This window comes from Azonexus sp., from assembly GCF_047638095.1.
GTDB lineage: Bacteria > Pseudomonadota > Gammaproteobacteria > Burkholderiales > Rhodocyclaceae > Azonexus.
Genome location: NZ_JBLJBW010000008.1, coordinates 1 through 55,386 on the forward strand (window position 1 = coordinate 1; position 55,386 = coordinate 55,386).

Sequence of the window (55,386 nt, forward strand, 5' to 3'; positions counted from 1 at the left end):
AGACTTGCCGGCAATCGCTTGCGGCGTCAGCTTGGCGTTATTGTCGCGTTTCGGGAATTCCTGGTGCGAATCAAATGTGAGTGCCAGAAATAATAGGAAAAAGAACACCGTTCCCCCGTAGAAGATGTTCCGTGCCATCGATTTAGTAAAAATACCGCTCATGGTGCCCTCCTTTGTGACGGTGCCAGAATTCTCGGATTCGCTAGGCCGCGAATCCATGATGCGGATCAAGGATGCACGTTTACCGCAACAAGGGTTTGGGGCCGAATGGGGCAACCCCGAACAAGTTTGATGTTTGTCAAAATTTCCCAGAAACCCCTCGGAGAATTCCGAAAAAGCCCTAGTTCGGGTGGTGTGATTTAGGAATCATCAAAGACAGGCTGCGCGCCTCCCGGGAAACTTGCTCTCATTGCTCCGGGGGTTCGGTCGCAATAATTTTCCATCAATAGGAGAGTAGACATGAAGATGAAGTCGTTAGGGGTACTCGCACTGACCGTCATGGCAGGTGCCATGAGCTCGGCTTTTGCTCAATCCGCAGCACCGGCCATGACCGATGCTGAAAAAGAGCAGGCCAAAAAGATTTACTTTGAACGTTGCGCCGGCTGCCACGGCGTGCTGCGTAAAGGTGCCACGGGTAAGAACCTGGAACCGCACTGGACGAAGAAAGACAAGGACGGCAAGGTGACCGAGGGCGGTACGCTGAAGCTGGGCCAGAATCGTCTGGAAAAAATCATCGCCTTCGGTACCGATGGCGGCATGGTGAACTTCGACGACATCATGACCAAGCAGGAAATCAACCTGATGTCGCGTTACATCCAGAACGTGCCGGACGTTCCGCCGGAATACAGCCTCAAGGAAACGATGGATTCCTGGAAGGTGATCGTGCCGGTCGACAAGCGTCCGACCAAGCAGATGAACAAGATCAACCTCGAGAACGTCTTCTCCGTCACCCTGCGTGACACCGGCGAAGTGGCCTTGATCGACGGCGACACCAAGGAAATCCGCTCCATCGTCAAAACCGGCTACGCCGTGCATATCTCGCGCCTGTCGGCCTCCGGCCGCTATGTGTACGTGATCGGCCGTGACGGTCGCCTGAGCCTGATCGACCTGTGGATGGAAAAACCGGCTGTCGTCGCGGAAGTGAAGATCGGTTTTGATGCCCGCTCGGTGGATACCTCCAAGTTCAAGGGCTTTGAAGACAAATACGCCATTGCCGGTTCCTACTGGCCGCCCCAGTACGTCATCATGGATGGCGATACGCTCAAGCCGCGCAAGGTCGTGTCGACCCGTGGCATGACGGTGGATGGTGAGTACCATCCGGAGCCGCGCGTGGCGTCCATCGTTGCTTCCTTCATCAAGCCGGAATGGGTGGTGAACATCAAGGAAACCGGTCAGATCCTGCTGGTCGATTACTCCGACATCGAAAACCTGAAGACCACCACCATCGCTTCCGCCAAGTTCCTGCATGACGGCGGCTGGGATGCTTCCAAGCGCTACTTCCTGGTGGCCGCTAACGCCTCCAACAAGATCGCTGCGGTCGACACCAAGGAAGGCAAGCTCGCTGCCCTGGTTGATGTCGCCAAGATTCCGCACCCGGGTCGCGGTGCCAACTTCGTGCATCCGAAGTTTGGTCCGGTCTGGGCCACCGGCCACTTGGGCGCTGACGTCGTGACCTTGATCTCGACGCCGTCTGATGATCCGAAGTTCGCCCAGTACAAGGAGCATAACTGGAAGGTCGTGCAGGAAATCAAGCACGTGCCGGGCAACCTGTTCGTCAAGACGCACCCGGTTTCCAAGCACTTCTGGGCTGATGCACCGCAGAACCCGGACAAGGATCTGGCGGAATCGGTTGCGGTGTGGGATATGGCCGATCTGTCCAAGCCGAAGGCCATTCTGAACGTGGCGAAAGACTCCGGTCTGCCCCCGACCAAGGCCGTCAAGCGCGCTGTGCATCCGGAATACTCGAAGGATGGCAAGGAAGTGTGGATCTCGCTGTGGGGCGGCAAAACCGACCGTTCCGCTGTCGTGGTGTATGACGATGCTACGCTGAAGGTCAAGAAAGTGATCACCGATCCGAAGATGATCACCCCGACCGGCAAGTTCAACGTCTACAACACCCAGCACGACATCTACTAAGCCTATTTCGTGCCTTTGATGTGACGCAAGGATACGGGGGCGCAAGCCCCCGTAATCTCTTGTGCGTGGGGTTTATTCTGTGAGAGGTGAAGAATGAAATATGCAGTGCATGGTGCCGCCCTCCTGATGGGTGGCTTGGCCCTGTCTCCGCTGGCGCTGGCTGCGCCGGACTGGGCTTCGGTGCAGGCGACGACGGTGCATGTTTTCCATCCCGGCGCAACGCCCTGGGAGTGGATCGAGAGCAAGGGCAAGCACGGCGGCAGCCGGGGCCTGAGCCGAGGCGAGAGCTGCGCCGGTTGCCACGTCGAGAATGGTGAGATCAACGTCGATCTCGAGCGCATCGCCAGCGAGCTCGATCCCAAGGGCGCTCCCAAGGTGAAGAGCTTCCCGGTCAGCGTGCAGGCGGCCTACGATGCCGGCCAGCTCTATGTGCGGATGAGTTTCAAGGCACCAGAAGGCGGTGTCGACAAGTCGGACAAGGAAAATGCGGTGAAGGCCACCGTGCTCTTCCCCAGCGCCGAAGTGCCGATGGCTGAACAGGTCGGTTGCTGGGCGACCTGCCACCAGGACGCCAAAACCATGCCGGAAGGCAAGGATAAAACCAAGTACACCAGCGCCGGAGCCTATGAGCTGATGCAGTGGACGAGTTCCGGCAAGGTGGTCGACGGTAGTGTCACCGACCAGCGCCGCATGGACGGCGGCCAGGCCGGAGTGAAGGCGGAAGGCAAGAAGAACGGCGACACCTGGACGGTGACCTTCAGCCGCAAGCTGCCGGCCAGCCAGGCGGTGCACTTCGGTATCGCGGTCCATGCCGACCATGCCGGTGGTCGTTTCCACCATGTTTCCTTCGGTCATACGATCGGTTTGGGAGCCGAGGGCGATGTCAAGGCCAAGAAGTTCTAAGGCGGCATTGCGCCGCAAAGCACTCTGGCGCTGGCGGGTGCAATCCGCGCTGGCGCTGGCCGGTGCCTTGTTGATGCTGTTTCAGGCCACGGCGGAGGCAAGCGAAGCCGCCGCCGTGCCGAGCCTCGAACGGCAGAAGCAACTGGTGCACATGGTGCGCCAGGAGTGCGGTTCCTGTCATGGCATGAGTCTGCAAGGTGGCCTCGGCCCCGCGCTCTTGCCGGCAGATTTGCAAGACAAATCCAGCGAAGGGCTCGCGGCGACCGTGTACCACGGCCGCCCGGGGACGCCGATGCCGCCCTGGCAGAGGTTTTTGAACGAAAACGAAGCGGCCTGGATTATCGAGCGTTTGCTGGCGGGTTTTCCCGAGTAGACTGCGCCGGCGCGTAGTGCGCCCGGCGCTTGCCGGAGCTGCCTTCTTCGCAGAAAGAAGCAGATCAAATACACATTGGAAAGGCGTTTTGCCGCGCTTTTTTCCCCAGAGAGGTGTTTTCATGCGTAGCCTGTTTATTTTGTTCTTGGCGGCTTTTCTCGGCGCTTGCGCCCATACGCCGCCGCCGGGGGCGGCCAGTGCAAATTCTGGCGCACCGCGTGCCACCGGTGATCTGGCGCTGATCATCGAGCGCGCCAGCGGCCATGTGACCCTGGCCAACACCACGAACCGCCAGCCTTACGCCCGCATTGGCGGCCTGGGCGATTTGTCGCACGCTTCCGCCGTGTATTCGCGCGATGGCCGTTACGCCTATGTTTTTGGCCGGGACGGGGCGATGAGCAAAATCGATATGCTGGAAGCGCGCCTCGTCAAGCGCGTGGTGCAAAGCGGCAATGCCATTGGCGGTTCGATCTCGCAGGATGGACGTATCGTCGTCGCGCAAAACTACACGCCGGGCGGCATCAAGGCCTTCGATGCCGAAACCCTGGAGCTGCTTTCCGAAGTTCCGGCTGAATACGCTCCGGGCCAATTTTCCAAGGTGGTCGGCCTGGCCGATACCGCCGGCAACAAGTTTGCCTATGCCTTGTTCGAGGCCGGCGAAATCTGGGTGACCGATTTCAGTAATCCGCGGGCACCGACCACCCAGCGTTTTCCCGCCGGCAAGAACCCTTACGACGGTCTGGTGACGCCGGATGGGCGTTATTTCATGGCGGGCTTGTTCGGTGAAGATGGCATCGGCTTGCTCGATCTGTGGCAGACCGAGAAGGGCGCGCGGAAAATTTTGCAAAACTACGGGCGGGGCGAACAGCGCTTGCCGGTCTATAAAATGCCGCATTTGCGCGGCTGGACCATGGCGCAAGGCAAGGTTTACCTGCCGGCGGTCGGCCGTCATGAAGTGTTGGTGGTGGATGCCAGCACCTGGCAGGAAGTCGGGCGCATTCCGGTGCGCGGTCAGCCGGTGTTCGTCATGGCGCGTCCGGACGGGCGGCAGATCTGGGTGAATTTCTCTTTTCCGGATTACAGCAAGATCGACGTCATCGATACCCTGCAGGGCAAGGTGGTGAGCCAACTGGAGCCGGGCAAGGGCATCCTGCACATGGAATTTACGCCGCGCGGCGAGCACGTCTGGCTGTCGGCGCGCGATGATCACAAAATTTTGATTTACAGCACGGAAAACCTTACTCAGATCGGGGAAATTAAGGCCGATGCGCCCTCGGGGATTTTCTTCACGAGCCGCGCCCACCGTATCGGCTTCTAAATGACTCAGGATTTTACTTTTCGTCTGCTCAACGATTTCCAGCGCGACTTCCCGCTCTGCCCGAAACCCTACGCCGTTTTGGCGCAGCAGCTCGGGCAAAGCGAAGCGGCGGTGATCGAAACCTTGCAAAGCTTGCAAGACGACGGGCGTGTTTCGCGCATTGGTGCCGTGCTGCGCCCGGGGTGTTTCGGTGTCTCTACGCTGGTGGCCATGGCGGTGCCGGTAGAGCGTTTGCAGGAAGTGGCCCTTTTGGTGAACACCTTTCCCGGGGTCAATCACAATTACCAGCGCGAGCACGAATTCAATTTGTGGTTCGTGCTGACGGCCGGCGACGCCCCCGCTTTGGCGCGCAGTTTGCGCCAGATCGAGGCGCAAAGCGCTTTGCCGACCTTGTCGCTGCCCATGGAAAAGGCTTACCACATCGATCTGGGCTTTCCACTGCAAGGTGGGGCGGTGCGCCGCCATAACAATTTGCCGGCCGCGCCGCAGTCCTTGTCGAGCGAACAAAAAGCCATACTGGCGCGCGTGCAGGAAGGCATTCCGCTACTTTCTGAGCCCTATCGAAGCATGGCTGAGGATGTCGGCGTGACGCAAAGCGTCTTCGTGCAGCAGCTGGAAAACTGGCTGCAGGCCGGGGCGATCAGCCGCTGGGGCGTGGTGGTGCGCCACCGCGAGTTGGGTTTTGCCGCCAACGCCATGTTGGTGCATGACATTCCCGACCAGGCCGTCGATCGCATTGCTGCCGCCTTGGCCGAAGAAGATGCGGTCACCCTGTGCTACCGCCGCCCGCGCCATTTGCCCAATTGGCCGTACAACTTGTTTTGCATGATCCACGGGCAATGCCGCAGCAAGGTCGAAGCCACGATTGCGCATCTGCGCGAACGCCATGCCCTGGGGGATACGGCGCACGCCGTGCTCTTTTCGCAACGCTGTTTCAAACAGACTGGAGCGCGCTATGTCTGAACCGCAGGCGCTCGATCCGCTCGAACGGCGCATCATCGATCATCTGCAAGGCGGTTTTCCGCTCGTTTCGCGCCCCTATGCGGCGGCGGCGGCGCGTTTGGAGATGCCGGAAGCGGCGCTGATCGAGCGTATCAAAAGCTTGCTGCAACGCGGCGTGCTGACCCGTTTTGGGCCGATGTTTCAGGTCGAGCGCGCTGGCGGAGCCTTTGTGCTGGCGGCGCTGGAAGTGCCGGAAGCGGATTGGGAGCGCGTGCTCGCGGCAGTCAATGCCTTGCCACAGGTGGCGCACAACTATCGTCGTGAGCATCGCTTCAATATGTGGTTCGTGCTGGCGACGGAAACCCCCGCCGGTATCGCCGCCGCCATTGCCCGGATCGAGGCCGATACCGGCCTTAGCGTGCATGCCTTCCCGAAGGAAAAGGAGTATTTCGTGGAGATGAAACTGGCCAGCCGGGGAGGCAGCCATGGATGATTTTGCCCGCCGTTTGATTTTGGCCACGCAACAGGGTTTGCCGCTCGTGCCCGAACCTTATGCCGAGTTGGCGCGCAGCTTGGGTTGTGATGAAAAAGCGGTGCTGGCCGGGCTCGAAGATTTACTGGCGCGCGGTGTGATTCGCCGCATCGGCGTGGTGCCCAACCATTACGCCATTGGTTATACCGCCAACGGCATGAGCGTGTGGGATGTCGATGATGCCAAGGTCGACGCCCTGGGTGAGCAGATCGGCCAGATCCCCGGCGTCACCCACTGCTACCGCCGCCCGCGCCATCTGCCCGGCTGGCCGTATAACCTGTTTGCCATGGTGCACGGTGGCAGCCGTGAAGAAGTTCTAGCCCAGGTCGAGGTTTTACGCGCCGTACTCGGGGAGGCCTGTCGCGCCAGCGATATTTTGTTTTCCACCCGGATTCTGAAAAAAACCGGCTTGCGGCTCACCGCCTGAATGGAGTAGGCATGTTTCGTATCAGTCATTTCATTGCCGAACTGGATACCCCCACGCCGGTCGGCCCGCATCGTGCGCCGCCTGGGCCAGTGGTGATCTGGAACCTTTTGCGCCGCTGCAATCTGACCTGCCGCCATTGCTATTCGGTGTCCACCAACACGCATTTTCCGGGCGAACTGAGCACCGAGGAAATCTACCGCGTGCAAGACGATTTGAAAGCCGCCCGCGTGCCGGTGTTGATTTTGTCTGGCGGCGAGCCGCTCCTGCATCCGGATATCTACGCCATTGCTAAACGCGCCAAGGCCATGGGGTTTTATGTTGCGCTCTCCTCCAATGGTACCTTGATCGACGAACACAACATCGCCGACATTGCCGCCTGTGATTTTGATTATGTCGGTATTTCGCTCGATGGCCTGGGCGCGACGCACGACCGTTTCCGCCAGCAGCAGGGCGCGTTCGACGCTTCCCTGCACGCCATTCGCCTGTGCCGCGACCGCAATCTGAAAATCGGCGTGCGCTACACCATGACGCGCGATAACGCCGATGATCTGCCCGGTTTGCTGGCCTTGGTGGAAGAAGAAAAAATCGACCGTTTTTATTTTTCACACCTGAATTACGCCGGGCGTGGCAACAAAAACCGCGCCGAGGATGCGCAGTACAAACTGACGCGTCAGGCCATGGAACTGCTCTTCGATACCTGCCTCGATTATCGTCAGCGCGGCATACACAAGGAATTCACCACCGGCAACAACGACGCCGATGGGCCATTTTTTCTGCATTGGGTACGCCAACGGTTCCCGGAAAAAGCCGCGCACATCGCCGGGAAACTTGCCCAGTGGGGCGGCAATGCCTCCGGTCAGAATGTGGCCAATATCGATAATCTGGGCGTGGTGCATCCGGACACCATGTGGTGGCATTACCCGCTGGCCAATGTGCGCGAAAAAGCCTTTGGCGAGATTTGGGCGGATATTTCCGATCCGCTCATGGCTGGCCTCAAACAGCGTCCGCGCCCGGTCGAAGGACGCTGCAAAAGCTGCGCGCATCTTGCGATCTGCAACGGCAACACGCGCGTGCGCGCCCAACAACTCACCGGCAATCTGTGGGCGGAAGACCCCGGTTGCTATCTGACTGATGAAGAAATCGCGGCCTGACCATGCGTAAATCGACGACCACTTTCCTTGCCTTCTATGCCCTGCTTGCAGGCCCGGCCTTGGCCCAAGCCCCGGCCGTACCCAAGGCGGCGACCGAAGCGCTCTATCAGCAACACTGCGCCAGCTGTCACGGTGTCGAGCGTTTGGGCGGTATGGGGCCGGCCTTGTTGCCGGAAAATCTTGGGCGCTTGCGTAAGGGCGAGGCGAGCAAGGTTATCGCCGAAGGCCGCCCGGCAACGCAGATGGAAGCATTTGCCGGTAAGTTGAACGCGGCTGAAATCGATGCCTTGCAGGCCTATATCTACACCCCGCCGGCGGTCAGCCCGCGCTGGGACGCAGCGGATATTCTGGCCTCGCACATCGTGCACGCCGATGAGAAAAAATTACCGCATCGACCTTCTTTCAGCGCCGACCCGATGAATCTGTTCATCGTCGTGGAAAGTGGCGACCACCATGTCTCGGTGCTCGATGGCGACAAGCTCGAACCCATCCACCGCTTTCCGTCGCGTTTTGCCCTGCACGGCGGGCCGAAGTTTTCACCGGACGGGCGCTTTGTTTATTTCGCCTCGCGCGATGGTTGGGTGACCAAGTACGACATCTGGAATCTAACGCCGGTGGCCGAAGTGCGCGCCGGCATCAACACGCGCAATGCGGCGGTTTCTGCCGACGGCAAGTTTGTGGCGATTGCCAATTACCTGCCGCACAGCCTGGTCATTCTCGATAGCGATTTGAAACCCCTGCGCGTGCTGCCGGTGCAAGACAAGGACGGGAAAAAGAGCTCGCGGGTTTCGGCGGTTTATGATGCCGCCCCGCGCCAGAGCTTCGTGGCCGCTTTGAAAGACGTCAATGAAGTCTGGGAGATTTCCTACAACCCTAAACATCCGGACATCCCGGCCGGCTGGATTCATGATTTTCAGTACAAGGAAGGCGCTTTCATTGCCGGTTTTCTCAATCCGCAGCGCACCAAGACGGAAGATTATCTCGATGATTTCTTCTTCACCCAGGACTACAACGATTTGATGGGAGCCTCACGCGAAGGCGGGCGCGGGCAGGTCATCAATCTCGATGCGCGCAAAAAAGTGGCGGAATTGCAGCTGCCGGGCATGCCGCATCTGGGCTCGGGCATTACCTGGGCCTGGCAGGGTAAAACAGTGATGGCCACCCCCAATCTGAATGAGGGCTTGGTGAGCATCATCGATACCGACAACTGGCAGCTGGTGAAAAGCATCCCCACCCTGGGGCCGGGGTTTTTCATGCGCAGCCACGAAAAGAGCCGCTACGCCTGGACTGATTCGATGATGCACCGCGAGCACCGCGATACCTTGCAGGTCATCGACAAAGAGAAGCTGGAGATCGTCGCGCAACTGCGCCCGGTGCCAGGCAAAACCCTTGCTCACGTCGAATTCACCCGCGATGGCCGCTATGTCTTGGCCAGTTTGTGGGAGCGCAAGGCCGCCGGCGGTGCCTTGATTGTGTTCGACGCACAAAGCCTGAAGGAAGTGAAGCGCATCCCGATGGACAAGCCGGTCGGCAAGTACAATTTACACAACAAAATCACCCGCTCGGAAGGCACCAGCCACTGAACGCGGGCGGCACAGGCAGCAGATCAACGGAAAAAAGGGGAAACGTCATGTACGGTAAAGTCAGTCTGGTGGGCGCAGGCTCGGGGGATCCGGAGTTGCTCACATTGCGGGCCTACCGCTTGATCAAGGAAGCGCAAGCGGTGGTGTACGACAATCTGGTCGGGCATGAGGTGGTCGCCTTGATTTCGCCCTCGGCGCGCACGGTGTACGCGGGCAAGGAGGCTGGGCGGCACGCCTTGCCGCAGGAGCGGATCAATGAACTCTTGGTGGAGCTGGCGCGCCAAGGTTTGCATGTGGTGCGCCTGAAAGGCGGCGATCCCTTTATTTTTGGTCGGGGCGGTGAAGAAATGGCGGCGCTGGAAGCGGCGGGCATTCCTTTTGAAATCGTTCCCGGCGTGACGACCGCCTCGGCGGTCGGGGCTTATACCGGCGTGCCGATGACGCACCGCTCGTACGCGTGCAGCCTGGTGCTGACCACCGGGCATTTGAAAGACGGCTCGCTCGACCTGGATTGGGACGTGCTCGCCCGCGAACGGCAAACACTGGTGGTGTACATGGGTTTGGCGGCCTTGCCGAAAGTGTGCAGCCAGTTGATTGCGCACGGTCTGCCCGCCGATACGCCGGGTCTGGTCGTGCAATCGGCGACGACACGCGAGCAGCGCAGTGTCGCCGCACCGATTTCTTCCTTAGCCGAAAAAGTGGCCGCGGCAGGCTTGCAGTCACCGGCTTTGATCGTGATTGGGGCGGTAGCGGGTACTTACTGCGCACAGCGTGAGGCGGCACTGCTCGCCGCCCGCTATGGCGCGCTTCATGGCGAGGACATCGCTGAAATGGCGGCCGTCCTTGCGCCTCCCGCCCCGCGTTTTGACTGCGCGGCCAGCCCGGCCTGAAGTTTAGCCAGGCGCGCCAAGCACGCCCGCGCCGCAGCGCGGGAAGCCGCCTACCCGTAACTTGAATTTGCCGTCAGGCTTTGGAGCGTTGGGCCATTGTCAGGGCGGCAGCAATGTCGTCCACCAGTGCGTCGCACTCATCGCTGCGCAGAGGGGTGCTGCCGTGGTAGCCGTAAGGCACGCAATACACCGCGCAGCCGGCGTTACGTGCGGCGGCGATGTCGTGGCGCGAGTCGCCGATGTGCAGATTGCCGGAGAGCGGCTGCCCCATGGCGGCGCAGGCATGGATGAGCGGTGCGGGGTGGGGTTTGCGCTGCGCCGTCGTGTCGCCGCCCACCACGACCGGGAAAAATCGGGCTAGATCGAGTTTTTCCAGCAGTTGATGGGTGAACGCTTCGGGTTTGTTGGTGACGATGGCCAGCGGCGTACCCAGTGCACTCCAGGCGCGCAGCGCGGCGCTGACGCCGGGGTAGATGCGGCTATGCTGGCCGTTGGTGTGCGCGTAATGCCGGCGAAAAACCGTAATGGCGTGCGTCAGTTGCTCGGCAGCGGGTGGGGCAGAAAAAGTCAGGCAGCGCTCCACTAGCACGGCCATGCCTTGCCCGACAAACTGCGCAATTTCGACCGAGCTGCGCGTGGGCAGTGCCAGCTCGTGCAGCATCGCTTGGCACGCGCTGGTCAAGTCGGGCAGACTATCGACCAAGGTGCCATCGAGATCAAAGGTAACGGAAGTAAAAATTTTGTGCATCCTCGAAAAATCAGGGGGGCAGCTGCTTTGCTGTCTCTGGGCGGGCGGCGCTTTGTTACACTGTGGGCATTCTGGGTACAACGAGCGGGAGAGCCGATTATGCAGGAAAACATGAGCAAGGTCGGGCTCGACCTGGAGGCGTTACAGGAGTTTGCCGACGCCTTGTACGACCGCAGCCCGGCGATCGAGCGCGATGTGGCGCGCCTGCGCCAGGGCGGAGCGCAGCGGGAGCTGACGGCGGACCTGTTTCGCGCCATGCACAACATCAAGGGCGACGCTGCCCTGTGCAAATTCGAGCTGGGTGTGGCCATTGCGCACCCGGTCGAATCCTTGATGTCGCGTTTTCGCGACGGTGAAATTCCCTTTTCCGATCTGCTTGCAGAAACCATTTTGCTCGCGCTCGACCGTCTCGAATTGGCGACCGAAGCTATGCTGCACGGGCGCTCGACAAACAGCCTGCACCTGCCCACGCTGCTCGAGTATCTGGGCAATCTGGCCCAAGCGCCGGTCGATGCCATCGATGCGCGCTGTGCCGAACTGATTCAGGCGGTGACGGGTTTCAACCCCAGTGCCGGCGGTTTGACGGCAAGCAGCGCCGGGCGTTCGACGAGCGGGCATGTGCGACTCAACGAAGACCTCGCTTTTTTCCGTTCGCTGGCCTTGCAACTGGAAAACCGCTCGCCGCTGTTCAAGGGGCGCACCATGCGCATTTTGCGTCTGGCCCTGGAAACCAACAAGGCGGGCGGGGGCGTGGTGGATACCTTGCAGCTGGAGGCGGCCGTTTATCTGCACGATGTGGGCATGATGTTTTTGCCGGAGTCGGCCTGGCTCAAAGTGGGCCGCCTGACGGACGCCGACAAGGAACTGCTGGCAGCGCACCCGGGTTTGGGGGCAGGACTGTTGCAGCGGATGCCGGGCTGGCCGGGGGCCGCAGAAATTGTTTTGCAACACCACGAAATGCCCGATGGACGCGGCTACCCGCAGCAGTTATCCGGCGAAGCCATCTGCCCTGGAGCGAAAATCCTTGCCATTATCGATGCCTTTGAGGCCGTTATGCTCAAACATAGTGACCGGGGTAAAACCCGTTCCGTGCTGCGCGCCATTGCTGAAATCAATGCCTGCGATAAACAATTCGCGCCGGAATGGATTGCGCCATTCAATACGGTAATCCGTAAGACCATAGAAACCTGATGTCTGAAAATTTCGATTTTGCGCGCCGTTTTGGTGGTGTGGCGCGTTTATATGGCGCGCCGGGGCTGGCGCGTTTGCAGGCGGCGCATGTGGCGGTGATCGGCTTGGGCGGCGTCGGCTCCTGGGCGGCGGAAGCCTTGGCGCGCACGGCTGTTGGGCGGTTGAGCTTGATCGATCTCGACATGGTGGCGGAATCCAATACCAACCGACAGATTCACGCCCTGGGTGAGGTGTATGGGCAGGCGAAGGTCAGCGCCATGGCCGAGCGCATCGCGGCGATCAATCCGGCCTGTGCGGTGCAGTGCATCGAAGATTTTGTCACGCCGGAGAATCTTGCGCAGTTGCTGCACCCTGAGTTTGATGTGGTGATCGATGCGATCGATCAGGCACGGGTGAAGGTTGCCTTGATTGCGCATTGCCAGAAGGAAAAAATTCCCCTCGTCGTGGCGGGGGCGGCCGGCGGGCAGCTCGATCCGACGCAAATTACGCTGGCCGATTTGAGCCAGACCACGCAAGACCCGCTATTGGCCAAAGTGCGCGCCAGTTTGCGCCGCGCGCACGCTTTTCCCCGGCAGGGAAAATTTGGCGTGCCGGCGGTGTATTCGACCGAGCCGCTGCGTTACCCGCCACCCGCGCCGTCCTGCGCGTTGGATGCCGCGCCGCAAGGTTTGAGCTGTGCCGGTTTTGGTTCGGCAGCCTGCGTCACTTCCGTGTTTGGCATGTTCGCCGCCAGCTGGGCCATTCGGCGCATTGCCGGGGTGTAAGCCGGCGGCTTTGAAATCAATGGGCGGCAGGTCAATGAGCGGCAGCCTGCTGGTCCAGCCAGACGCCCAAACCTTGGGCATTTAATTCGAGGTCGGTGGCCCAGAGCTGAAGAATTTCTGCGTCAGGCAAGGTGCAGCCGTGGCGGCGCACTTCAGCCAACAGGTAGGCGCTCAGGTCAGCGTGGATGCGGCTGTGGCGGAGTTCGCCGGCGTCTTTGTGGCGCAGCGCCAGTTGTACTGAGAAATCGAGGTGGCGCAAGAGTTCTGCGGCCTGTTTTTCGACCTCTGGCACCTGGCTGTAGTGCGTCAGATACATGGCATCCGGTTTGAATTCGAGCAGGCGCTCGATGGAACGGCGCATTTCTTCCGGCTCGAACTGGCTGGGTGAGGTGGTCGGAAAGATGAATTGACGGCCCGCCACGTCGAGTTCGCGGTAAGACAGCCCGAACATGTCGCCGGTGAAAATCGCTTTGGCCTGCGCATCGACGATGCAAATGTGGTGGCGGGCGTGCCCCGGTGTGTCCAGGCAGAGGAGTTCGCGCTCGGCCAGCCGGATGCGCGTGCCTTCGCCGGCTTCGATGATGCGTTCGGCCGGAATCGGCAAAATTTCGCCATAGACGCGTGCGACATATTCTGCGCCATAGACTGCCGTGACGCCGGCCACCAGTTTCGCCGGCTCTGCCATGTGGCGCGCGCCGCGCGGGTGCACGACGAGACGCGCCTTGGGGAATTCGCGCATGAGGTGGCCGGCGCCGCCGGCATGGTCGAGGTGGATGTGGGTGAGGATGACGTAATCCACGGCATCTGCCGTCAGCCCGAGTTTTTCCAGGGCGGCACGGGCATGCGGTAAAGAATCCTTGCTGCCGGTGTCGATAAAGGCAACCCGGCCATGGTCGACGATGAGATGAATCGCCGCCAGAATTGGCCGCACATAGCCTGCGTCAAAGGCGTAAATGCCATTCCCGTAATCGCGCCAGTCGAACATGCCCGCTCCTTTTCGTGAAAAGGCCGATTATAGGGGAAGGGGGAGTCAGATCACTTGCAGCAGCTTGCCGCGCAAGGCTTCTGCTTCGCGCCGGCCTTCGCGGGAATTGACCAAGGTGTGAAACCACTCGTCGAACAGGGCGCGCAAATGTTCGTGTGTTTGTGCCTGGGTAATGCGCTGCAGCAGGGAACTTGCGCCCAGTGTGCCGATGAAGGCGTTCAAGGTGTTGGTCATGAAATTGCGCGCTTGCTGCAAAAGGACCGGGTCGACTTCGTTCGGTAGAGGGCGAAAGGCGGTGATCGAGGTGGGAGTCGGGTCGGGCGGGCGTTTGCCGTTACTCGATTGAATCAGCTCGATAAAACCGGCTTCTTCCAGGTGGCCGAGGGTGATTTGCAGGTCGTCGGCACTGACCAAGCCGCGTAAGTCATCGACGCTGCGTTTGCCGTCGATAAAAATCAGCACGCGGCGCACGCGCGGCGTCAAGCCTCCGGCTTTGCTGGTGATTTCAGCTTGGCCTTTGGCAGTTTTGGCGAAAATGGCAGCCATGTTGTCTCCATTAAATTAAATATTATTCAATGGATTTTACATAAAAATAATAGCCCGCCAAGGGGCGGGCCATGTTTTTGGCACTCAGGGTGCCAGTGATCCAGGAGGAATCAGGCGGCGGCTTGCACCGGGATTTTGTGGCCGCGGCGGGCAATGCGGTTTTGCGAGTCGACGTAGATCAGATCGGGTTCGTAACGCGCCAGTTCGACTTCGCTGTACGTCGCAAAGGTGGCGATGATCAGGATGTCGCCGGGGGCGGCGCGGCGCGCTGCCGAACCGTTGACCGAGATCACACCCGAACCGCGCTCGGCGCGAATGGCGTAGGTGGTGAAGCGCTCGCCGTTGTTGACGTTCCAGATGTCGATCTGCTCGTACTCTTTGATGTTGGCAGCGTCCAGCAGATCTTCGTCGATGGCGCAGGAGCCTTCGTAATGCAGATCGGCATGCGTGGTGGTCACGCGGTGCAGTTTGGACTTCAACATAGTTCTCTGCATGGTGTTAACTCATCCAGAAAGTTGGGGGAAGCGCATTGTAACGGCAATCGACGTGCTGTCAACCGCTCATTTCAAGCATGAAAAACAGCCTGCCAGGCCGCGTCAAATCTCAATGTTGTCGATCAGCCGAGTGTTGCCCAGACGGCTGGCGGCGAGCGCCACCCAGGGGCCGTTATCGACAGTGGCGGCGCTGAGATCGGCCTGGCTGCACAGCGCGATGTAATCGCTTTGCCAGCCGTGCGCGGCCAGTTCGGCCTGTGCGTTGTGCTCGAGTTGGGCGAAATCGGTGTTGCCTGCGTGCAAGGCGGTGCGCAGTGTGTTCAGGCAGCGATACAGACGCGGCGCTTCGGCGCGTTCGGCAGCGCTCAAATAGCCATTGCGCGAGGAAAGCGCGAGGCCGTCTGCAGCGCGCACGGTTTCACCGCCGATGATTTCGATGGGCAGCGCCAGTTGGCGCGTCATGTTGCGCAGCACCATCAACTGCTGGTAATCCTTTTTGCCAAAAAGCGCGACTTGCGGTTGCACGCAGTTGAACAGCTTGAGTACCACGGTGGCGACGCCGCGAAAATGCCCTGGGCGGAATTGGCCGTCGAGCAGGTTTTGAATGGCGGGCGGTTCGACGAAATACTCTTGCGGTTCGGGGTAAAGGTCGCGCTCGCTGGGGGCAAACAAAACATCGACGCCGGCGGCGCGTAATTGGTCGCAATCGTCCTGGAAGGTGCGCGGATACTGGTCGAAATCTTCGTTTGGGCCAAATTGCAGGCGATTCACGAAAATCGAGGCGATGACGGTGTCTCCGTGCGCCCGCGCCTGGCGCATCAGGCTGATGTGTCCGGCGTGCAAATTGCCCATGGTCGGCACGAACACCCGGCCGGTGCGGGCGGCAAGTTCAGCGCGCAGGGCGGCGATGTCGGAAAAAATTTTCATGGGAAAACTCCTGCAAATTTTTGTAATTGGTGGCGGGCAGTGCCGCAATCGTGCGCCAGATAGGGGGGCGTGCGTTCAGATTGCGGGCCAAATCGTCAGGCCAGGCCTCAAGCAGAATAGGTATGTTCCGGCCCGGGATACTCGCCGCTTTTGACTTCCGCGACGGCTTGGCAGGCGGCTGCGTGCAAGGAGCTTGCTCCGGCCATGAAATTCTTGACGAATTTTGCTTTCTTGCCGGGGGGGATATCGAAAGCATCGTGCATCACCATCACCTGGCCGGAGCAGTCCTTGCCTGCGCCGATGCCGATGGTGATGATTTTCAAGGCCGCCGTGACTTCTGCGGCCAGCACGGCAGGAATCGCTTCCAGCACCAGCATGGTCGCACCGGCCTCCTGCAAACGCAGCGCGTCGGCCATCAGCCGTTGCGCCGCGGCCTCGCCTTTGCCCTGCACCTTGTAGCCGCCCATGGCATGCACCGATTGCGGCGTCAGTCCGAGGTGGCCGCAGACCGGCACGCCGCGCTCGACCAAAAAACGCACCGTATCGGCCATCTCGCCGCCGCCTTCGAGCTTGACCATTTGCGCACCGGCCGCCAGCAAGGTGGCGGCATTGCGAAAGGCATGCTGGGGGGATTCCTGATAACTGCCAAAAGGCATGTCGGCGATGATGAAAGGTTGCTCGCAGCCGCGTTTGACGGCTGCCGTGTGATAAGCGATGTCGGCTAGGCTGACGGGCAAGGTGCTGTCATGGCCCTGGATGACGTTGCCTAGCGAATCGCCGATGAGCAGGCATTCGACACCGGCCCCGTCGAACAGGCGGGCAAAGCTTGCGTCATAACAGGTGAACATGACGATTTTTTCGCCGGCGGCGTAACGCTTGCCAAGATCGATCTGGGTCAGGCGGCGGGTAAGGGTTTGAGCGGACATTTATGACCTGAAGACGAAATAAACAGCGCCTAGGATACACAGAGCCGCCCACAGGTAGTCAAGCTTGAGCGGCTGCCCCATGTAGAAAATGACGAAAGGCACGAAAACAGAGAGGGTAATGACTTCCTGCAGGATTTTTAGCTGCGCCAGAGAAAGCGCCGTGTAGCCGATGCGGTTGGCCGGCACCTGCAACAGATATTCAAAAAGGGCAATGCCCCAGGAAACGAGTGCCGCCGCCCACCAGGGTTTGCTGTTCAGTTCTTTCAGGTGGGCGTACCAGGCAAAAGTCATGAAGACATTCGACAGGGCAAGCAAAATCGCCGTTTGCCAGAGTACGGGCAGGCCGCTCATTGCCGGGTGATGCCTTGTGTGGCGACGGCGGGCAGCCAGGCGGCGAGCCGGCCGCGTCCCGGCAAGGCGAGTTCGGGGGCGATTTCAAACAGCGGGTGCACCACGAAGGCGCGCAGATGCAGGCGCGGGTGCGGCAGGTGCAGGCGCGGCGTGGCAATCTGCAAATCGTCGTAGAGCAGTAAATCGAGATCAAGCGTGCGCGGGCCGTTATGCAGGGTGCGCTGGCGGCCAAAATCCTGTTCGATGTCGTGCAGCCGGTCGAGCAGGTTTTGCGCTGGCAAATCGGTCTTCAGGGCCGCCACGGCATTGATGAAATCGGGCTGCTTGGTGAAACCAATGGGGGCGGTGCGGTACAAGGCAGAGCGGCGCAACAGGTGGCTCTCGGGCAGCTTGCCGAGCGCGTCAAAAGCAGCATTTAGCGTTGCCGCCGGGTCGCCGAGATTGGCCCCCAGCGCAATATAGGCGAGGCTCATGCCGGGTTGGCAGGTTTGGGTTTTTTGCGCCGGCGGCGGCGCTTTTTGTCGTCGTCCGACACGGGCAGGAGCATTTGCGCGCGGGCTTCGCCGTCGGCGTCTTGAAAATGCGTCCACCAGGTGGCGAGCTCGGGTGCAATTTCGCCGGCCTGGGCGCGTAGCAGCAGAAAATCGTAGCCGGCACGAAAACGCGGGTTTTCGATCAGCGCATAGGGGCGTTTGCCGGTGCGCTGCTCGAAACGTGGCTGCAAGGACCAGATTTCCTTGATGTCGCCGGCAATGCGCCGGGTAATGGCGAGCTTCTCGCCCTGCACGTCGAGCACATGGTCCATGGCCTGAAAGAGCGCCGGAATTTTCGGTTCGCCAGAAGCCTCGATGCGCGCCCAGTGCACCAGCACTTCGTGCCAGAGCAGGGTGGCAAAGAGAAAGCTGGGCGAGACGCTTTTTCCCCGGCGCACGCGTTCATCGGTATTGGCGAGCGCCTGCAGAACGAATTTTTCGCCTAAAGGCTGCTCCAAAATGACATCGAGGAGTGGCAAAAGGCCGTGGTGCAAACCTTCGTCGCGCAGCTGTGTGAGGCATTTCACGGCGTGGCCGGAGGTCAATAGCTTGAGCATTTCATCGAACAGGCGCGCCGCCGGGACGTTTTCCAGCAAGCCGGCCATGTCGCGGATGGGGCGGCGCGCTTCTGGGTCGATCGACAAGCCCAACTTTGCCGCCAGTCGTACGGCGCGCAACATGCGCACAGGGTCTTCGCGGTAGCGGGCGCGCGGCTCGCCGATCATGCGCAGGGTTTTTGCTTTTAGGTCGCCGACGCCGTGGTGGTAGTCGATGACATTTTCGCTGGCTGGGTCGTAATACAGCGCGTTGGCGGTGAAATCGCGGCGCGCCGCATCTTCCGCCTGGCTGCCGAAAACGTTGTCGTGCAGTACGCGGCCATGTTCGTCTTTTTTGGTATTGGCATCGAGTTTGCCGCGAAAGGTGGTGACTTCGATCACTTCTTGCCCGAACAGGGCGTGCACGATTTGAAAACGGCGGCCGATGATGCGCGAGCGGCGGATGCAGCGGCGCACTTCTTCCGGGGTGGCATTGGTGGCGACGTCGAAATCCTTGGGCTGTGCGCCGAGCAATAAATCGCGCACGGCACCGCCGACGACATAGGCCTCAAAACCCGCGTGCTGTAGCGCTTCACAGGTCCGTCGGCTGGCGCTGGACAAGCGGTCGCGGGTGATGCCGTGGCTGGCCACAGGAATGACGGCAGCAGCGTGTGGGGCGGATTTTTTCTTTTTGCCGCGAAAAACGCGGGAGATGAGCTTGCGGATCACGAAATAAGGGGGGCGAGTGAACGCAGTGCGAAAAAAGTGAGCGATTTTACCGCAGGCTAATGATTTTCCAGCCCAATTTCTGTGCCTGTTGACGCAGGCTGTCGTCCGGGTCGACGGCCACCGGGTCGCTGACGCGCTGCAGGAGCGGCAAATCGTTGCGCGAATCGCTGTAAAAATAGGTTCGCGCAAAATCGTCCCACCACAGCGCCTGGCTTTCCAGCCAGTCTTCCAGGCGCGCAATTTTGCCGTCCTGAAAAGCCGGGGTGCCGGTGGGGCCGCCGGTCAAGCGTCCGGTGCTGCGATCAAGGGCAGGAATGGTGGCGATGAGGTGGGCAATGCCGAGTTCGCGAGCGATCGGCCCGGTCACGAAGCTATTGGTGGCGGTGATGATGACGCACAAATCACCGGCTTGGCGGTGTTGCGCCAGTAACGCGGGCGTGCCCGGGGCAATCATCGGGCGCACCTGTTCTTGCATGAATTCGGCGTGCCAGGCGGCGAGTTCTTTACGGTCGCGCCCGGCCAGCGGCGCCATTTGAAAATCGAGAAAGGCCTGGATGTCGAGCGTGCCAGCTTTGTAATCTTCGTAAAACTGCGCGTTCATGCGGGTTTGGCGCTGGGCATCGACGATGCCGCGCGAAATGAGAAATTGCCCCCATTGGTAATCGGAATCGCCAGCCAGCAGGGTGTTGTCGAGATCAAAAAGTGCCAGATTCATGCGCATTTCTCCTGCAACAATAGGTCGCGCAGCAGCGGCAAAGTGACGCTGCGTTGATGTTCGAGGGTGTAGCGGTCGAGTGCCACAATGAGCGAAGACAGGGCGCGCATGTCGCGCGGTGCGTGCTGCATGAGGTAAGTGAGCGCTTCCGTCGGCAGTTTCAGCGCGCGCGCTTCCGCCTGCGCGCTGAGGGCGGTCATTTTTTCGCTGTCGGAGAGGGGATGCAGGCGGTAGATCAAACCGGAGCCGAGACGCGTGCGCAAATCTTCGCGTAAATCGAGGGCGGCGGGCGGTTGCCGGGCCGCGGTGAGCAGCTTGCCGCCGCGCTGCTTGCAGAGATTGAAATAATTGAAGAGGGCAATCTGCCCGGCAAAGCTCAAGGCTTCGACGTGATCGATGGCGGCACACAGGGGTTGGGAAGCTGTGCCGAGCGCGCCGAGTGCCTGGAGGTCGCTGTCGGTGCGGGCGTCGTGATAAATCCAGCCGCTGGCGCGCAAGAGGTGGCTGCAACCGCTGCCTTCCATGCCGTAGAGATGAAAAGCGGTTTCTGCTGAAGCCTCCAGCCAGGCGCGAAAAGCCGCCAAGGTTTCGCCGTTGGCGTGACCGGCGACGAAATTACACAAGCTGGGTGGATTGTCGGGAAGCAGATCGAGCAGAAGCTGGCGCATGGCGTGGCAAAACAAAATCCCGGTCAAAACAAATGAAAACGGCCCGGATGCAGCAGGCTGCGGGCCGTTAACGATTGCGCGCGAGGGGCGTAAAAGCGACGCAAAATGGAGATTGGCCCGCCCGGCGCGATTCGAACGCACGACCCCTGCCTTCGGAGGGCAGTACTCTATCCAGCTGAGCTACGGGCGGAAAGGCGGGAATTGTACCTTGCGGGAGGGGCTGCGGTCTATTTTCCTGCGCGGTGAAATGTAGGCTTTTCTTAAAAAGAGTGAAGATGTGTAGCAGCGCGCGAGGCGTGGGCACAGGCTGCATAAAATGCCGGCTCTTATCAAAGGAGCAGCTGTTATGGACGCAACGACTTTGTCTCGTTATCAGGATTGGCTGATGGCCGCCGCCGCTGATGTGGGATTCAAGATATTGGCGGCGATTTTTTTCTGGGTGGTTGGGCGCTGGTTGATCGGCATTGCGGTGAATATGGTGCGCGGCGCGCTGGAGCGGCAAAAGGTCGATCCGACGGTGTTGCGCTATGTCGGTTCGATCATCAACATCACCTTGAATATCATCCTCGTGATTGGCATTCTCGGTTATTTCGGCGTGCAGACGACGACCTTTGCCGCCTTGATCGCCGGTGCGGGCATTGCTATTGGCGCGGCCTGGGCCGGGCTATTGGCGAATTTTGCGGCAGGCGCTTTTCTCATCGTCCTGCGCCCGTTCAAGGTGGGGGATTTTGTGACGGTGGCCGGGGTGACTGGTACGGTGACGGAAATCGGCCTGTTTGCCACCACCTTGAGCACCATGGATAACGTGGCAACGGTGGTCGGCAACAACAAGATTTTTGGCGACAACATCCAGAACTACACACACAACCCGTTTCGCCGGGTGGACCTGAAATGCCAGCTGGCGGGGGCGGCAGATCATCGGGCGGCGGCAGCACTGCTCAAGGAAAAAATTGCAGCGCTGCCCAATGTCTTGCAGGAACCGGCGGTGGATGTCGAAATTCTCGAATTCAATCTGGTCGGCCCGGTCCTGGCGGTGCGCCCGTATTGCCATAACGACCACTACTGGCAGGTCTATTTCGACACCAATCGCATCATCCGTGAGGCGCTGGCCGAAGCTGGTTTCCCCGCGCCCATGCCGGCACAAAATGTGCTGATCAGCCAGTCTTGAAATGGTTCGCGCTGCGGCCTTGCGCTGCGCGATGAACGCTTCGGGCTGGGCTTTGCAATGCTTGGCCCGAAGCCGGTTTCAAGTTTGCCGGATCAAGCCGTGGACTGGGTTAAGCCCAGGCGTTGACAGATCTCACGGGTCAGCACGGATTGATTCATGCTGTAGAAGTGCAGCCCCGGAGCGCCGCCCTTGAGCAGGCGGGCGCACAGTTCGCTGACGAGATCGAGGCCGAAGGCGCGGATCGAATCGCTGTCGTCGCCGTAGCTTTCGAATTTTTTGCGCATCCAGCGCGGCAGGTCGGCACCGCAGGCATCGGAAAAACGGGCGAGTTTGGTGAATCCGGCGATCGGCATGATGCCGGGCACGATGGGGATGTCGACTCCGAGCGCGCGGCTGGCGTCGACGAAGTGGAAATAGGCGTCAGCGTTGTAGAAATATTGGGTAATCGCCGAATTCGCTCCGGCCTTGACCTTGCGGGCGAAATTTTGCAAATCGTCTTGCGGCGTGCGCGCTTGCGGGTGCCATTCCGGGTAGGCGGCGACTTCCAGGCTGAAGTGCGTGCCGGTTTCTGCGCGGATGAATTCGACCAGCTCGTTGGCGTAACGGAATTCACCGGCTTCCGCCATGCCGGAAGGCAGGTCGCCGCGCAAGGCGACGATGCGCCGCACGCCGGCGGCTTTGAACTCGGCCAGGATTTCGCGGATATTTTCCCGGGTGGAGCCAATGCAGGAGAGGTGCGGCGCGGCATCGTGGCCTTCGGCGGCAATTTCCTTGATCACCGCAAACGTACGCTCGCGGGTCGAGCCGCCGGCACCGTAGGTGACCGAGAAAAACTCCGGCTTGAGTTGTGCCAGTTCAGCGCGCGTGTTGCGCAGTTTTTCCAGGCCTTCGGGCGTTTGCGGGGGGAAGAATTCGATGGAGATAGGGGTATTCATGGTTTGAGCCAGATGAAAAATTCGCGATTACCTTCGATATTGCCGACACCTGCGCCGGTAATTGGGCTCTCGAACCAGGCTTTGACGCTCAGATCGAGTTTTTGGGCCAGTTCCCGGAAGCGGGTTTCGAGGGCGCGATACAGTGTGGGATCGCGCACGACGCCGCCTTTGCCGATGTGCTGCGGACCGACTTCGAATTGCGGTTTGATGAGGAGAAGCAGGTCGCCGTTTTTGGCCAATAAAGCGGGCAGTTGCGGCAGGATGAGCGACATGGAAATGAAGGACAGGTCGCCCACGATTAGATTGAAACCGCCACCAGGCAGGGCAGTGCCAAGTTCAGAGGCGCTCAGGCTGCGGCAGTTGATGCCTTCCAGCGCGGTGACGCGAGGGTCGCTTTGCAAGCGTTCATGCAACTGGCCGTGTCCGACGTCGACGCCGACCACGCCAGCCGCCCCGGCGTGCAGCAGGCAATCGGTGAAGCCGCCGGTGGACTGGCCGACATCGAGACAGATTTTATCGGCAGCGCAAATACCCGTTTGGGCCAGCGCCCCGGCCAGTTTCAAGCCGCCGCGCGAAACGAAACGGTCGCTGTCATCGGCGCGGACACTTATGGCGGCGAGCACAGGGAGTTCCAGCGCGGCTTTGCTCACGGTTTTGCCCTCGGCGCAGACGCGGCCGGCTGCGATCAAACGCTGTGCCTGGGTGCGCGAGCTGGCCAGGCCGCGCTGCACGAGTAGCAGGTCGGCGCGCAGCATAGCGCGGCACTCCGGCAGTTCTTGCGCTGCCGGAGTGTGCGTTTTGCCCGGGACGGCTCTGCCCTGGCGGGCATGAAAAGAATCCATGGCGCGCGGCGGTGTCGAGGCTCAGTAACGGTAGTGATCGGTCTTGTAGGGACCGTTGACCGGGACGCCGATATAGCTTGCCTGCTCTGGCGAGAGCGTGGTCAGTTCTGCGCTCAGCGTTTTCAACTGCAAGCGGGCAACCTTTTCGTCCAGATGTTTGGGCAGCGTATAGACGCCCACCGGATAATCGGCAATTTTGGTGAATAGCTCGATTTGCGCAATGGTCTGATTGGCGAAGGAGGAGCTCATCACATAGGACGGGTGGCCGGTGGCGCAGCCCAGGTTCACCAGACGGCCCTTGGCGAGCAGAATGATGCGGTTGCCGGAGGGCAGCGTGATGTGATCGACCTGCGGTTTGATTTCTTCCCAAGGATAGCCCTCGATGGAAGCGACGTTGATTTCGGAATCGAAATGGCCGATGTTGCAGACGATGGCGTTGTGCTTCATCTTGACCAGGTGTTGATGGTCGATGACGTGGTAATTGCCGGTGGCAGTGACGAAAATATCGGCCTTGTCGGCGGCGTAGTCCATGGTGACCACGCGATAGCCTTCCATCGCCGCTTGCAGGGCGCAGATCGGGTCGATCTCGGTGATCCACACCTGCGCGGAAAGGGCGCGCAGGGCTTGCGCCGAACCTTTGCCGACGTCGCCATAGCCGCAGACGACGGCAATTTTGCCGGCGACCATGACGTCGGTGGCACGCTTGATGCCATCGACCAGCGACTCGCGGCAGCCGTAGAGGTTGTCGAATTTCGATTTGGTAACGGAATCATTGACGTTGATGGCCGGGAATTTCAATTCGCCGCGTTCGTGCATCTGGTAGAGGCGATGCACGCCGGTGGTGGTTTCTTCGGTCACCCCCTGGATTTTTTCCAGGCGGGTCGAATACCAGTTGGGGGCGGTTTGCAGCTTGGCGCGGATGCTGGCAAACAAAACGCTGGCTTCTTCGCTGTCGGGTTTGTCCAGCACCGATAAATCCTTTTCGGCGCGGGCGCCGAGGTGCAAAAGCAAAGTGGCATCGCCGCCGTCGTCGAGGATCATGTTGGAGAAACCGCCGTCGGCCCACTCGAAAATGCGATGGCTGTAATCCCAGTACTCTTCCAGCGATTCGCCTTTCACCGCAAACACCGGCACGCCGGTCGCGGCAATGGCGGCGGCGGCGTGGTCTTGCGTCGAGAAAATATTGCAGGAAGCCCAGCGCACCTCGGCACCGAGCGCCGTCAGCGTTTCGATTAGCACGGCCGTTTGAATGGTCATGTGCAGGCTGCCGGTGATGCGCGCGCCTTTGAGCGGCTGGGTTTTGGCGTATTCCTCGCGGATCGCCATCAAGCCAGGCATTTCGGTTTCGGCAATGGCAATTTCCTTGCGCCCCCAGGCGGCAAGGGAAAGATCGGCGATGACGTAATCGGGGGTTTGAGCCACGGTAACACTCCTGTATCAGTGGCCGGGCGCGGGCGCGCGTGTGGTGAATTCAGCAAGCTCACCGTGCGCCCCGCCGCCGGCAGGGTTGGACAGTGAGCGCCGTTATCCACCGAGCCTGAGGGATTTCCCCTTGCAGCGCCCCTCGGTAAGCGGCGGATTATAAACCGGCTTTACTGCGTTTCGGCCACCCAGAAGCGGTTGACGTCGGTAATCCCCCATTTTTCGGCATCTTCCCGGCCGGCGATTTTTTCGGCGCTTTTCGCCAGATCGACGAGCAGGGGCGGAATGTAATTGCGCGATTTGGTCGAGTAAAACACCTTGATGCGCGGTTTTAACAAGGATTGTTCGTTTTGTTCGATGACCACGCCGAGTTTGCCGGACTCCAGGCGAACCAGCGAGCCGATGGGGTAAATTCCCAGGCTTTTGACAAAGGCTTGGAACACGACGGGGTCGAAATGCCCTTTCCAGCTCGCCATGCGCTGCAGCGATTCGGCGGGGTCCCAGCCGGCTTTGTAGGGGCGGTTGGAGGTGATTGCGTCATACACGTCGCAGACCGCCCCCATTTTGGCGAAGAGGCTCATGGTGTCGCCGTTCAGGGCTTTGGGATAACCGCTGCCGTCGACCTTTTCGTGGTGATGCAGGCAAACGTCTTTCACCGTTGCGCTTGCCCCGCTGCCTTCTTCGAGCAGGCGATGGCCTTCTGCCGGGTGGCCCTTGATGATGTCGAATTCAGCGTCGGTCAGCCGCCCGGGCTTGTTGAGGATTTCCGGCGGAATCATGGCCTTGCCCATGTCGTGTAAAAGCCCGGCCATGCCGGCTTCGCGCACTTCAGCTTCAGTGAGCTTGAGTTGGCGGGCCAAAGCAATCATCAGCGCGCACACGGCCACCGAGTGCATGAAGGTGTAATCGTCTGCCGTTTTCAGGCGGGCGAGGCTGATCAAAGCGCCGGGATTACGCAATACGGAATTGGAAATTTCTTCGACCAGCGGTGCCGCGGCTTCGGCTTCGATGGCCTTGCCCATGCGCACTTCCTGAAACATCGAAATGACGGCTTCCTTGCCTTTGCCGACGATGCGTCCGGCGCGTTTGATTTCGTCGGCGTAGCTGGTTTTTTCTGGCGGCGGCGGGGGTGCTTCGAGAGGGACCTCGGCGACGACTTCATAGACGACCGCACCGGCATCCGCCGGGCGCTCGACGTCCAGCCCCAGTTGCAGGTTGATCCATACCTCGCGTACGGCGCTTTCGCGGATCAGGCCGAGGTCCTTGGTGTCTTTCAGGACAAAACGGTTGCGCCAGAAAGGATGGTCGATCCAGGCCCCGCAAAAACCGTGGATGTGCATGCCCAGGCGGACTTCGGTGACGGGGATTTTTTTCAGCATGGTCTGTAAAAACGCTTCGGGCGGCGATGACGGCCGCCCGAAGGGATAAATATAACGATGTCCTCATTTTGTCATAGGGCATCGTTATTTGTAAGCATTAATGCTGTTTTTTACAAACCCGCGTCATTTTTTAACAAGCTTGCACGATCGATATTTTCCCAGGTGAATTCCGGCTCGTCGCGGCCAAAATGGCCGTAGGCGGCGGTTTTCTGGTAGATCGGGCGCAACAGGTCGAGCATGTTGACGATGCCTTTCGGGCGCAGATCGAAGTGCTTGCGGATCAGCGCAGTCAAGGTTTCGTTGCTGACCTTGCCGGTGCCGTAGGTTTCAACCATGATCGAGGTCGGCTCGGCGACGCCGATGGCGTAGGATACCTGCACCTGGCAGCGCGAGGCCAAGCCGGCGGCGACGATGTTCTTGGCGACGTAGCGGGTGGCGTAGGCGGCGGAACGGTCGACCTTGGACGGATCCTTGCCGGAGAAGGCACCGCCGCCGTGCGGCGCGGAACCGCCGTAGGTGTCGACGATGATCTTGCGCCCGGTCAGGCCGCAATCGCCCTGCGGGCCGCCGATGACGAAGCGCCCGGTGGGGTTCACCAGATATTTGATGTCGCCCTTGATCAGTTCCTTGGGCAGGACCGGTTTGATGATTTCCTCGATCGTTTGCTCGCGCAGCGCATCCAGACTGATGTCCGGCGCATGCTGGGTGGACAGCACCACGGTATCGATGGCGAACGGCTTGCCGTCGACGTAGCGGATGGTGACCTGCGATTTGGCGTCCGGGCGCGCCCAGGGAAGCCGCCCGTCCTTGCGCAGCATGGCCTGACGCTCGACCAGGCGGTGCGAGAGGTAAATCGGCAGCGGCATCAGCGAGGGCGTTTCGTCGCAGGCATAACCGAACATCAAGCCCTGGTCGCCCGCGCCCTGGCCGAGATTGTCGTCGTAGGCGGCGTTCACCCCTTGGGCGATGTCCGGGCTTTGCTTGTCGTAGGCGACCAGCACGGCGCAGCCCTTGTAGTCGATGCCGTAATCGGTGTTGTCGTAGCCGATTTGCTTGATGGTGTCGCGCGCCACCTGAATGTAATCGACGTTGGCATTGGTGGTGATTTCACCGGCGAGCACGACCAGGCCGGTATTGCACAGGGTTTCGGCAGCGACGCGCGAATGCTTGTCTTGCGCCAGGATGGCATCGAGAATGGCGTCAGAAATTTGGTCGGCGACCTTGTCCGGGTGGCCTTCCGAAACCGATTCCGAGGTGAAGAGATAATCGCTCATGGGTTTGCTCCAGTGGTCCTTGAATCCGGCGTAACCGGCTCCGGACCACGAGCGGGAGACGCTTTAGCGGTATTTGTATGCTTCGGCATTTGCCTCGGCTTTCGCCCCGCAAGTTGTCTGATTAACTCGGCGATTCGGTAATAATAGGCATTTTTTTGCTGGACGCAACCCCGCTCACGCCATGGTTTTTATTTTTCGCCTGCTTTCTTTTTTGCCCTTGCGCTTCGTGCATGGTCTGGGATCCGTGCTGGGGCGGCTGATTTACGCGCTCTCGCCGACTTACCGTCGGCATTTGCAGGACAACATGGCGCAGGCGGGGATCGATCCGGCGCTACGCACGATCGCAGCGGCAGAGGCGGGCAAGCAGATGCTGGAACTTTCACGCATCTGGCTGCGCACGCTGGAAGAAGCCAATGCGCAGGTGGTGGAAGTGGTCGGGCAGGAGTATCTCGATGCGGCGCGCGCTGAAGGGCAGGGAGTTTTGTTTTTGACGCCGCACCTGGGTTGCTTTGAAATCACCGCGCAGTATCTGTCGGCCTTGGGGGATATCACCGTGCTGTATCGCCCACCCAAGTCGGCTGGCGCGCAAGCCTTGATTTTGACCGGGCGCAAACGCGCGCAACTGCATCTGGCTCCGGCGGATTTGTCTGGCGTGCGCGCTTTGATCAAGGCGCTGAAAAAAGGCCAGATGGTCGGCATGTTGCCCGATCAAGCGCCAAAAACTGGCGAAGGCATATGGCGCGATTTCTTTGGCCGCCCGGCCTACACCATGACCCTGGCCGCGCGTCTGACGCAGACGGAGGCGGTCTCCTTGCTCACCTGGGGCGAGCGTTTGCCGCAGGGGCGCGGTTATCGCATCCATTTTCAGCCGCCGCGCCAGCCTTTTGCCGGCGACACTGCGGCGCGCGCGCAGCAGATCAACCACGAAGTCGAAGCCTTGATTCGCCAGTGTCCAGCGCAATACCTGTGGGGCTATAACCGCTACAAACGTCCCCGTGGGGCCGAGCCTGCGCCGGAGGGGGTAAAATTTCAAGAAAACACTTTAGAAAATTGAGATAAATCCCTGTCTCTGCTATTCTTTTTTCGTTGAATTGTGGCGTTTCTACGCCGTTTCCAGAGAGGAAGAAGCGCATGTTTCCCGACGATATTGCCGATTATCTAAAAAATAACCCCAGTTTTTTCGAGCAGTACGCCGATTTGATGGCGCAAATTTTTTTGCCCCACCCGCACGGCGGGCGCACGGTTTCTTTGGTTGAGCGGCAAATGCTCACCCTGCGCGAGAAAAACCGCGCCAGCGAAAGTAAGCTCGCCGAGCTGATCGCTTTCGGCGAAGAAAACGACCAGATTTCCGAAAAAGTGCATCGCCTGGCGGTCGGTTTGATCGCCGCCGAAACCTTCCAGGCGGTGATCCACCTGCTCAATTTTCATCTGCGCGATGATTTTTCCGTGCCGCACCTGGCCTTACGCCTGTGGCACAAGCCGGACGAGGTTTCCGATTTGCCGGAATTCGCTGCCGTCAGCGAAGAACTGCAGGTGTTTGCCGAAACCTTGTCGCGCCCTTACTGCGGCTCCACCGCAGGCTTTGGCACGGCATCCTGGTTTGGCGAGGCGGCACCGCACATTCGTTCGCAAGCCTTGATCGCGCTACGTAACGGCGGCGGCACCATCGGCATGGTGGCCCTGGGCAGTGAAGAAGCGCAGCGTTTTTACGCCGATATGGGCACCCTGTATCTGGAGCGCATCGGAGAAATGGTCTCGGCGGCCCTGGCGCGGGTGACGAAGAGTGCGCTGTGAGTGAGGTTGGGCGCGAGGTTGGGCGCGTATTCGAGGCAAAAAACCGGGAAGAAGATACGGCACCCGTGGAGGCCTATCTCGATTTTCTCGCTGGACAGCGCCGGGTGGCCGCGCACACCTTGAATAATTACCGGCGCGATCTGGCGCGCCTGCAATCCTGTTTGCCGCCGGCGGTTACAGACTGGTCGCGGGTGCAGGGGCAGGACATTCGTCGCTGCGTCGCCAAACTACATGGTGAAGGGTTGTCCGGGCGTTCGCTGGCGCGTTTGCTGTCGGCTTGGCGTGGTTTTTTTGCCTGGCTGGGAGAAGCGGGGCGGGTCAATAGCAACCCCTGCCTTGGCGTGCGCGCGCCAAAATCGCCACGTCGTTTACCCAAGGCGCTGTCCGTCGATGAAAGTGCTGTGCTGTTAAAACCAGGCGAAGCCGAAGCGGATATTTTGCAGGTGCGCGACACGGCGATGTTCGAGCTTTTTTATTCCTCCGGGCTGCGCCTGTCCGAACTGGCTGCTCTGGATCTGGCAGCTGCGCAAGATATTCTCGGCGAGGGTGAGGTCCGGGTTTGCGGTAAGCGCAACAAAGAGCGCCTGGTACCGGTGGGCGGCCCGGCGCGCGCGGCGCTGGCGCAGTGGGTGCACTCTCGGGGGAGGCTTGCAGCGAGCGCAGAAAACGCGCTGTTTACCAGCCAGCGCGGTACCCGACTTGGCGTGCGCGCCATTCAGCAGCGATTGGCCGCATGTGCGCGCCAGAAAGGCTTGGCGCAGCATGTTCATCCGCACATGCTGCGTCATTCATTCGCCTCGCACCTTTTGCAATCTTCTGGTGATTTACGCGCCGTGCAAGAAATGCTTGGCCACGCCAGCATTGCCTCGACCCAGATTTACACCCACCTCGATTTTCAGCATCTGGCGAGCGTGTACGACCGCGCGCACCCACGGGCAAAACGTTGAAATAACGGAGAAAACGGTGGCAAAAATGGCGGCAAACCGTTGACCGTGGCAGGGGTAGCCCGCATAATCCGCGTTTTGCTTTTTTCGCATACCGGAGTTTTTCATGGCTATCAACCGCACCCGCCGTAACATCCTGGAACGCCGCTGCGTTTCGAAAACCGTCAAGCGCCTCTTCAAGGGTGATGGCAAGACCAGTTTCAAGACACTGTACGCGGTTGAGTGCCACCAGCGTAATCGCAAGACCTTGGGCAACTAAGCGCGGGCAACTCGGTCGCCTCGCCGCTGCGTCGGCCAGAAAAATCCTCGCGCTTTGGGCTGCGGGGATTTTTTTTGCCCAAATTTTGCCCCTTGGGTTTGGCAGTGGCCGCGCGTCCAGTCTTTGTATCAGCGGCGCTGCGCTGGGTCCGGCAAGATGGCTTAAATCTCGGGCAAGTCGTTGCGGTAACTGGCGAGGCATGCTAAAAACTGCCTTCCCCACGCGGAGTCGTCATGGTTTTCTCTTTCTTCAAAAAAGCGCCTCAGAAAATGCCCGAGCCGACGGCGGCGCGTCCGCGCATGCCGCTGCCGGAAATGAAGCTCAAACAGGAAGAAGCACAAACCCCGGCTGCTCTGAGTGATCCTTTGCCGGATCTGGATTTCGTTACCGACAAGGCAAAGGTTCCGCCCGCTGCCAAAGCGCCGCTGGCCTTGAGTGCGATTGACGAATTCGAGGCGGAATTCACCGAGTCGAGCGTCATGGCGATCGACGTTGAGCAGGATGTCCCGCCGTTACAGGCTGATGTCGAACAGGTCGTGGTGTTGTTTGCCAATGACCAGGATGCTGCGGCGCGCAGTGTGCTGGAAAGTCTTTTGCCGGCCTATTCGGGCAGCGACGGTATTCGTTTGTGGCGCTTGCTGTTTGATTTGCTGCAAGTGCAGGGCGAGCAGGCGGCGTTTGAAAAGCGCAGTGTGGAATTTGCCCAGAATTTTGAAATATCCCCGCCGGCTTGGCGCAGTTACGATGCGCCGGCAAAAACTGCTGTTGCCAGCGGTGCACAGGTTTTTGCCTTGCACGGCGTGTTGACCGAAGAGCATCGCAGCGTCTTGCTCGAGCTCGGCCCGCTGCTGGGCAAGGGGGGCGCGCTGCATATCGATTGCAGCAAGCTGGCCGGTTGTGACGATCATATTGCCGGCATGCTGGCCGATATGCTGATTGCTGCGCGCCGCCTGGGTAAGCAATGTCAGTTGTTGGCCGCAGAAGGTTTCATCAAACGTCTGGACGAACGTTTGCAGGCCGGGCAGCCGGAGCGGGAGGCGGCTTGGCGGCTTTTGCTCGAGCTCTTGCAATGGCAAGGGACGCAGGCGCATTTTGAAGAGCGCGCGATTGATTACGCCGTGACCTTCGAGCGCTCGCCGCCGTCTTGGGAAAATCAGCCGCCGCGCCGGGTGGCGGCAAGCGAGCCCGCGCCGGAGACTCCGGCCGATGCGGCGATTTATCTGGTCGGGGCTTTGCGTAATCAGCGCTTTGCCGAGTTGCAGGACATCATCGACACGGAAGCGCAGCCGGTCATCGATTTTTCCGGCGTTTCGCGTCTGGATTTTTATTCGGCCGGTCAGCTGGTCAATCGCCTGAGTCCGTTCAAAGCGGCCGGTAAGGAAGTCGTCATTCGCAGCCCCAATCATCTGGTGGCGGAATTGATGGCCGTGGTCGGCCTGAACAAACAGGCCCGCATCATCGTTCCCAAGTCCTGAACGCCTTGCGGTATTGGCGCTGACAGGCGCATACCCGGCGTTTCATTTTTCCAATTTCTTTGGCACGCGAAAATCATGGAGCAATATCACGGTACGACCATTCTCTCAGTGCGGCGCGGCCGCACCGTGGCGATGGGCGGCGACGGGCAGGTGACCTTGGGCAACATCGTCATCAAAGGCACGGCAAAAAAAGTGCGCCGCCTGTATCAAGGCCGCATTCTGGCGGGCTTTGCCGGCGGCACGGCAGATGCCTTCACCCTGTTCGAGCGTTTTGAAGCCAAGCTGGAAAAACATCAGGGCAATCTGGTGCGCTCGGCGGTCGAACTGGCCAAGGATTGGCGTACCGACCGCGCGCTGCGCCGGCTGGAAGCCATGCTGTCGGTGGCAGATAACGAGTCTTCCCTGGTCATTACCGGCAATGGCGATGTGCTGGAGCCGGAGTATGGCATCGTCGCCATTGGCTCTGGCGGCGCGTATGCGCAGAGCGCGGCGCGCGCCTTGCTGGAAAATACCGCACTCAGCCCCTTGGAGATCGTCACCAAGTCGCTGGAAATCGCCGGCGACCTGTGCATCTACACCAACCGCAATTTCACCCTGGAGACGCTGGAATGAGTGGCGCGCTGATGACACCCAAAGAGATCGTGTCGGAACTCGACAAACACATCGTCGGCCAGGACAAAGCGAAAAAAGCGGTCGCCATTGCCCTGCGTAACCGCTGGCGGCGCAGCCAGGTGGCCGAGCCTTTGCGCCAGGAAATCACGCCGAAAAATATCCTGATGATCGGCCCGACCGGCGTCGGCAAGACGGAAATCGCCCGCCGTCTGGCGCGGCTGGCCAATGCGCCTTTCATCAAGGTGGAGGCAACCAAGTTCACCGAGGTCGGCTACGTTGGCCGCGACGTTGAAACCATCATCCGCGACCTGATCGAAATGGCGGTGAAAAACCAGCGCGAAAAGGCCATGCAGGCCAACCGTCACCGCGCCGAGGACGCTGCCGAGGAGCGCGTGCTGGATGCCCTGCTGCCGCCGGCGCGCAGTCCCGGGTTTTACGCCGATGACAGCGCCGCCAATGCCGACAATGCGACCCGCCAGAAATTTCGCAAAAAATTACGCGAAGGCGAGCTGGACGACAAGGAAATCGACATCGAAGTCGCCGCTCCCGGCATGCAGGCCGAGATTTTCGCGCCGCCGGGCATGGAAGAGCTGACGCAGCAGATTCAAGGCATGTTTCAGAATCTGGGCGGCGGCAAAAAGAAAACGCGCAAGCTGAAAATCAAAGAGGCTTTCAAGCTGCTGGTGGACGAAGAGGCAGCCCGCCTGGTCAATGAAGAAGAACTCAAACTCGCGGCGGTGCAGGCCGTCGAGCAGAACGGCATCGTCTTTCTCGATGAAATCGACAAGGTGGCGAGTCGCTCCGACGTACAGGGGACCGACGTGTCGCGCCAGGGCGTGCAACGCGATCTGCTGCCGCTGGTCGAAGGCACCACGGTGTCCACCAAGTACGGCATGATCAAGACCGATCACATCCTGTTCATCGCCTCCGGCGCGTTTCATCTGGCCAAGCCGTCCGACCTGATTCCCGAATTGCAGGGCCGTTTTCCCATTCGCGTCGAACTGGAATCCTTGTCGGTGGCGGATTTCGAGTCCATCCTGACCCAGACCGATGCCTGTCTGACCAAGCAATACCAGGCGCTGCTGGCGACCGAGGGCGTGCGCGTCGATTTTACCGATGAGGGCATCCGCCGGCTGGCCGAGATCGCCTTCCAGGTGAACGAAAAAACCGAAAACATCGGCGCGCGCCGCCTGCACACGGTGCTGGAAAGGCTGCTGGAAGAAGTGTCCTTCACGGCAGGCTGCGGCGGGGTGGCGGAATTGCAGGTCAGCGCCGCCTACGTGAACGAGAAACTCGGCGACGTCGCTGCCGATGAAGATTTGTCGCGCTACGTGCTGTGATTTACAGACGGCTTCCGGGTGGGCGCTCAGGGTAATTCGATGAATGCGGCCCCCTTCTCCGGCATGGGGAAACCCGTGCTTGGGCAGTTGATGATGGAAGGCTGCGGCTTTCGACGCCTCCGCCATGCCTGACGACAGCCTGAGCTTTCGCCTGCTAGCGGTGCTGTTCCCGATTTTCGGCATCGTCGCCGCCGGCTATTTTTATGGCCGCAAGCACAGGCCGGAAATGGCGGTGGCCAACCGCCTGAACATGGACGTCTTCGTGCCGGCCCTGGTGTTCGCGGCAATGGCCGGCAAATCCTTCGATCTCACCGCTTACGGGCCGCTCGCCCTGGGCGCTTTTCTGCTGCTGACGACCTGCGGTCTGCTCGCCTGGCCGGTGGCGAGGTTGTGCGGCGTCCAGCCGAAAACCCTGGTGCCGCCGATGCTCTTCAACAACTCCGGCAACATCGGCCTACCCTTGGTTCTGCTCGCCTGGGGCGAAGCGGCGATGCCGGCGGCGGTGATTTTGTTCATGGTGGAAAATACCTTGCACTTCACCTTCGGTGCGCGCTGGCTCGACCCGCAGGCCCGCCTGTTATCCCTGTGGCGCATTCCGGTCGTTTTCGCCGCCATAGTCGGTATCTTGGTGGCGTCTTTGAAAATCAGCTTGTGGGCACCGCTCGTTACTGGCATCAAGATGCTGGGCGATATTTCTGTGCCGCTCATGCTTTTTTCTTTGGGTGTGCGCATGACGGGCTTCACCCTGAACGACTGGCAACTCGCCGTCGGCAGCGCCGTATTGCGCCCGCTGGCCGGTATGCTGATCGCCTGGGGCATCATCCACCTGCTCGGCCTGGAAGGGCGCGATGCCGCCATGCTGCTCGTTTTCGGCGCGCTGCCGCCCGCCGTGCTCAACTTTCTCTTTGCCGAACGCTACCAGCAGGAACCGCAGCGGGTGGCTTCCATCGTGCTGATCGGAAATCTGGCGGCGCTGATCTTTCTGCCGCTGGCGCTCGCGCTGGTGTTGTGATTCATGTCAGAACCTTCAGGCCGTGCTTTTCGACGATGGAGAGCAGTTTGAGGGCCATGCCGCTCGGACTTTTGGCACCGCTTTCCCACTTCTGGACGGTCGATTCGCTGGTGTTGAGGTAACGCGCAAAAACGGGCTGGCTGACATGCTTGTGTTCGCGGATCGCCTTGATCTTCTCCGGCTCGATCCGCTCCGGCATGGCAAGGCAGGATCGATCGAAGTATCAGTGGCTGAAGCGCGCCATCTGCCGCCGATCTCGCTTGCTTGGCCTGCCATGAATCTCGGCGGCGGGTTCCTGGGTGAATCTGCGGCGCATTTGCTCGGCTTCGCGGGCGGCGATGCTGTCGGGGCTTTCTTCGTAGAGCAGGCGCGCTGAACTGGCCGGGCCGCGTTTGTCGGAGAGGCCGAGAATCGTGATTTCCCAGCGGGTGTCGCCGTTGAAGATGGCCAGCCGGTCGCCGATTTTCACTTCACGCGCCGGCTTGCTGGCGCTGCCGTTGAGTTTGACCTTGCCGCCGCTGAGCGCATCGGTGGCGAGGCTACGCGTTTTGAAGAAGCGCGCCGCCCATAGCCACTTGTCGATGCGGATGCCTGTCACTCGGGGAGCAGGGATTCGCCGGCGTAGAGCTGTTCGACGGTTTCGCGCTGGCGGATGAGATGCACTTGGGCGCCATCCACCATCACTTCCACCGCGCGCGGGCGAGCGTTGTAGTTGGAGGCCATGGCCATGCCGTAGGCACCGGCCGACATGACGGCCAGCAGGTCGCCCGGCTGCACGTTGAGCGGGCGGGCCTGGCCGAGAAAGTCGCCGGTTTCGCAGACCGGGCCGACCACGTCGTAGTCCTGCGTTGCGCCCTTGCGCGGGGTGACCGGTTCGATGTCGTGCCAGGCTTCGTAAAGGGCCGGGCGCATCAGGTCGTTCATGGCGGCATCGATGATGGCGAAATTTTTTTCCTCGCCGGCTTTCAGGTATTCGATGCGAGTGAGCAGCAGACCGGCATTGCCGACCAGTCGGCGGCCCGGCTCCAGAACCACCTTGAGGCCGCGCCCCTTGAGTTTGTCGAGCAGCGGGTTGAGGTAGGCGGCCACCGTCGGCTGCACCTGGTCGGCGCGATATTTGATGCCCAGACCGCCGCCCAGGTCGACGTGGTGGATGCGGATGCCTTCTGTCGCCAGCTGGTCGATGAGCAGCAGAATGCGCTCGAGCGCTTCGGTGAAGGGCGAGGGATCGAGCAGCTGCGAGCCGATGTGGCAGTCGATGCCGGTGATTTCGATGTGCGGCAGCGCGGCGGCGCGGCGGTAGAGCGCCAGCGCATCGTCGTAGGCGACGCCGAACTTGGCGGCTTTCAGGCCGGTGGAGATGTAGGGGTGGGTTTTTGGATCGACGTTGGGGTTCACCCGCAGGCTGATTGGCGCTTTTTTGCCGAGTTCGCCGGCAACTTCGTTGAGGCGGTCCAGCTCGGGGATGGATTCGATGTTGAAGCAGAAAATGCCGGCTTCGAGCGCCTGCCGCATTTCTGCCGCAGTTTTACCGACGCCGGAAAAGACGACCTTTTTTGGGTCGGCGCCGGCGGCCAGGACACGTTGCAGCTCGCCGCCGGAAACGATGTCGAAACCTGCGCCCAGGCGGGCGAACAGGTTGAGGATGGCAAGATTGGAATTAGCCTTGACGGCAAAGCAGACGAGCGCATCCTGCCCGGCCGGGTGGGCGGCGAGCGTCTCGTGGAATTCTTGCAGGGCTGCGCTCAGGGCGCTGCGGGAATAGACGTAGGCCGGGGTGCCGAATTGCTCGGCGATGGCGGGTAAAGCGACGGATTCAGCGTGCAAAACGCCGTTCTGCAGAGAAAAAGCAGTCATGGTTGGGTGCCTTTGTTGGCGGAGGAGGAAGCGGGAGCGGGCGTGCTACCATCGCCGCCCGGCATGGCTGAAGTCGGGGCGGTGTCCGGGGCGCGAGTTTGCGCCGTTTGGGTGGTGGCCGGCAGTTCGAGCGGGCCTTTCATGCCGCAGGCGGCAAGGCCGAAAATCAGGCTGAGCGATGCAAGACGGAGCGTGCGAAACATGGCGCGGGGGCGGCTGAGGGCCGCATAAAAAATCGGGAAGGGATGGTAGCACAGCATGGAAGAGCGCGAATTCAATGATGTGAGCGAGCAGGTTTTTGTGCAGATCGAGCGCAGCCTGGAAGCCTATGATGAACACTTTGATTGCGAACGCTTGGCAGGCGGTAACCTGGAAATTACCTGTGCCGACGATAGCGTGATCATCATCAACCGGCATGCGGTGAATCGTGAAATCTGGCTGGCGGCGCGCGCCGGCGGTTTTCATTTTCGTTACCAGGGCGGTAACTGGAGCGACACGCGCGATGGTGGTGAATTGCTGCAAAAACTTTCCGCAATATTGCGTCAGCAGGCTGGAATAGAAGTCGTTTGGGGCGCTTGAGCGTTTGCCGGACCATGCGCCCTTCACGCTGCGGCGCAGGCGGCGCTTCCCCTTGCTGTCTTGCTTCAAGTTTGGCTGGACGGGTTGGCAAGCCCTGGGATGTATCTTTTGTCCGGCCGCAGCAAGGGCGGCGTTTAGCGTCCGTAAACCGTAGGCTGCTCAGCGGTGGTGGCCGGCAACGGAGCATTGGGCCGTGGGGGAGCGGGGATGCTGACGGGGGCGGATTCCTCATCGTCTTCCGCGTGGGTTTCGAGCAGGGGCAGGTTTTCGCTGTACATCAGGCTGCGTCCGTCACCGCCCGGTGCGGCGCTCAGGCCGGCGGGCGGGCTGGGAATTTGTTCTGGCACGCCGCGCAGCGCCGTTTGCATGTAGCCGACCCAGATCGGCAGTGCCGCAACACCGCCGGTTTCCCGGCTGCCCAGTTTTTTCGGCTGGTCGTAGCCCATCCAGGCGCAGCCGGCGACGGAGGCCTGGTAGCCGCAGAACCAGGCATCGTAATAATCGTTGGTGGTGCCGGTTTTGCCAGCCAGATCGCGGCGTTTCAACTGCACTGAGGCGCGCGCGGCGGTGCCGGAAATGGTGACATCGCGCAGCATGGCATCCATTAGATAGGCATTGCGGGCATCGATGGCGCGGATGCTTTCGTCGCCCGCCTTGGGAACGCTGCTGCTGGCAATGACGCGGTCTTTGCTGTCGCGAATTTCCTTGACGATGTAAGGCGTGACGCGAAAGCCGCCGTTGGCAAAAATCGCATTGGCCGCCACCATCTGCCAGGCGGTGACGGAGCCCGCGCCCAGCGCCATGGTCAGATAGGGCGGATGCTTTTCGGCATCAAAGCCGAAACGGGTAACGTAATCCTGCGCGTAACGGGTGCCGATGGCTTGCAGAACGCGGATCGACACCAAATTCTTCGATTTTGCCAGTGCGGTGCGCAAACTCATCGGGCCGTCGTACTTGCCGTCATAGTTTTTCGGTTCCCAGGCTTGCGAACCGGTTTCGCCGGCAGAAATCACCAAGGGTTCGTCGGCCACGATACTGCCCGGATTGAAGCCTTTTTCCAGCGCGGCGGAATAGATGAAGGGTTTGAAGCTCGAACCAGGTTGCCGCCAGGCCTGGGTGACGTGGTTGAACATGTTGCGGTTGAAATCAAAACCGCCGATCAGGGCGCGGATCTGCCCATCTTGCGGGGCAATGGCGACAAAAGCGGCTTCGACTTCCGGCAGTTGGCTGATTTGCCAGTGACCGGCATCGTCCTGGATCAGGCGCATGATGGCACCACGGCGCAGGCGCTTGTTGGGCGGAGCCTGGTTGTCCAGCATGCGGGCGGCAAATTTCAGGCTGTCGCCGCGCAAAATCACGTTTTCCCCGCCTTTGACATAGGCACGGATTTCTTTGCTGTCGGCGGCAAGAACGAGCGCCGGGCGCAGATCGCCGGCGTCGTTGATGTCTTGCAAGAGCACGTCGATCGCTTCGTCCTGGTCGGAGCTGACGCCTTTCAAATCGAGATAGGCTTCGGCCCCGCGGTAGCCGTTACGCCGGTCGTAATCGAGCACGCCCTTGCGCAGTGCACGGTAAGCGGCTTCTTGTTCGGCCTTGATCAGCGTGGTGAACACCTTGATGCCAGCGGTGTAGGCGCTTTCCGGGAAGCTGTCGGCGGCGATCTGACGCGCCATTTCCGCAGCGTATTCGGCGTGCACGGCAAATTCGGCGAGCTCTCGCTTGATGATCAAGGGTTCTTTCAAGGCGCTTTCATATTGCGCGGCGTTGATGTAGTTGAGGTCGCGCATACGCCGCAAGACATATTCCTGACGAATTCTTGCCCGGCGCGGGTTGGCAATCGGGTTGTAGGCCGAGGGCGCCTTCGGCAGCCCCGCCAGCATGGCCGCTTCGGCGATGGAAATTTGCGGCAGCGGTTTGCCAAAATAAATCTGGGCAGCGGCGGCAAAACCATAGGCGCGCTGGCCGAGGAAAATCTGGTTGATGTACAGCTCGAGAATTTGATCCTTGCTCAGGCTGCTCTCGATCTTGAGCGAAAGCAGGGCTTCGTACAGTTTGCGGGTATAGGTTTTTTCCGAGGTCAGGAAAAAATTGCGCGCCACCTGCTGAGTGATGGTCGATGCCCCCTGCTTCTTGCCCCCGCCCAGGAGATTGGCTGCGGCGGCGCGCAAAATCCCCATGTAATCGATGCCGATGTGCTGGTAGAAACGGTCGTCTTCCGCCGCCAGAATCGCTTGTTTCATCACCGTGGGTACGGCATCGATCGTCACTACGGCGCGGCGCTCTTCGCCGAATTCGCCCAAGAGGAAGCCGTCTGCGCTATACACCCGCATCGGGATTTTTGGGTGGTAGTCGGTGAGGACTTCCAGCGAGGGCAGATTGGGATAGGCCAGCGCAATCACGATGGCGGCAACGGCGACCAGCACGGCAACCAAACCCAGAAGAGCGAGCAGGGGATAAACGAAAATGATGCGAAGCGCGAAAGGCATGCCGGGCTGGAGCCAGAAAGAAAAATGTGGCGGAATTATACGCCCTGCCTTAAGGTGGGGTTGAAAGTGCTTTACAGGCTTTGAAAGTTGCTGTTAGCATCTCAAGTGAATTATTGATTTTGTTTCTAACGCCGTAATCTATAAGTATTTTTGGGGGTCAGGTGGGCTTCGACATCTCCGCTTTATTAAATCCCAAGGCGCGCACTTTGCTCGGTCTGGACATCAGTTCGTCCGCCGTCAAGTTTGTTGAGCTGTCCGCCAATGGGAAAGAGGGCTACCGCGTCGAACGCTATGCGATCGAGGTGTTGCCCAAAGATTCCGTGTCCGACGGCACGATCGCCAATCTCGATGTGGTGGTGGATGCCGTCAAGCGCGCCTGGAAGCGCTTGGGGACATCGACGCGTAACGTCGCGATGGCCTTGCCGGCGTCTGCCGTCATCACCAAAAAGATCATTGTCGCCGCCGGTCTGCGCGAAGAAGAGCTGGAAGTGCAGGTGGAAACCGAGGCCAACCAGTACATTCCTTTTCCGCTCGATGACGTCAATCTCGATTACCAGGTGATCGGCCCTGCCCCGTCCATGCCGGACGAGGTCGAGGTGCTCATCGCCGCATCGAAAAAAGAGCGGGTCGAAGATCGTGTCGCCACGGCCGAGGCCTCCGGTCTCAAGGTTTTGGTGGTGGACGTCGACTCTCTGGCCAAGCTTGCTGCCTTTGAATTGATCGAGCGTCAGTTGCCGGAAGGTGGGCGCGATCAAATCGTCGCCTTGATCGACATCGGGGCCAATGCCATGCATCTCACCGTGCTCAAAAACGGGCAGCAAGTCTATGCGCGTGAGCAGGCCTTTGGCGGCAATCAGTTGACCCTGGACATTGCCCGCCACTACGGCATGAACCAGGAAGACGCCGAAGCCGCCAAGCGCACGGGTAATCTGCCGGACGGCTATGAAACCGAGCTTTTGGTGCCCTTCATGGAAAACCTGGCGCTCGAAGTTTCGCGCGCCTTGCAGTTTTTCTTTACGTCTACCCAGTTCAGCAAAGTGGATCACATCGTGCTGGCCGGTGGTTGTGCGGCCATTCACGGGATCGACGAGGCGGTGGCAACGCGTACCCAGTTTGATACCCTGGTGGCCAATCCGTTTGCCAACATGGTGCTCTCTGACCGGGTGCGCGCTCGCGCCCTGCTGGCAGATGCGCCCGCGCTGATGGTGGCCTGCGGCCTGGCATTGCGGAGGTTCGATACAGCATGATACGCATCAACCTGTTGCCGCACCGCGAGGCGGCGAAGAAAGCCCGGCGCGAGCAGTTTTACGTGCTCTTTGCTCTGGTGGCTCTGTTGGCGGGCGTTATCGTCTTTGCCGTGTACTCTCTGATCGAAACACAAATCGAGCAGCAAAACAGCAAAAATACTTTCCTCAAGCAGGAAATTGCGGTGCTCGACAAGCAGTTGGAAGAAATCAAACAGCTGCGCGAAAAAACCCAATCGCTCTTGGCGCGCAAGAAAGTCATTGAAGACTTGCAGCGCGACCGTGGCGAAACCGTGTATTTGCTGAGCGAATTGACGCAGCAGGTGCCGGAAGGGGTGTATTTGAAATCGCTCAAGCAAGACGGTCTCAAGGTGAATATCACGGGCTACGCCCAGTCGAACGCCCGGGTGTCGACCTTGATGCGCAATATTGAAGCCTCGCCCTGGTTGGAAACGCCGGTGCTCATCGAAACCAAGGCGGTGGTGCTGGAAGGGCGGCGGGTCAATGAATTTGCCATGAGCTTCACCCTGACGCGAGTTGCCGCCGAAGAACAGAAAGCTGGAGGGAAAGCGCAATGAGTGCCAAAACGCCCAACCTCAAGGACAAGCTGGCCAAGATCGATCTCCAGGCCGCACTGGAAGACTTTCGCCATCTGAACCCGAATGATCCGGGGGCATGGCCGCTGATTCCGAAAATTGTCATCTTGCTGGCCTTTTTGCTGCTCTTGCTGGTAGGCGGCTGGTGGTTCCTGTGGGACGACCAGCTGACCACGCTGAGTACGGCAGAAAGCGAAGAGCAAACGCTGAAAGACCAATACCTGCTGAAAAAACGCCAGGCGGTCAATCTTGATCTCTATACCCAGCAGCTGGCGGAAATCGATCGCTCTTTCGGTGCGCTGCTCAAGCAGTTGCCGAACAAGTCGGAAATGGAAGCGCTGTTGATCGAGGTCAACCAGGCCGGTCTGGGGCGCGGTTTGCAGTTTGAGCTGTTCCGTCCCTCGGCCGAGCAGGTGAAAGACTTTTATGCCGAATTGCCGGTGACGGTCAAAATCAACGGGCCCTACCATGATATTGGCGCATTTGCCGCCGATATCGGCAAACTGCCGCGCATCGTCACGCTCAACGGTATTGCCATTACGCCGGTCAAGGGCGGCGCGCTGACGCTCGATGCGACGGTCAAAACATTCCGCTATCTTGACGAAGCCGAAGTCGCGCAGCAAAAACAAAATGAAAAGAAAGGGGCGCAAAAGTGAGTAAAACACTGCTCCCGGCCCTGGGTTTGAGCGCCTTTTTGCTGGTCGGCTGTGCCAGCGGCGAGCACGAAGATCTGCGTCAGTGGATGGAAGAAAACAGCCGCGATTTGCGCGGTCGCGTCGAGCCGCTGCCGGAGGTCAAACCCTACGAGCCGATTCCCTACGAAGTAGCGGACCAGGTCGATCCTTTCCAGAGTAGCAAAATCGAACCCACCTCCCGGCGTGGTCAGGGCGGCGGGAGCGGCAGCCCCGATTTTGAAGCGCGTGAATTGCGTAACAGCGTGCTGGAAAAATATCCGCTCGAATCACTGACCATGATCGGGCGCTTGAATGTCAATAAACAGCCGATTGCCGTCATCAAGTACGAAGACAACGTTCGCCAGGTCAAGGTGGGCGATTACATCGGGCTGGATTTCGGTATGGTGACGCAAATCACCGAAAACGAAGTGAAATTACGAGAATTGATTCAGGATTCTGCGGGCGATTGGACCGAACGCCAGAGTTCCTTGCACCTGCAGACGACGGAGGGAAGTAGCCAATGAAATGGATTAATTATGCAGTCGCAGCCTGGATGGGTTGCGCCGCGCTGGTCTCCGGCGCGCAGGCCGAGGAAGCCAAGACGGCCGCCGGCGCAAGTGCCAGTGCCAATGCCATCGAAGCGATCAATACCTCGCGTAACGGTAATGAAATCGCCATCAAGATCGACTTGAATAAGTCGATGAGCTCCCCTCCCGCCAGCTTTGCAGTCTCCAACCCGCCCAAGGTGGCGCTGGATTTCCTGGGTACCGCAAACGCCTTGGGCAAGAATACGCAGATGGTCAACGAAGGCGATCTGCGCAGCCTGAACGTGGTGCAGGTGGGCGATAAAACCCGCGTCGTGCTGAACCTGGTGCGCTCCATGAACTACAACACCCGGGTCGATGGCAACTCGCTCTACGTCACCCTGACCCCGATCGAGCGAGTCAATGCCGTGGCGGCAGAGCGCAGCCAGCGCTTCCAGGAAGCCAATCCGCTGAGTACCGGCCATGCCGTGCGCGATTTGGTGTTCCGCCGTGGCAAAGATGGCGAAGGGCGCGTCGTGGTCGATCTGAGTGATCCCGGCACGGCGATCGACATCCGCAAGCAGGGCGAAAATCTGGTGGTGGACTTCATCAAGACCACCCTGCCGGATAATCTGCGCCGTAAGCTCGACGTCACCGACTTTGCGACCCCGGTATTTGCCGTCGAAGCCAAGCCGGTGGGCCAGAACACCCGCCTGACGATTTCGCCCAAGGGGGCCTGGGAGCACAACGCCTATCAGGCGGATAACCAGTTCATCGTCGAAGTGAAGAAGATCGTCGAAGATCCGAACAAGCTGGTGCAAGGCACCAAGATTGGTTACCAGGGGCCGCGCGTCAGCATCAATTACCAGAACGGCGACGTGCGCGCCCTACTGCGTCTGATGGCGGAAGAATTGGGCCTGAATGCCGTCATCAGCGAAACGGTGACCGGAACGACGACCCTGGTGCTGAAGGACGTGCCGGCCGATCAGGTGATCGACATCATCTTCCAGCAAAAAGGTCTGGACATGCGCAAGAAGGGCAACATCATCATGATTGCCCCGCGCGATGAAATTGCGACGCGTGAGAAACTCGATTTCGAGGCGCGCCAGCAGATCCGTGAGCTGGAGCCGCTGCAGACCGAGCAGTTTGCGCTCAATTACCAGAAAGCCGCCGAAATCGCCGCCTTGCTGGCTGGTCCTGGCAGTGGCAGTGGTTCAGAGGCAGAGTCGGGGAGCAGCGCTTCCCAGCGTATTCTGAGTAAACGCGGCAGCGCGGTGGCGGACAAGCAATCGAACATTTTGTTCGTTTCCGATATTCCGTCCAAGTTGGAAGAAATTCGTACCTTCATCAAGACCATCGACATTGGCGCGCGTCAGGTGCTGATCGAAGCGCGGATTGTTGAAGCGCAGGATAGTTTCCAGAGAGAGATAGGGGCGAAACTGGGCTTAATTAATACAAAGACGTCCAGGTTGGGTAACTCGCAATGGGGTGTTGCTGGTGGAAATATGGTTCCCAATTACACCATTCCATCAAATACGGGAGCGCCTCTAATCGTTGATCCTTTAAAAGTGACACCAAATGGCACCCCGGGTTCTGTTGGCGGGGGGACTATTCCGGGTACAAACCTGCCGGCTGGAGTGGCCGGCGGATTAACGGCGGCCACGCAGATGCTGGGTACTAATCTACCTATACCTACGAAAGGTGGAAGTTTTGCTCTCTCTCTCTTTAATTCTTCTCTCACACGAATTCTCAACCTTGAAATCGCTGCCATGGAAGGCGATGGCCTAGGTAAGATTGTTTCTAGTCCACGGGTTGTTACGGCGAATAACGTCAAGGCGAAGATTGAAGATGGTACGGAAATTCCGTACGTCACAATTCAAAGCTCCGGTGGAACAAGTACGGCTACGGTGAGCTTTAAAGCAGCCAAATTGTCACTTGAAGTGGTGCCGCAGATCACGCCGGAAGGAACGGTGAGCATGAATCTTGTCGTCAAGAAGGAAGAGGCCGACTGGACCAAGGCGGTAGTGTTAGGTGGATATGCCAACCCGCCGATCAAGAGCTCCATCGTCGAAACCAACGTAGTGGTCGATAACGGCGGTACCGTGGTGATTGGTGGGGTGTTCATCACCGACACCCAGCGCAAGGTGGAAAAAGTGCCGTTGCTGGGCGATATTCCGGCGCTGGGCTGGCTGTTCAAATATCGGCAGGATGATTCCAAGCGCCGGGAATTGCTGGTCTTCATCACGCCGCGCATCATTTCGGACAAGATGAATCTGAACTGATCCTCGGGCGAGAGTCGCTGCAAAGGGCGGAGCTTTCCGCCCTTTTTTTTGTGAACCGCAGCGCCTCGGATAAAATCGCGCCGTGGATACGAATACCAATATTTATCTCGTCGGCTTGATGGGGGCCGGCAAAACGACGGTGGGGCGGCAGCTGGCGCGGCGGCTGGGGCGGCATTTTTATGACTCCGACCATGAAATCGTGGCCCGCACCGGCGTACCGATTCCGACGATTTTTGAAATCGAGGGCGAAGCCGGTTTTCGTCGGCGTGAATCACAAACCCTTGCCGAGCTCAGTCAGCAAAAAAACATCGTCATGGCGACCGGCGGTGGTGCAGTGCTGGCGGAAGAAAACCGTGCCTGCTTGCGGGCCAGTGGCTGGGTGGTCTACCTCAGCGTGCCGCCTGTGCTTTTGCACCAGCGCACGCGACATGACCGCAACCGGCCGCTGTTGCAGGTCGATAACCCCTTGGCCAAGCTCGAAAGCCTGCACGCCGTGCGCGATCCGCTGTATCGCGCCGCCGCGCACTTCGTCGTCGAAGGTGGCGTCATGGTGGCCTCAGGCATTACGCATCATATTCTCCGGGGGTTCAATCAAGCATGTGCGCGCAACTCGTAAGCCAGACGGTCGCCCTCGGCGAGCGCAGCTATCCCATCCATATCGGCAGCGCTCTGCTGCAGCGGGGCGATTTGCTGCTGCCGCATATTCGCAGCAAGAAGGCGGTGGTGGTGAGCAATACCACTGTCGCCCCGCTCTACCTGGAAACGCTCAGCGCCACCTTGCGCGCGGGGGGGGTCGAGGTATTGCCGGTGATTCTGCCGGATGGCGAGCAATACAAAACCTGGGAAACGCTGAACCAAATTTTTGATGCGCTACTTCGCCAGCACTGCGAGCGCAAAACGCCTCTGCTTGCATTGGGCGGCGGGGTGATCGGCGATATGGGCGGTTTTGCCGCCGCCTGCTACCAGCGCGGCATGCCCTTCATCCAGATACCGACGACGCTGCTGGCCATGGTGGACTCCTCCGTGGGCGGCAAGACGGCGATCAATCATCCGCTGGGCAAGAACATGATCGGCGCTTTTTACCAGCCGCGTCTGGTGCTGGCAGATATCGATACGCTAAACACGCTGCCCGAGCGGGAATTGCGGGCGGGAATTGCCGAGATCATCAAGTACGGTTTGATTCGTGACGCCGGCTTCATCGACTGGCTGGAAGCCCATCTCCCCGCCTTGCTGGCGCGTGACTCCACCGCCTTGATGCAGGCCGTGGCGCGCTCCTGCGCGCACAAGGCTGAGGTGGTGGCGGCCGATGAACGCGAAAGCGGCGAGCGCGCTTTATTGAATTTGGGCCACACTTTCGGTCATGCCATTGAAACCGGTCTGGGTTATGGCAGTTGGCTGCACGGTGAAGCCGTGGCGGCGGGCAGCGTGATGGCGGCAAGGCTCTCGCAAAACCTGGGGTGGCTGAGCTCGGACGAGGTGGCGCGGGTGGAAGCGATTTTTGCTGCCGCCGGCTTGCCGGTGCGTGGTGCAAAATTAGGCGCGGCGCGTTATCTGGAACTGATGCGGCACGATAAAAAAGTCGCCGATGGGCGCTTGCGCCTGGTGCTGCTCAAAGGGCTTGGGCAGGCGGTTTTGAGTGAGGCGGCAAGTGAGGCGCAGATTTGCGAGGCGATAGCGGCCTGTTGTTGAGGCGGGTTTTGTCGCAACTTTTCGCCTTGCCCCCTGTCTTGCCCTCTCTTCTGCGCCAGCTTTCATGCGCGGTAGCGCCGGGCAGTTCACGCATCGCTCGCCTCCCAGCCGGAAGCTTCCTGCCATAGCCGTCGGCGCTCGGCAAGGCGTAGCAGGGGGGTGACTTCGCAGTAGGCGAGCGCGTTTTCATCGGCAAAAACCACGGCGGCGGCACCGTGTTCGATTTCGGCGGCCAATTCGCAGATGCTGTCGCGCCAGTGGGCGAGCAAGGCGGGCCAGTTGTCGAGGCCGCTTTGCAGATAAGGTTTGTTTTTTTCGTGGTTGACGGCCATGACCTTGGGTAATTGTTCAGGCACGGCAGAAACGCCGCTAAAGCCCGGTTCGTCGAGCACGACGCGGGCGAAACTGACGCAGGCCATGGGCGTGTCGCCAAAGGCGGCGTAAAGCGGTAATTGCGGTTCGCTGATGCGGGCATCGACCCAGCTGTGCGTCTCCACCTTGCCGGTTTTGTAATCGAGCACCGCGCAGCTGCCGTCGGCGAGCTGGTCTACCCGGTCGATCACCACGCGGATGCGCAGATTGCCGACGGCGAGCGTTTTTTCTTCTTCGCAGCTGAGTACCGTAAAGGCGCTCGGGCGCTCGTCTTCAAGTTTTAACCAGCGCAGTAGCAGACGCTGCAGACGCGCAGCCTCGAGGCGGCGAAAGTTGGCGGGCAGGGGGGTATCGTCGTGCGCAGCGAAATCGTTCAGGGCGTTTTCGATCGCTGCAGCCAAAATCTCGTGGCGCGTGCTTTCGTCTTGCGCGCGCAGCCTGTCCTGATCGCGGGTGCTCTCCCAGAAATGCTGCAGCGCCAGATGGACCAGACTGCCGCGCAAACGGGAGTCGAGCCCGTCGACCGGGGCTTCCAGGGCGGTAGCGCCCAGCCGGTAGCGGTAGTAGGCCCAGGCCGGGCAGAGGGCTTGGGCGCGCAAAACGCCGCTGCCGCCTTCAAGTAATTCGCCCGCGGCAAGCCCCGGTGCCTTGGCATCGTTAAGACGGGCCAGCGGTGTGCAGGCGGCGCGCGCGGCGGCCAGTGTAATGACGCGAACCGGGTCGGCGCGCTCGGTGTGGGCCAAAGGTTCGGCGTTTTCCTTGGCCTCCTCGGCTTGCAGCAAAGGGCTGGGGCGCAGGATGCGGTTACCATCGTTTTCCGCCCATGAAAGAGTGATCTGCGGAGCGGCGCGCAACAGGCGTTTTTGTACCTGCCGAGCAAAGCTGAGCTCCACGCTGGCGCTGGCGCGATTACTGCCGGCCTCTTGCTGGATGGCGGCAGGCAGGAGGGCGTTGAGGCGCGCCGGCGGCGGCCAGCGGTCATCATTCATGCCCAGGAACCATAGGGCATCGAATTGCAAACCGGCGCTTTCGAGTACGCCCAACACTTGAATGCGCGGCGTACCCAGGGTTTGTGGCTGAAAGAGACGCTTGCGGCAGCGCTCGCTCAAGCGTTGCAGGGCGGCGGAAAAGCGGATTGGACCGAGCAGTTCGTCGTATTCGGCAAACTCGCCGCACAGTTGCAGAAAAGCATTTTGTGCCTGGAACTCTACCGAATTCAGGGTGCGCTCGCCCGGCCAGCCGGCGCTTTGCAACAGGGTTTGGAAACTGTGCGCCCATTGGCTGGGGGTTTGTTTGCCTGCCAGTGTCTGGGCGTTCATGCGGGCGGTGCGCAGCGCGTGCAGGCTCAGCGGACAGTGGGCCTCGCCCAGGTGTCGCCAAACTTTTTGCCAGGTGGTCGTGCTCGGTTGATTACGGCGCAGACGGGCATCGGCCAAGGCGCGGGCATCGGCCTCGCTGTCGTCGCCTGCCCAAAAGGCGCTCAGGAGCAAGGCGGAAAGTTCATCTTGGGCGACCTGCTCGCGCCCCCGCCCGAGGAGACGCAGCAAGGCGAGTGCGGTGGCGATGAGCGGTTGCTGGGCCAGCGCTTCGCCCAGGGAGAGGTTGTAGCTGCGCGCCATGGCGGCGGAATCCGGGCGCAGGCTCAGTGGGTGTAACGCGGCATCGAGTAGATGGCTCAGTGGGCTGCGCACGGCGGCGAGATCCGGGGTGACGATGGCCAGGCGCGCTTCAGGTTTATCTGCCAAATAGGCGCTCGCCCAGGCGACGGCGGCGTGGCATTCGGCGAGGCGATCGGGGTAGTGGCGGTGGCGGATTTGCGCCTCGTGCGGCAAGGTGAAATCAGCGTAAGTGACCGTACAAGCGCGCGCTTCAAAGGCGGCGATGAGCATTTTTTCCAGCGCCGTGAAACGGTCAAATCCGGCGAATACGATGTGTTCTGGCAGTTGGACATGGCCTGCGCCGATACGCTCAACCAGGGCGCGTAGCTGATCGGCTGCGCTGAGGCGCTGCAGTTTTTTGCAGCGCTCCAAGAAACTCTGTTGCCAGCGGACAAAGGCGCGGCCCTCGTCGCTGCCTGCAAGCGAATGGGAGGTTAGTGGCAAATCCCAGTGTATGCACAGGGCGTGCGCGGCTTGCGCTTCTTCGGCCAGGCCGGGCAGGTCGAACAGTGCGCTGCCGTTTTCTTCGCCGAGCGCCGAAGCCAGTACGATTTCCCACAGTAGGCGTTCGCTTTCGGCGCTCAAGGCGGGCGGCAGATCAAGCTCGCCGGACAGCAGCAGGGCTTCGGCGCATTGCGCCTGCCATTGGTCCAGGGTGAGGGCCTGGGGGGTACGCCAGAGGTTTGTTTGCCCGTGGCTGCCCGGCAGATTGTGCTGGCGCAGGGTTTGCGCCAGGCGGCTGGTGGCGCACAGGTAAAGGGTGTTGAAACTCATGGGGTGCCGATGAATAAAAAGAGGTTGGTGACGCCGCTGCCGGAATGGCCCAGGCCGATGTAGGCCGGCCCGAGTGGGGTTTCGCCGCCGAGATAGAGGGCGGTGGAATCGATCCAGTCATCGCGGCGGGTTTCGCTAAAACGCTTGCCCAGGCGCGCCGCTTCGAGCGCGACGCCGATACGCAGATCGCCGCGCAGGCCAAGCGGCAAACGGCCGACGATTCTCTCCATGCGCAGCCCGGCATAGCGCACCTTGTCGCCCAGCAGTTGGTGGGTGGCAAAGGCCGTCATGTTGAGAAAACCGCCGAGACGGCCGGCGGCGTAGATCGGCAAGTCGCCGCGCGGCGAATCCACCGTCGCCAAACGGGCGTTGAAAACAGTGTCGTCGAGCGTGAATGCGCCGCGCAACTCGAGATCGAGACGGCTGTAATTTTGTTTTGGTGAAGAAAAATAGCGCAGATTCGCCGACCAACCCCGGCTGGGGAAGTACAGGCGATCGAAGCGGTCGATCTCGGTATCGAACTGCCAGCCACCAAAATTGGCGCGCACATTGGGCAGCTCGAGTGCGCCGATGTCCGGTGTATAGCGCTGCCGGGCTTCCAGCCAGCCCAGGCGCAGGACGCCATAACTGCGCGCGTTATAGCCCAGCCAGAGGCCAAAACGGTCTTCGTGTGCTTTGTATTGGGCGGTGCGCCGGTTGTTTTCGTAGAGGCTGAGGCGCTCTTCAAGCAAGCCGATTTCGCTTTCGGCAAAAAAACGCTGCGTTTCCTCCAATGGCTGATAGAGATTGGCGAGCAGGCGATTTTGCGTACCCAGCTCGCCATGCGCCAGAAATTCGCCACCCAAGGCATTCAGCTGGGTGCGGTGATAGGCCGCCCGCAGCCCAAAATTGCTGCCTTCGCGGGTGTCGGCCTGTAGTTTCAGGCCAAAGCGCAGGTAATCCGGTCCCCAGGGTTTTTCCACCGGCAAGATACGCAGTACCTTGCGTTCGCGCTCGTGCCGCACGGTGTAATCGACGCTTTCGTAGTGGCCGTCGCCGTAGATGCGCAAGAGATCACGGTCGATGCGCTGCGCCGAAGGCGTGTCGCCCGGTGCGATACTGAGAAAACGCGTGAGCGCCGATGCGCGGGTGTGGCGCAGGCCGGCAATTTCGATGGCGGCGATGGGCTGCGGTGCCGGCAGCGGCGCATGTAGTTTTTCTCTCCAAGCGGCGTGCTCTGCGGCGTCTGCACGCAGGTGGCGCAAACGCTCGCGCAGGGCGTGCGCGGCGGCGCGGCCCTGCGCGATGGCTTCGTCGTGGCGCTGAAAGTCGACGCCGCTGATATTTTCCAGCGCCGGCTGGATGAGGATATCGCCAGCACCGAGCAGGGCGCGTGAGCGTTGCGAGTTTTGTTGCGTCAGGATGCCGATCATCTGCGCCGACACCGTGAGCAAGGAGCCGACCGATTCGCTGGGCAGCAAAGGCGAACTGACGTCGACGGCGATCACCACCTCGGGCTGGCAGCGCTCGCGCACCTCGGTGACCGGTAGGTTATCGACCAGACCGCCATCGACCAGTTTATGCCCGGCGTGCGCCACCGGAGCGAGCAGGCCGGGCACCGACATGCTGGCGCGCATGGCCGTGCTCAGCGGGCCGTCGCGTAACACCACCCGTTCGCCAGTGCCAATGTCGGTAGCGAGAATGGAGAGCGCCAAGGGCAGGCGGTCGATCTGGCGTTCCAGGCGTTCGGCACCGATCAGGCGATTGAGAAAAAGTTTGATTTTTTGCCCGGATAGCATGCCGGATTGGTAACGCAGCCCTTCCGGGCCGATGCCGGTTTCCGTGCCGGGCAGGTAACGGCGCTGGATTTGCCGGTGGCGCTGGCTCATTTGCGCCGATTCCGGGCTGTCGATGAAAATATCGCGCCAATCCACGGCCGCCAGATTGGTGCGCATCTCTTGCGGCGTCAGCCCCGCCGCCCAGGCCCCGGCAACCAGGGCGCCCATGCTGGTGGCTGCGACGCAACTGACGACGATGCCTTCTTCCTGCAATACCTCGAGGACGCCGATATGCGCTGCGCCGCGCGCACCGCCGCCGCCCAGCACCAGCCCGACACGCGGCGCGGCCAATGCGGGCAGCAGCCAGAACGTGCACAGGACGGCGCAACACAAACTTTTACGAAGACGATAAAAATCCGGCAAGAAAGGCATGGCACACTGGAAAAAGCAGTCAGCTCCCGATGCGCCGCGCCGCGGCCTGGCAAGAGAATGCGCTGCGATTGATCAATTATTGCGGGCGGCAGAAAAATTGCATGCCGTCCGTCGGAGTCTATCCCATGCGCCGCCTCGGTTCTGCATTTCTCGCCCTCTTCTGCAGCGTGTTTCTGCCGGCTTGCGATGTTGTCAATCTGCCGGAAATCAAACCGGGCATCACCGCACAAAGCGAGGTGCGCAGCCGCATGGGCGAGCCCGGCTTTGTGCATCACGATGCGGACGGCAGCATCGTTTGGGAATACACTCGCCAGCCTTCCGGGCGCAGCTGTTACATGATCCGTTTCGATGCTCAAGGTGTCGTCAGCGAAATGGCTCAGGTTCTGAGTCCGCCGTATTTTTCCCGCGCCCTGCCTGGCATGAAACACGAGGAAATCCGCCGTCTGCTCGGGCAGCCGGCGCGCAAGCAGATTTTTGAAAATCTCGGCGAAGAAGTCTGGGAGTGGCGGGTGACGGGAGAAAATCCGCTCGATGACAGTTATTTCAATGTGTATTTCAATCTGCACGATGGGCAAGTCAAGAAAAGCGGTTTTCGCATCGAGCCCAAGGGGTGAGTCATTGATGCGCGCCAGGCCTTCAGGCCGGGGTGTTCATTTTTGGCTCCGCCTCTGTCGGTGCGCGCGGCGAGCCGCCGTCTTGGGCAGCGAACGGTTATCATCGCCCTTCTGTTTTTTGCCGGTAACCGCGATTGAAACTGCTTTTTTCCCAACTGCTACGCCGCCTGCGCCGTCAGGATATCGATCCGCACCAGCGCCTGCATAAGGCGCTCAATGATTTTCGCCATCCCGAGGCCGATGCTCTGGGGCTGTGTCGTCGGCTGGTGGCGGCTTTGCGCCCGGACGACGGGGACTATGTCGCCTGCCGCGAGCGTTACGAAAGCATGCTGGTTACGCTGGAAAATGACGCCGAATTACTGGCGGATTTTCGTCAGCACATGCTCAATTTTGTGGTGCAGCGACGCGCCCTGAGCTTTTTTACGGACAGCGGCATTTTGCCGGGAACCGGTTTTTTTTCCGAGTGGTGGCATATCCTGGGCAGCCGCTTGCTGCCGGAAGTGCCGGACGAGCAGCGTTTGATCGATGCCCTGCATCTGATTTTTCATCGGCGCGACGATTGGGAGTGGCTGGAGGCGATTCCGGCCAATTTTTCACAGCGGTTTTGGGGTTTGCTGACGCTGCCGGAAATGGCGCAGGACATCAGCCAGCGCGGTTTCGTGCAGCAGGTGCTGGATGCGGTGCTCTTGCTGGCGCATCGCGTCAGCGGCCTGGGGGTGGAAAGTGAATTGCTGCGCGCTTCGCCCAATCCGGATCTCGATACGCCGCGTTTTATTGCCTTGTCGAGCGAAGCACAGGCTTTTGTCGATGCCTTTCGGGCGGGGCTGGAAGGGCAAAGCGAAGCGTTTGACGATGCCAGTCAGCTTTTGGTGATCGTCGATCAATGTCAGGACAGCCTGAAACGCATCCGCAAACGTGCGCTGACGGTGGGCACCAGTTTGCGTCTGTCGTATTTTTTGACGCGCTGCGAGCAAAGCCTGCAGCGCATTACGGCCTTGGCCGAAATTCTCACGGCGCGTTTGCGTGGTGTGCCGCAAGATGAACGTCTGCGCCGCTGGGGTGCCTTTTCCCGCGCCGCCTTTCTTGCCGAAAACCGCCGCTTGAGCCTGCGCCGCTACTGGCAGCAGCTCTCCGGGGTGCTGGCCGTGCGCGTCACGGAAAATGCGGCGCAGTCGGGCGAGCACTATATCTGCGAGAGCCGTGCCGATTACCGCAAGATGTGGCGGGCCGCCGCTGCCGCCGGGGTGATCATCGCCGGCATGGCGTTTTTGAAGATTCAGGCGAGCACGCTGCACGCCCCTTTGCTGATCGAGGCGTTTTTGTTCAGCATGATTTACGGCCTGGGTTTCGTGCTGATTTATCTGCTCGATTTCACCGTCGCCACCAAGCAGCCGGCCATGACGGCGCAGACCCTGGCCGGTCTTCTGGGCGATTTGAAACCGACGCGCAGCGCCGAGCTGGAGCGCATTGCCGATGTGGCGGCGGCGGTGAGCCGCAGCCAGTTGGCGGCGATCGGCGGCAATGTGATGCTGGCCTTGCCCATCGCCTTGCTGATTAGCTTTGCCTTGTCGTATGGCTTGGATGCGCCGGTGATTACGCAGGACAAGGCAGCACATTTGCTGGCGGATCTCGATCCGCTTTCCTGGGCGGTGCCGCACGCGGCGATTGCCGGGTTTTACCTGTTTCTGGCGGGTTTGATCAACGGCTATTTCGACAATCAGGCGGCCTACGCCAATATCGGCGCGCGCGTCGGGCGTTTGCGCTGGCTGCAGCTCTTGCTCGGCAAACAGCGGGCGGCGAGCGGCGGTGCTTATGTTGGCGACCATCTGGGGGGCATCATGGGGAATTTTCTTTTTGGCTGCATGCTGGGCTCGACCGGCGTGATTGGCAAAATGCTGGGCCTGCCGCTGGACATTCGTCATATCGCGTTTTCTTCGGCCAATGTCGGCTATGCCTTGAATGGCTACGAATTCCAGCTGGCGTGGCAGGCCATTGTGCTGGCCTTGCTGGGGGTGATGTTGATCGGTTTGACCAATCTGGCCGTGAGTTTTGCACTCGCTTTGCGGATGGCGCTGCGTGCCCGGCAAATCGAATTCACGCATTGGGGGCCGTTGCTGGGGGCGGTGTGGCAGCGTTTTCGCGCCCAGCCGCGCAGTTTTTTCATGCCGCCGCGCGCCCCGACGGGCAGCGATCCGGCCTGATGCGCTGGTGGGCGCTCGGCCTTTGCTGCAGCCTGGGGGTGGCCCAGGCTGAGGTGCGCCTGGAGGCACCGGAAGAACTGGCCTTGCGTTTGCGCCCCTATCTTTCCGTAGAAAACGGCGCGCGGCGGTTGCGCCAACTCAGTGCGGACCTGCTCGCCACCGAAGGCTATTTTTCGCCGCAGATCACGCTCGATGAAGCAGAAGAAGGCGTGCATCTGCGCATCGACCCCGGCCCACGCACGCGGGTGCAGCGTCTGGACATTGTGATCAACGGGCCGCTATCGCTGGAGCGGCGGGCGGCCCTGCTGGCGCAATGGGGTTTGCCGGTGGGGCAGGCGTTTCGTCAGGAAGACTGGAATCAGGCGAAAACCCAGCTGCTCGATGCCCTGCTCGCCGAAGATCACGCCGGGGCGCGCCTGCTAGACAGTCTTGCCGATATTGATCCGCAGCAGCAGCGCGCCGCCTTGTCGCTCGATGTGGACGCCGGGCCGCGCTATGTTTACGGTGATTTGCAGATCGAGGGTTTGCAGCGTTTTCGTCCCGCCTTGATTGCGCGTTACAAGCCCGGCCTGCGCCCGGGGCAGCCCTATCGGGCAGAGGATGTGCGCGCCCTGGTGCAGGCCTTGCAGGCCAGCCCTTATTTTTCCCGCGTGCAGGCCGAGCTCGATCTGGAACAGGCGCAAACACTTTCAGCGGACGAATCGACCGCGCACACCCGGCAAGCGCCCTTGCGTTTGCGCGTGCAGGAGCAGCCGATACATCGGGCGCGCTTCGGCCTGGGGGCAAGCTCCAATACCGGGGCGCGGGTGGAGGCCGCCTACGG

General features: G+C 60.4%; 55 protein-coding genes, 1 tRNA gene, 1 pseudogene and 1 riboswitch (1 of these 58 only partly in view). Of the genes and pseudogenes, 32 read left to right on the plus strand and 25 right to left on the minus strand.

The window, feature by feature from the left end:
* Positions 1-162 (minus strand): annotated as a pseudogene (locus tag ACM62Q_RS03180) (cytochrome c); the annotation flags it as partial.
* A gap of 297 nt (positions 163-459) precedes the next feature.
* On the opposite strand from ACM62Q_RS03180, the gene ACM62Q_RS03185 reads away from it, so the two are divergent.
* The 10 genes from ACM62Q_RS03185 to cobA all read left to right on the plus strand — a co-directional run bounded on the left by ACM62Q_RS03185 (position 460) and on the right by cobA (position 10,255).
* On the plus strand, positions 460-2,136 hold the full coding sequence (locus ACM62Q_RS03185; protein WP_415033532.1) for a cytochrome D1 domain-containing protein: 1,677 nt from the start codon (positions 460-462) through the stop codon (positions 2,134-2,136).
* A 93-nt stretch (positions 2,137-2,229) separates the two neighbouring features.
* Positions 2,230-3,039 carry an ethylbenzene dehydrogenase-related protein gene (locus ACM62Q_RS03190; RefSeq protein WP_415033533.1) on the plus strand — a complete coding sequence of 270 codons (810 nt, stop codon included), beginning with the start codon at positions 2,230-2,232 and terminating at the stop codon, positions 3,037-3,039.
* Positions 3,040-3,046: 7 nt separating this feature from the next.
* Positions 3,047-3,412 (plus strand): c-type cytochrome, encoded by a 366-nt coding sequence (locus tag ACM62Q_RS03195; protein WP_415033534.1) that lies wholly within the window; start codon positions 3,047-3,049, stop codon positions 3,410-3,412.
* Between the two features lie 121 nt (positions 3,413-3,533).
* Complete coding sequence (locus tag ACM62Q_RS03200) at positions 3,534-4,730, plus strand: cytochrome D1 domain-containing protein (RefSeq protein ID WP_415033535.1); 1,197 nt, start codon at positions 3,534-3,536, stop codon at positions 4,728-4,730.
* Positions 4,731-5,693 carry an Lrp/AsnC family transcriptional regulator gene (locus ACM62Q_RS03205; protein ID WP_415033536.1) on the plus strand — a complete coding sequence of 321 codons (963 nt, stop codon included), beginning with the start codon at positions 4,731-4,733 and terminating at the stop codon, positions 5,691-5,693.
* Complete coding sequence (locus tag ACM62Q_RS03210; RefSeq protein WP_415033537.1) at positions 5,686-6,165, plus strand: Lrp/AsnC family transcriptional regulator; 480 nt, start codon at positions 5,686-5,688, stop codon at positions 6,163-6,165. Before ACM62Q_RS03205 ends, ACM62Q_RS03210 begins: the two co-directional genes overlap by 8 nt.
* Positions 6,158-6,631, plus strand: a complete 474-nt coding sequence (locus tag ACM62Q_RS03215) for an Lrp/AsnC family transcriptional regulator (protein WP_415033538.1) — start codon at positions 6,158-6,160, stop codon at positions 6,629-6,631. The genes ACM62Q_RS03210 and ACM62Q_RS03215 overlap by 8 nt, the downstream gene beginning before the upstream one ends.
* Positions 6,632-6,642: 11 nt before the next feature.
* Complete coding sequence (gene nirJ / locus ACM62Q_RS03220) at positions 6,643-7,782, plus strand: heme d1 biosynthesis radical SAM protein NirJ (RefSeq protein ID WP_415033539.1); 1,140 nt, start codon at positions 6,643-6,645, stop codon at positions 7,780-7,782.
* A 2-nt stretch (positions 7,783-7,784) separates the two neighbouring features.
* A complete protein-coding gene (locus ACM62Q_RS03225) occupies positions 7,785-9,365 on the plus strand; it encodes a cytochrome D1 domain-containing protein (protein ID WP_415033540.1) in 1,581 nt (526 codons plus the stop codon).
* Positions 9,366-9,412: 47 nt separating this feature from the next.
* Positions 9,413-10,255, plus strand: coding sequence for a uroporphyrinogen-III C-methyltransferase (gene cobA / locus ACM62Q_RS03230; protein WP_415033541.1), 843 nt, complete (start codon positions 9,413-9,415; stop codon positions 10,253-10,255).
* 73 nt (positions 10,256-10,328) lie between these two features.
* On the opposite strand, the gene ACM62Q_RS03235 is transcribed toward cobA, so the two are convergent.
* Entirely contained in the window at positions 10,329-11,003 is a 675-nt protein-coding gene (locus ACM62Q_RS03235) for a phosphoglycolate phosphatase (RefSeq protein ID WP_415033542.1), read from the minus strand.
* A 111-nt stretch (positions 11,004-11,114) separates the two neighbouring features.
* Between ACM62Q_RS03235 and ACM62Q_RS03240 the strand changes: the two genes are divergently transcribed.
* Together ACM62Q_RS03240 and ACM62Q_RS03245 are read left to right on the plus strand one after the other, a co-directional pair.
* Positions 11,115-12,194, plus strand: a complete 1,080-nt coding sequence (locus ACM62Q_RS03240) for an HD-GYP domain-containing protein (protein WP_415033543.1) — start codon at positions 11,115-11,117, stop codon at positions 12,192-12,194.
* Positions 12,194-12,958: a ThiF family adenylyltransferase gene (locus ACM62Q_RS03245; protein ID WP_415033544.1), complete on the plus strand. Its 765-nt coding sequence runs from the start codon at positions 12,194-12,196 to the stop codon at positions 12,956-12,958. Before ACM62Q_RS03240 ends, ACM62Q_RS03245 begins: the two co-directional genes overlap by 1 nt.
* Positions 12,959-12,989: 31 nt before the next feature.
* On the opposite strand, the gene ACM62Q_RS03250 is transcribed toward ACM62Q_RS03245, so the two are convergent.
* The 11 genes from ACM62Q_RS03250 to ACM62Q_RS03300 all read right to left on the minus strand — a co-directional run bounded on the left by ACM62Q_RS03250 (position 12,990) and on the right by ACM62Q_RS03300 (position 20,558).
* Positions 12,990-13,943: an MBL fold metallo-hydrolase gene (locus ACM62Q_RS03250; protein WP_415033545.1), complete on the minus strand. Its 954-nt coding sequence runs from the start codon at positions 13,941-13,943 to the stop codon at positions 12,990-12,992.
* A 45-nt stretch (positions 13,944-13,988) separates the two neighbouring features.
* On the minus strand, positions 13,989-14,489 hold the full coding sequence (locus tag ACM62Q_RS03255) for a MarR family transcriptional regulator (protein ID WP_415033546.1): 501 nt from the start codon (positions 14,487-14,489) through the stop codon (positions 13,989-13,991).
* A 110-nt stretch (positions 14,490-14,599) separates the two neighbouring features.
* The gene (gene panD / locus ACM62Q_RS03260) at positions 14,600-14,983 is read right to left on the minus strand and encodes an aspartate 1-decarboxylase (RefSeq protein ID WP_415033547.1); all 384 of its coding nucleotides are present in this window, start codon (positions 14,981-14,983) and stop codon (positions 14,600-14,602) included.
* 102 nt (positions 14,984-15,085) lie between these two features.
* Positions 15,086-15,910: a pantoate--beta-alanine ligase gene (gene panC / locus ACM62Q_RS03265; RefSeq protein ID WP_415033548.1), complete on the minus strand. Its 825-nt coding sequence runs from the start codon at positions 15,908-15,910 to the stop codon at positions 15,086-15,088.
* Between the two features lie 107 nt (positions 15,911-16,017).
* A complete protein-coding gene (gene panB, locus ACM62Q_RS03270; protein ID WP_415033549.1) occupies positions 16,018-16,836 on the minus strand; it encodes a 3-methyl-2-oxobutanoate hydroxymethyltransferase in 819 nt (272 codons plus the stop codon).
* Positions 16,837-17,187 carry a DMT family protein gene (locus ACM62Q_RS03275; protein WP_415033550.1) on the minus strand — a complete coding sequence of 117 codons (351 nt, stop codon included), beginning with the start codon at positions 17,185-17,187 and terminating at the stop codon, positions 16,837-16,839.
* The gene (gene folK, locus ACM62Q_RS03280; RefSeq protein ID WP_415033552.1) at positions 17,184-17,660 is read right to left on the minus strand and encodes a 2-amino-4-hydroxy-6-hydroxymethyldihydropteridine diphosphokinase; all 477 of its coding nucleotides are present in this window, start codon (positions 17,658-17,660) and stop codon (positions 17,184-17,186) included. Before folK ends, ACM62Q_RS03275 begins: the two co-directional genes overlap by 4 nt.
* The gene (pcnB, locus tag ACM62Q_RS03285; protein WP_415033554.1) at positions 17,657-18,985 is read right to left on the minus strand and encodes a polynucleotide adenylyltransferase PcnB; all 1,329 of its coding nucleotides are present in this window, start codon (positions 18,983-18,985) and stop codon (positions 17,657-17,659) included. The genes folK and pcnB overlap by 4 nt, the downstream gene beginning before the upstream one ends.
* A 46-nt stretch (positions 18,986-19,031) precedes the next feature.
* Positions 19,032-19,700, minus strand: coding sequence for an HAD family hydrolase (locus ACM62Q_RS03290; RefSeq protein WP_415033556.1), 669 nt, complete (start codon positions 19,698-19,700; stop codon positions 19,032-19,034).
* A complete protein-coding gene (gene hda, locus ACM62Q_RS03295) occupies positions 19,697-20,368 on the minus strand; it encodes a DnaA regulatory inactivator Hda (protein WP_415033558.1) in 672 nt (223 codons plus the stop codon). Before hda ends, ACM62Q_RS03290 begins: the two co-directional genes overlap by 4 nt.
* Positions 20,369-20,481: 113 nt before the next feature.
* Positions 20,482-20,558, minus strand: a tRNA-Arg gene (locus ACM62Q_RS03300).
* Positions 20,559-20,714: 156 nt separating this feature from the next.
* Between ACM62Q_RS03300 and ACM62Q_RS03305 the strand changes: the two genes are divergently transcribed.
* Positions 20,715-21,536 (plus strand): mechanosensitive ion channel family protein, encoded by an 822-nt coding sequence (locus ACM62Q_RS03305; protein WP_415033560.1) that lies wholly within the window; start codon positions 20,715-20,717, stop codon positions 21,534-21,536.
* A 92-nt stretch (positions 21,537-21,628) separates the two neighbouring features.
* On the opposite strand, the gene metF is transcribed toward ACM62Q_RS03305, so the two are convergent.
* The 5 genes from metF to metK form a co-directional block, all read right to left on the minus strand.
* Positions 21,629-22,471, minus strand: coding sequence for a methylenetetrahydrofolate reductase [NAD(P)H] (metF, locus tag ACM62Q_RS03310; RefSeq protein ID WP_415033562.1), 843 nt, complete (start codon positions 22,469-22,471; stop codon positions 21,629-21,631).
* Positions 22,468-23,313, minus strand: coding sequence for a TlyA family RNA methyltransferase (locus tag ACM62Q_RS03315; RefSeq protein ID WP_415033564.1), 846 nt, complete (start codon positions 23,311-23,313; stop codon positions 22,468-22,470). Before ACM62Q_RS03315 ends, metF begins: the two co-directional genes overlap by 4 nt.
* A 21-nt stretch (positions 23,314-23,334) precedes the next feature.
* Positions 23,335-24,735 carry an adenosylhomocysteinase gene (gene ahcY, locus ACM62Q_RS03320; protein ID WP_415033566.1) on the minus strand — a complete coding sequence of 467 codons (1,401 nt, stop codon included), beginning with the start codon at positions 24,733-24,735 and terminating at the stop codon, positions 23,335-23,337.
* 87 nt (positions 24,736-24,822) lie between these two features.
* A riboswitch (S-adenosyl-L-homocysteine riboswitch) is annotated at positions 24,823-24,885 on the minus strand.
* 20 nt (positions 24,886-24,905) lie between these two features.
* Positions 24,906-26,114, minus strand: a complete 1,209-nt coding sequence (locus tag ACM62Q_RS03325; protein WP_415033569.1) for an HD-GYP domain-containing protein — start codon at positions 26,112-26,114, stop codon at positions 24,906-24,908.
* A 110-nt stretch (positions 26,115-26,224) separates the two neighbouring features.
* A complete protein-coding gene (gene metK / locus ACM62Q_RS03330; protein WP_415033571.1) occupies positions 26,225-27,388 on the minus strand; it encodes a methionine adenosyltransferase in 1,164 nt (387 codons plus the stop codon).
* Between the two features lie 181 nt (positions 27,389-27,569).
* Between metK and ACM62Q_RS03335 the strand changes: the two genes are divergently transcribed.
* The 8 genes from ACM62Q_RS03335 to ACM62Q_RS03370 all read left to right on the plus strand — a co-directional run bounded on the left by ACM62Q_RS03335 (position 27,570) and on the right by ACM62Q_RS03370 (position 34,824).
* Positions 27,570-28,442 carry a lysophospholipid acyltransferase family protein gene (locus tag ACM62Q_RS03335; RefSeq protein ID WP_415033573.1) on the plus strand — a complete coding sequence of 291 codons (873 nt, stop codon included), beginning with the start codon at positions 27,570-27,572 and terminating at the stop codon, positions 28,440-28,442.
* A 77-nt stretch (positions 28,443-28,519) separates the two neighbouring features.
* Positions 28,520-29,182, plus strand: coding sequence for a DUF484 family protein (locus ACM62Q_RS03340; protein WP_415033575.1), 663 nt, complete (start codon positions 28,520-28,522; stop codon positions 29,180-29,182).
* Positions 29,179-30,129 carry a tyrosine recombinase XerC gene (gene xerC, locus ACM62Q_RS03345; protein ID WP_415033577.1) on the plus strand — a complete coding sequence of 317 codons (951 nt, stop codon included), beginning with the start codon at positions 29,179-29,181 and terminating at the stop codon, positions 30,127-30,129. The genes ACM62Q_RS03340 and xerC overlap by 4 nt, the downstream gene beginning before the upstream one ends.
* Positions 30,130-30,232: 103 nt before the next feature.
* Positions 30,233-30,385, plus strand: coding sequence for a hypothetical protein (locus ACM62Q_RS03350; RefSeq protein WP_415033579.1), 153 nt, complete (start codon positions 30,233-30,235; stop codon positions 30,383-30,385).
* Positions 30,386-30,618: 233 nt separating this feature from the next.
* Complete coding sequence (locus ACM62Q_RS03355; protein ID WP_415033581.1) at positions 30,619-31,860, plus strand: hypothetical protein; 1,242 nt, start codon at positions 30,619-30,621, stop codon at positions 31,858-31,860.
* Between the two features lie 75 nt (positions 31,861-31,935).
* On the plus strand, positions 31,936-32,472 hold the full coding sequence (gene hslV, locus ACM62Q_RS03360; protein ID WP_415033583.1) for an ATP-dependent protease subunit HslV: 537 nt from the start codon (positions 31,936-31,938) through the stop codon (positions 32,470-32,472).
* 11 nt (positions 32,473-32,483) lie between these two features.
* Positions 32,484-33,812: an ATP-dependent protease ATPase subunit HslU gene (gene hslU, locus ACM62Q_RS03365; protein WP_415033649.1), complete on the plus strand. Its 1,329-nt coding sequence runs from the start codon at positions 32,484-32,486 to the stop codon at positions 33,810-33,812.
* 124 nt (positions 33,813-33,936) lie between these two features.
* Entirely contained in the window at positions 33,937-34,824 is an 888-nt protein-coding gene (locus ACM62Q_RS03370; protein ID WP_415033585.1) for an AEC family transporter, read from the plus strand.
* Between the two features lies 1 nt (position 34,825).
* Here ACM62Q_RS03370 and ACM62Q_RS03375 read toward each other — a convergent pair whose 3' ends face one another.
* Genes ACM62Q_RS03375 through lptM form a run of 4 tightly spaced genes read right to left on the minus strand, consistent with a single transcriptional unit; the run spans position 34,826 to position 36,884 of the window.
* Positions 34,826-35,023: a helix-turn-helix domain-containing protein gene (locus tag ACM62Q_RS03375; protein ID WP_415033587.1), complete on the minus strand. Its 198-nt coding sequence runs from the start codon at positions 35,021-35,023 to the stop codon at positions 34,826-34,828.
* Positions 35,024-35,047: 24 nt separating this feature from the next.
* Positions 35,048-35,413, minus strand: a complete 366-nt coding sequence (locus ACM62Q_RS03380; RefSeq protein ID WP_415033651.1) for an RNA-binding S4 domain-containing protein — start codon at positions 35,411-35,413, stop codon at positions 35,048-35,050.
* 5 nt (positions 35,414-35,418) lie between these two features.
* On the minus strand, positions 35,419-36,681 hold the full coding sequence (gene lysA, locus ACM62Q_RS03385) for a diaminopimelate decarboxylase (protein WP_415033589.1): 1,263 nt from the start codon (positions 36,679-36,681) through the stop codon (positions 35,419-35,421).
* On the minus strand, positions 36,678-36,884 hold the full coding sequence (gene lptM, locus ACM62Q_RS03390) for an LPS translocon maturation chaperone LptM (protein WP_415033591.1): 207 nt from the start codon (positions 36,882-36,884) through the stop codon (positions 36,678-36,680). Before lptM ends, lysA begins: the two co-directional genes overlap by 4 nt.
* Before the next feature lie 55 nt (positions 36,885-36,939).
* Here lptM and cyaY point away from each other — a divergent pair, with 55 nt between their 5' ends.
* Positions 36,940-37,260 carry an iron donor protein CyaY gene (cyaY, locus tag ACM62Q_RS03395; RefSeq protein WP_415033593.1) on the plus strand — a complete coding sequence of 107 codons (321 nt, stop codon included), beginning with the start codon at positions 36,940-36,942 and terminating at the stop codon, positions 37,258-37,260.
* A gap of 134 nt (positions 37,261-37,394) precedes the next feature.
* On the opposite strand, the gene ACM62Q_RS03400 is transcribed toward cyaY, so the two are convergent.
* Positions 37,395-39,746, minus strand: a complete 2,352-nt coding sequence (locus tag ACM62Q_RS03400; RefSeq protein ID WP_415033595.1) for a penicillin-binding protein 1A — start codon at positions 39,744-39,746, stop codon at positions 37,395-37,397.
* Positions 39,747-39,907: 161 nt separating this feature from the next.
* Between ACM62Q_RS03400 and ACM62Q_RS03405 the strand changes: the two genes are divergently transcribed.
* The 7 genes from ACM62Q_RS03405 (at position 39,908) to aroB (ending at position 46,755) form a co-directional block, all read left to right on the plus strand.
* Positions 39,908-40,993 carry a pilus assembly protein PilM gene (locus tag ACM62Q_RS03405; protein ID WP_415033597.1) on the plus strand — a complete coding sequence of 362 codons (1,086 nt, stop codon included), beginning with the start codon at positions 39,908-39,910 and terminating at the stop codon, positions 40,991-40,993.
* Entirely contained in the window at positions 40,990-41,568 is a 579-nt protein-coding gene (locus ACM62Q_RS03410) for a PilN domain-containing protein (RefSeq protein ID WP_415033599.1), read from the plus strand. The genes ACM62Q_RS03405 and ACM62Q_RS03410 overlap by 4 nt, the downstream gene beginning before the upstream one ends.
* The gene (locus ACM62Q_RS03415; RefSeq protein ID WP_415033601.1) at positions 41,565-42,242 is read left to right on the plus strand and encodes a type 4a pilus biogenesis protein PilO; all 678 of its coding nucleotides are present in this window, start codon (positions 41,565-41,567) and stop codon (positions 42,240-42,242) included. Before ACM62Q_RS03410 ends, ACM62Q_RS03415 begins: the two co-directional genes overlap by 4 nt.
* The gene (locus ACM62Q_RS03420) at positions 42,239-42,784 is read left to right on the plus strand and encodes a pilus assembly protein PilP (protein WP_415033603.1); all 546 of its coding nucleotides are present in this window, start codon (positions 42,239-42,241) and stop codon (positions 42,782-42,784) included. The genes ACM62Q_RS03415 and ACM62Q_RS03420 overlap by 4 nt, the downstream gene beginning before the upstream one ends.
* Entirely contained in the window at positions 42,781-45,066 is a 2,286-nt protein-coding gene (gene pilQ, locus ACM62Q_RS03425) for a type IV pilus secretin PilQ (protein WP_415033605.1), read from the plus strand. Before ACM62Q_RS03420 ends, pilQ begins: the two co-directional genes overlap by 4 nt.
* A gap of 118 nt (positions 45,067-45,184) precedes the next feature.
* Positions 45,185-45,682, plus strand: a complete 498-nt coding sequence (locus tag ACM62Q_RS03430) for a shikimate kinase (RefSeq protein WP_415033653.1) — start codon at positions 45,185-45,187, stop codon at positions 45,680-45,682.
* The gene (gene aroB, locus ACM62Q_RS03435; protein ID WP_415033607.1) at positions 45,664-46,755 is read left to right on the plus strand and encodes a 3-dehydroquinate synthase; all 1,092 of its coding nucleotides are present in this window, start codon (positions 45,664-45,666) and stop codon (positions 46,753-46,755) included. The genes ACM62Q_RS03430 and aroB overlap by 19 nt, the downstream gene beginning before the upstream one ends.
* Positions 46,756-46,841: 86 nt before the next feature.
* Here the strand turns inward: aroB and ACM62Q_RS03440 are convergent, their stop codons facing one another.
* Together ACM62Q_RS03440 and ACM62Q_RS03445 are read right to left on the minus strand one after the other, a co-directional pair.
* The gene (locus tag ACM62Q_RS03440) at positions 46,842-49,559 is read right to left on the minus strand and encodes a PD-(D/E)XK nuclease family protein (protein WP_415033609.1); all 2,718 of its coding nucleotides are present in this window, start codon (positions 49,557-49,559) and stop codon (positions 46,842-46,844) included.
* Positions 49,556-51,748 carry a patatin-like phospholipase family protein gene (locus ACM62Q_RS03445; RefSeq protein WP_415033611.1) on the minus strand — a complete coding sequence of 731 codons (2,193 nt, stop codon included), beginning with the start codon at positions 51,746-51,748 and terminating at the stop codon, positions 49,556-49,558. The genes ACM62Q_RS03440 and ACM62Q_RS03445 overlap by 4 nt, the downstream gene beginning before the upstream one ends.
* A gap of 101 nt (positions 51,749-51,849) precedes the next feature.
* Between ACM62Q_RS03445 and ACM62Q_RS03450 the strand changes: the two genes are divergently transcribed.
* The 3 genes from ACM62Q_RS03450 to ACM62Q_RS03460 form a co-directional block, all read left to right on the plus strand.
* Positions 51,850-52,362 carry a hypothetical protein gene (locus ACM62Q_RS03450; protein WP_415033613.1) on the plus strand — a complete coding sequence of 171 codons (513 nt, stop codon included), beginning with the start codon at positions 51,850-51,852 and terminating at the stop codon, positions 52,360-52,362.
* A 134-nt stretch (positions 52,363-52,496) separates the two neighbouring features.
* A complete protein-coding gene (locus tag ACM62Q_RS03455) occupies positions 52,497-54,563 on the plus strand; it encodes a site-specific recombinase (RefSeq protein ID WP_415033615.1) in 2,067 nt (688 codons plus the stop codon).
* Positions 54,563-55,386: the beginning of an autotransporter assembly complex protein TamA gene (locus ACM62Q_RS03460; protein ID WP_415033617.1), read on the plus strand. Its footprint extends 856 nt past the window's final position; only the first 824 of its 1,680 coding nucleotides appear in the window; it begins with the start codon at positions 54,563-54,565; its stop codon lies off the right edge, out of view. Before ACM62Q_RS03455 ends, ACM62Q_RS03460 begins: the two co-directional genes overlap by 1 nt.

Excerpts from the sequence above, each read along its gene's own strand:
- panB (WP_415033549.1), bottom strand. The coding sequence starts at position 16,836 with ATGTCCGCTCAAACCCTTACCCGCCGCCTGACCCAGATCGATCTTGGC.
- ACM62Q_RS03305 (WP_415033560.1), top strand. The coding sequence starts at position 20,715 with ATGGACGCAACGACTTTGTCTCGTTATCAGGATTGGCTGATGGCCGCC.
- ACM62Q_RS03255 (WP_415033546.1), bottom strand. The coding sequence starts at position 14,489 with ATGGCTGCCATTTTCGCCAAAACTGCCAAAGGCCAAGCTGAAATCACC.
- cyaY (WP_415033593.1), top strand. The coding sequence starts at position 36,940 with ATGGAAGAGCGCGAATTCAATGATGTGAGCGAGCAGGTTTTTGTGCAG.
- ACM62Q_RS03350 (WP_415033579.1), top strand. The coding sequence starts at position 30,233 with ATGGCTATCAACCGCACCCGCCGTAACATCCTGGAACGCCGCTGCGTT.
- lysA (WP_415033589.1), bottom strand. The coding sequence starts at position 36,681 with ATGACTGCTTTTTCTCTGCAGAACGGCGTTTTGCACGCTGAATCCGTC.
- ACM62Q_RS03445 (WP_415033611.1), bottom strand. The coding sequence starts at position 51,748 with ATGCCTTTCTTGCCGGATTTTTATCGTCTTCGTAAAAGTTTGTGTTGC.
- ACM62Q_RS03355 (WP_415033581.1), top strand. The coding sequence starts at position 30,619 with ATGGTTTTCTCTTTCTTCAAAAAAGCGCCTCAGAAAATGCCCGAGCCG.
- ACM62Q_RS03200 (WP_415033535.1), top strand. The coding sequence starts at position 3,534 with ATGCGTAGCCTGTTTATTTTGTTCTTGGCGGCTTTTCTCGGCGCTTGC.
- pilQ (WP_415033605.1), top strand. The coding sequence starts at position 42,781 with ATGAAATGGATTAATTATGCAGTCGCAGCCTGGATGGGTTGCGCCGCG.
- ACM62Q_RS03215 (WP_415033538.1), top strand. The coding sequence starts at position 6,158 with ATGGATGATTTTGCCCGCCGTTTGATTTTGGCCACGCAACAGGGTTTG.
- cobA (WP_415033541.1), top strand. The coding sequence starts at position 9,413 with ATGTACGGTAAAGTCAGTCTGGTGGGCGCAGGCTCGGGGGATCCGGAG.
- ACM62Q_RS03210 (WP_415033537.1), top strand. The coding sequence starts at position 5,686 with ATGTCTGAACCGCAGGCGCTCGATCCGCTCGAACGGCGCATCATCGAT.
- ACM62Q_RS03325 (WP_415033569.1), bottom strand. The coding sequence starts at position 26,114 with ATGCTGAAAAAAATCCCCGTCACCGAAGTCCGCCTGGGCATGCACATC.
- ACM62Q_RS03450 (WP_415033613.1), top strand. The coding sequence starts at position 51,850 with ATGCCGTCCGTCGGAGTCTATCCCATGCGCCGCCTCGGTTCTGCATTT.
- ACM62Q_RS03375 (WP_415033587.1), bottom strand. The coding sequence starts at position 35,023 with ATGCCGGAGCGGATCGAGCCGGAGAAGATCAAGGCGATCCGCGAACAC.
- hda (WP_415033558.1), bottom strand. The coding sequence starts at position 20,368 with ATGCGCCAGCTTCTGCTCGATCTGCTTCCCGACAATCCACCCAGCTTG.
- ACM62Q_RS03185 (WP_415033532.1), top strand. The coding sequence starts at position 460 with ATGAAGATGAAGTCGTTAGGGGTACTCGCACTGACCGTCATGGCAGGT.
- ACM62Q_RS03415 (WP_415033601.1), top strand. The coding sequence starts at position 41,565 with ATGAGTGCCAAAACGCCCAACCTCAAGGACAAGCTGGCCAAGATCGAT.
- folK (WP_415033552.1), bottom strand. The coding sequence starts at position 17,660 with ATGAGCCTCGCCTATATTGCGCTGGGGGCCAATCTCGGCGACCCGGCG.
- ACM62Q_RS03410 (WP_415033599.1), top strand. The coding sequence starts at position 40,990 with ATGATACGCATCAACCTGTTGCCGCACCGCGAGGCGGCGAAGAAAGCC.
- panD (WP_415033547.1), bottom strand. The coding sequence starts at position 14,983 with ATGCAGAGAACTATGTTGAAGTCCAAACTGCACCGCGTGACCACCACG.
- nirJ (WP_415033539.1), top strand. The coding sequence starts at position 6,643 with ATGTTTCGTATCAGTCATTTCATTGCCGAACTGGATACCCCCACGCCG.
- ACM62Q_RS03190 (WP_415033533.1), top strand. The coding sequence starts at position 2,230 with ATGAAATATGCAGTGCATGGTGCCGCCCTCCTGATGGGTGGCTTGGCC.
- ACM62Q_RS03245 (WP_415033544.1), top strand. The coding sequence starts at position 12,194 with ATGTCTGAAAATTTCGATTTTGCGCGCCGTTTTGGTGGTGTGGCGCGT.
- ACM62Q_RS03235 (WP_415033542.1), bottom strand. The coding sequence starts at position 11,003 with ATGCACAAAATTTTTACTTCCGTTACCTTTGATCTCGATGGCACCTTG.
- metK (WP_415033571.1), bottom strand. The coding sequence starts at position 27,388 with ATGAGCGATTATCTCTTCACCTCGGAATCGGTTTCGGAAGGCCACCCG.
- ACM62Q_RS03400 (WP_415033595.1), bottom strand. The coding sequence starts at position 39,746 with ATGCCTTTCGCGCTTCGCATCATTTTCGTTTATCCCCTGCTCGCTCTT.
- ACM62Q_RS03250 (WP_415033545.1), bottom strand. The coding sequence starts at position 13,943 with ATGTTCGACTGGCGCGATTACGGGAATGGCATTTACGCCTTTGACGCA.
- hslU (WP_415033649.1), top strand. The coding sequence starts at position 32,484 with ATGACACCCAAAGAGATCGTGTCGGAACTCGACAAACACATCGTCGGC.
- ACM62Q_RS03440 (WP_415033609.1), bottom strand. The coding sequence starts at position 49,559 with ATGAGTTTCAACACCCTTTACCTGTGCGCCACCAGCCGCCTGGCGCAA.
- metF (WP_415033562.1), bottom strand. The coding sequence starts at position 22,471 with ATGAATACCCCTATCTCCATCGAATTCTTCCCCCCGCAAACGCCCGAA.
- ACM62Q_RS03315 (WP_415033564.1), bottom strand. The coding sequence starts at position 23,313 with ATGGATTCTTTTCATGCCCGCCAGGGCAGAGCCGTCCCGGGCAAAACG.
- panC (WP_415033548.1), bottom strand. The coding sequence starts at position 15,910 with ATGAAAATTTTTTCCGACATCGCCGCCCTGCGCGCTGAACTTGCCGCC.
- ACM62Q_RS03240 (WP_415033543.1), top strand. The coding sequence starts at position 11,115 with ATGAGCAAGGTCGGGCTCGACCTGGAGGCGTTACAGGAGTTTGCCGAC.
- ACM62Q_RS03340 (WP_415033575.1), top strand. The coding sequence starts at position 28,520 with ATGTTTCCCGACGATATTGCCGATTATCTAAAAAATAACCCCAGTTTT.
- ACM62Q_RS03370 (WP_415033585.1), top strand. The coding sequence starts at position 33,937 with ATGCCTGACGACAGCCTGAGCTTTCGCCTGCTAGCGGTGCTGTTCCCG.
- ACM62Q_RS03205 (WP_415033536.1), top strand. The coding sequence starts at position 4,731 with ATGACTCAGGATTTTACTTTTCGTCTGCTCAACGATTTCCAGCGCGAC.
- ACM62Q_RS03335 (WP_415033573.1), top strand. The coding sequence starts at position 27,570 with ATGGTTTTTATTTTTCGCCTGCTTTCTTTTTTGCCCTTGCGCTTCGTG.
- lptM (WP_415033591.1), bottom strand. The coding sequence starts at position 36,884 with ATGTTTCGCACGCTCCGTCTTGCATCGCTCAGCCTGATTTTCGGCCTT.
- hslV (WP_415033583.1), top strand. The coding sequence starts at position 31,936 with ATGGAGCAATATCACGGTACGACCATTCTCTCAGTGCGGCGCGGCCGC.
- aroB (WP_415033607.1), top strand. The coding sequence starts at position 45,664 with ATGTGCGCGCAACTCGTAAGCCAGACGGTCGCCCTCGGCGAGCGCAGC.
- ACM62Q_RS03225 (WP_415033540.1), top strand. The coding sequence starts at position 7,785 with ATGCGTAAATCGACGACCACTTTCCTTGCCTTCTATGCCCTGCTTGCA.
- ACM62Q_RS03275 (WP_415033550.1), bottom strand. The coding sequence starts at position 17,187 with ATGAGCGGCCTGCCCGTACTCTGGCAAACGGCGATTTTGCTTGCCCTG.
- ACM62Q_RS03290 (WP_415033556.1), bottom strand. The coding sequence starts at position 19,700 with ATGAATCTGGCACTTTTTGATCTCGACAACACCCTGCTGGCTGGCGAT.
- ACM62Q_RS03430 (WP_415033653.1), top strand. The coding sequence starts at position 45,185 with ATGGGGGCCGGCAAAACGACGGTGGGGCGGCAGCTGGCGCGGCGGCTG.